Below are 41,764 nucleotides of genomic sequence, written 5' to 3'. Positions count from 1 at the left end.
CGCCCCAGCAGGTCGTAGCGGTAACCCAGCTTTTCATCGGTGATCCCCAGCTGCTTGCCCGCGCTTGTTGGGTGGCGCTGAATGCTCAGTAACCGGTCAGCCTCGTCATACTCGAAATCTTGCCGTGCATCGCGATTGACCTTGGCCATCAAGCGGCCAATGGCGTCACGCTCGAACAGTGTATGGCGCTCCGGACGTTCGCCGCTTTCGCCATAGCCAATTTCGTCCAGGCGCACCAGATGACCACCGGCGTCGTAACTGAAGCGCCGGGTCAGGTTGTCCACCCGCACCTCTTCGCTCAGGCGGTCCGATGCGTCATAGACAAAGCGGTAGGCCGCGCCGTTCTCGTTGACCAGCGCGGTCAGGCGCAGGGCCTTGTCATACTCGTAGCGGATCCACTCGCCCTTGGCATCCTGGCGACTGCTGGGCAGGCCGCGCGAGGTGCGTTGCAGGTAGGTTGTCTGGCCTTTTCCATCGGTGTGCTTCAGCACCTGGCCAAGGGTATTGTAGGTAAAGGTTTCCGCAGTGCCGTCCGGATGATTGATACGAAGCACTTCACCATCGGGCTTGCGTTCCAGCGTAGTGGTCTGGTTCAACGCATCGGTAACGGCAACCAGGTGCTGGCGTTCGTCGTAGCGGTAGTAGGTGCTTTTGCCCGAACAGTCCTCGAAGCGCTCGACCTGCGCGTAGGCATTCCACCACAGATACTTGGACTTGAAGTTGGCATCGATGATCGTGTGCGGCAGGCCGTCATCGCTGTTGAGATACCGGGTCTTGTTACCCAGCGGGTCAATCTCGGCAACCAGGTTGCCTTTTTCGTCGTAACGCGCCTGCCAGACGCTGCCGTCGGGGAAGCGGGTTTCGGTGATCAGTGGCGTGGTGCGGTAGTGCTTGTAGCTGATCTTGCGACCCAGCGGGTCGGTTTCCTCGATCAGCCGGGAGAATTCGTCGTACTTCAGGGCGAGGCGATTGCCATCAGGCAGCTTGATGCCGACCAGATTGCCGGAGGTGTCGAAGTCCATGCCATAGCATTCACCGCCGAAGTCACGGCTGCCGATGACGCGATTGTCCTCGTTGTAACGGATTTCCAGTTCACGACCCAGCACATCGGTCGCCCAGCTGATACGCTGGGCGAAGTCGTATCGGAAGTGATAATGCTCGCCGTCGCTGGTCCAGTGCTCGACGACGCGCGGTTTGCCGTCGTGAGTCTCCCAGCGGTATTCACAGATCAGGCCCAGAGCGTTACTGTGCCGCGTCATGAGTTTTTCAGCATAGCCGAACTGGCGTACCGAATCGCCGTTGCGATTGATCACTTCGGTAAGCTGGCCATTGTCGTCGTAACGGTAACGCACCAGCGTTTCAACGGCGCTATCACCGACCACGCGCTTCACATCGGTCAGGCGGCCCAGTGGGTTGTCGTAGTGCAGGTGGACACGCACCGCCCCTGGTGCGGTGATATCCGTCAGGCGGCCATCGGCACTGTAGGTGAAATGCAGATAATGCCCGAGCGCATTTTCCAGGCGCTGCAAAGGCGCGCGCGAATTATCATTTGGCACCTCGCCAAAATAGAAAAATACGTTATCGAGCGTTTGCAGAAGATAGTGCCCGCCCTGGGAGCGTACGAGATGAATACGCTCATGGGGGTTATAGATGCTCTCGCCTGGCTCCAGGTCAATGAACGGAACACTGCGCCCTTGGTTGTCGGTCAGATAGACGAACCCGCCGCCGCGACGCAGGCTTTGTTCCCAGGGCAAAATCCAGCCCTGCCCCAGGGCACTTTCCACGGTGAGGTCACTGGCATAGAAACGAGACCATTCAATAGGCATCAAGCCTGGCAACACGAAGTCCGTTTCATTGGCCAGAAGCTTGCGGCCGTTGGTCATGTCGACCGGGTTGCCTGTGAAGCCACCGATAGCCCGCTCCACCGCAGGGCCGATGATGAAGCGCCCTGCGAGGTAGCTCGCCGCAATGGTCAAGCCTGTCTGCAGCGCACAGGGGCCGGCTGCCTTGAGGCCCGCTTGCAGGCCCAGGCGGTAAACCGCAACGACGTTTCTGCCCATGGATGCGACGATCATCAAAACGTCCACCGTAACGCGCAACCATTCGGGCACTTCTTCGTCAACAGGCAGGTAGCGTGTAGTGCCACCACCTATGAACACATTGTTAGACCCGCCGGCAATCTTGGCCCCGCAGGTGAGCGCGTCACCCTTGCGCGCAGCAGCTACACCATTGATGAACACATTGGACGAGCCTTCCGCTACCAGCACGGTCGCCGGATGCTTGTCACACTTGGCGATACTCTGCTCGGCATGGGCAGCGTTGCGTTTGTTGATGAATACATTGGGAGAGCAACCGTCGAACTCGATCTGCCCCGCTGGCGATTTGAATGATGACCCTATCTTTTCGCCGATCATCGGTACGGCGCTTGCTCCCAGACCAACGATCATGGCCAGCAGGAACCCACCCAATCCACCGGTGCAGATAAAGAAAGCGCCTGCAGCGGCAATTGCCAACCCAATCACCGCCCCAGCAAGAAAACCAGCCAGGGCACCGGTGTGTTCAATCTCATCACCCCAACGCGCAGCTTCGAACATGAGGTCAGTCCTGAGCGGCGTTATCGGAGGTTTCTGCGGTGCTATGGCGCGGCTCGAAGCTCATTAACAGCTGCAACCAACTTTCTTCCTGCTTGCTGCTAAAGTCGGCCTGGCTGGTGGTGGAAAACACCAGAATACGCCCTGGGGCAACCTCGAAAGCAGCCTGACGCTGATACAACGGCCGGCCATCATTCAAGTAATACGCATCGATCTGAACACCTGCGAGCGGCTTACTGGCAGAGAGTTGCGCCGGCTTTTTGCCCAACAGGGTGTAGCCGCGAAGCTTGGCCGCAATCAACTTAACCTGGCGATCGATGTACGCTTTCATATCCTCTGCTGGAAGCAGATTGTCGCGCGAAAGTGTGATATTCAGAGGTGCGGGAATGCTGTTCCCCAGTACGAACATGTTGACCGTACGATCTTGGAAACCTTCCGGCAACGTGATAGAACCTTCCTGCAGTTGATAGTCCATTGATTGTAAATTCCATGAAATCGTGATGTGAGTTTGAGTATTACTCGGCTGTCATGCCGGCAAGCATCGCGTCGAATGCGATCAGCCAGTCAGCCAGTTGTGATTTACTCGGGTCGATCACAGTAGAGGCACTGAACCACTCGCGCCCGTTACCGTCCGCTGAAACGATGATCGTGCAAACGGAGCGACCGTGACGGCGCTCTTGGCCAACATTGAACTGGTAGTCAAGGCTGATGGCAGGGTGGCCGGCCAATGCCGTTGAGACCTGGCGCACCAAATCAATCTCTGAATGGCTTTTACGCAGCTCGTTGGTAAACAACTCCACCGCCTTATTGAGTTCAAGCCCTTCAGGTGCACGCCGGCGACGGGCGTCAAATTGCACATGACAACCCGCGAACTCCAGTGTGGTATTGATATCGCGAAAAGCGAAACCCTGTGGCATGAGCAAATTCAAACCTGCAATGCGCAAGGCATTGTTCTCTGCATCTATGACCAGCGCGGGTGGCTGCCGCAGGACCTCGACCGCAGCTTCCGCTGCGATGCGCACCTCCTCTGCGTCCTGCCGAGCGAGCGCCTCGGCAGCTTCTCGCCTCTGTGAGAGCCTGTCGTAGATATTTCCCTTGATAATCACACTTCGCCCTACTCGTTGATATCGACACGATCACCTTTGACAAAGGTGTTCTTGCCGAGAATGTCGATGCTGTCTGCTTCGATGGTTATCTTGTCTGGCTTGATCGTGATCTTGCTGGTGCCGACCTCGAGCAGGATGCTTTCCATGGCGCTTACCTGAATGAGGTTGTTGTCCACCTTCAGCGTGTAACTACCGTTCGTGATGTTCACCACCGTGTCTTGCTTGATTACCTCGTGGTGGGTTCCGCCTACCTTGATCACTCGGTTGTTGCCTACCTCATGGCGCTCATCGAGTTCGATCTCGGTATCCATGTTGCGCTCGGCATGCATGATGATCTGCTCGGCGCCGGCCTTGTCCTCGAAGCGGAAGAAGTTGGCGGTACCGCCATCGCCCTTCATCGACCGGGTCAGGAAGCCACTCTGGGTCTTGTTCGCCGGCAGCGACCATGGCGGGGTGTTGCTGCTGTTGTACAGGCTGCCCATGATCAGCGGGCGATCCGGGTTGCCGTCGAGGAATACCACCACCACTTCGTCGCCAACACGCGGGATCTGGATGCTGCCGAAACCGCCGCTGGCACCGGACTGGGCGACGCGCACCCAGCAGGAGCTCTTGTCGTTGAACTCGCCGTTGCGATCCCAATGGAACTGCAACTTCACACGACCCAGATCATCGGTGTAGATCTCTTCGCCCGGGGGACCGACGACGATGGCAGTCTGCGGCCCGCTGATACCGGCCCTCGGCGTATGCGATAGGGGGCGGAAAGGGATTTTTCGCCGAATACAGCTAAAACTGTTGCGATAGCCCGCTTCACCATCATTAGCGTAATTGTTCTGCCCCCAGTGATTGACAGAAAGAATCAAAAACTGCCGATCGTCCACGACATCGTTATCATGATCATAGTGTTGACTGAGCTCAAAATAACAACCGGGCTCCATAGCTCTACAGTTACTTTCGCCACTAAAAGTCTTGCCATTTACCTCCATTGCCTCAAGCCGATGTCTTGCTTTACGAATGCCTTCATCGGCATCTTTATACCCATAAAGACCTTCATATTCAAAGACTTCGTACTGCCCTACCTCCCCCTGCTGATTAAGCGAATTAAGCTGAACCAAATGCGGGTTGCCTGGCTGCTTGTAGTCAAAAGACTTGAGCGTCAACTTTGTGGGTTGGAAGCGCCGCGACGAAGACCAGGCCGTAATCGAATCGGCCGTTTCTGTCACCGAAGCGGTGTGATAGCGAATCACCGATTGGCGCTCGAGCGGAGGTAATACGCTGCTGTCATCGCTGATGACCAGGCAATGGCCTTCCTGGCTGTGCTGGAAGGTAAAGAATAACCCCTCTTGCTCTAGCAGGCGCAGCACGAAGTCGAGGTCCGTTTCTTGATACTGGGTGCAGTAGCTGATCGGCTTAAGCGGTTTGTTGAGGCGAAACTCATGGTCAGCCAAAGTCAGGTAATATGCAAAGACCTCCTTGATTATTTGCTCGGTGGTCTTGTCCTGAAAAATGCGCGAATCGCGTCGACGGCTAAGAATCCAAATCCAGGGAACAAGCTCGGCACTGTAATTCGCGATCCCGCCATCCGCACCCGTGTGGACGAAGTCAGACACGTGAGCACTGATATATCTGGTGTCACCATCTGCCAGTGCAATTCCCATAGTAACTTTCTTACCTATGAGTTTCTTCAGCTCGATGCGTGCATCCTGAGAAATCAGGTCTACCTGGAAACTGAACAACTCTGACAACGCCTCACGCCCACTGAAGCTGAGTAATTGCAGTTCTTGCTCGGGGGGCAATGGGGAGTCAAAGGTAATCAGGCGCTGATGCTGGGTGAGCATCGACTTGAGGGTGTCCGTGAACATATCTATGCATCCTGCATCAAGCTGGAAATCTTCCAATGAAAACGCGCTGGGGCCACGTTGTCAAATGATGTCATTAGGCCTCTACTAAACGGCCTATGCCTCCTGCTACGCGACCCATCAAGGCCCTCCCGGCGCTCGGACACCCAACTGCCCCAACTGATTTGCGCGTGTCCATCTGCACGTGTAGGCTCCCGAAATGCCAATGAGGCACTCTCGCAGAGTTCACCAAGGAGGAACCGCCCATGTTCGTTAGTAAAATCATGCTCGATCAGCTAGAGCACGACATGGAGAAAAATAACCGCGAGATGGTGATCATGCCATTAGAAAACTTGAGGATAGACGCCAGGCAGGCCTCTCGCACTCAAGCAGCCACCCAACCTCAGCAAGCGTGTACGTTGAATCAGCGCTACTGGCTAGACTGCGCCTGGAGCGGCATGAAATCGACGTACAATGGCATTCCGCATACGATCGTAAACACGAACTACGGCGTGCCAGCCGGCATGGCCCTCATTGATATAAAAAATATCAGCATCCTGCTTCGAGACATCGGCGGCTTCGGCACCGAGGCAAGAATATCGGTACGTAATGGCAAACAATACCTAATAATTACAGGATACCCCGGTTTACGCCGAAAATTGAAAGGGACCCGCTACGGAGTACGAAATGCGCAGCTCCTAGAGCTTGGGATCGGCAAGTACGGCATTCGCGGATCATCAATAAGCGGCTTCAAGCTTTCATGCTGGGTGGCTGTAGGCATTGAAGTTGCTGAGTGGGTATTTAGTGACGAGCGGGTTATGACCGATCTATTCGGAGGCATAGGCGTCGAACTCATAAAGGCAGGCATCGCGACCGCTGTCGGGTATGCAGCAGCAGTCGCCGTAGGAACATTTGCCGCCGCCGCTGCAGCACCCGTTGTCGCCGCAGCAATCTTTGTCTTTATCGCTGGCTTTGGGCTTAATGCCATTGACAACCACTATGGCATCAAGACAGCTGTCAAGGAGAGTTTGCGATACGCTGTCGCTCACCTTGAGAGCATAAAAGAGCAAATCACAATAATCGATATCCACGAAATCCGAGAAGAAATTGAGAAAACTGTAGCCAACACTGCAGCACAAACCGCTGAATATCTTTATGACGAAGCGAAAACTTGGGTGCTCAAAAAAATACAGCCCGGAGAGCTCAAGCTTCCTCGCCTCCCGAGCGTTGGAAACCTCCCGAATCTCGACAACTTGAAACTACCAAAGTTTTAATATCATGAAAAAGACACAGCACCTTGATTTCCACGGCAACCCGTCGCCTTTAAGAATACGACTTGTTGCATCTGCATTCATTCCATTTGCAGTAATTGCCTTCTGCTTGAGCGTGTACTGGCTGGGCCATGACATCTTTCCTCTATATGGCCGCATATATCGAGACGCGCCCATCGTAGAAACGCCTTACCTCGGTTTCTTCCTGTTGATGGGGATACCCGGCCTTATCTATTTGATCGTCGCTGCGACGATTGCCATTTGGCAGGGAAAAAAATTTAATCCCCCACGCGATAGCAAGCTAAGCAAGTTCCAATCTTTCATGCTGCGCGCCTCAATTAAAACGGCCGTAATTTTGGCTCCAGCACTCATCATTATCACAACCTTAATACTGATGAGCCGAAATTACACGCCTTGCCCTAAACTTCTACTCTCTGGCTCCGCCTGGCAGTTATTCTGGGTCAATGACGAAAGCGCTTGCTTCAAACCAGACCACTACATCAATGACCATTGGCCGTGCAAAGTAATTGATGGCAAAGATATTTGCGTTAAAGCCGATGGAAGGTGACGTTTCAGGCAACTTTCGCACCCTTGACCACCGCACTCTGTCGGCACCTGCACAAATACGCGCAAGCATATTCGCAGGCCTGGAACATGCATTCGCGAATTCGGGTCGAGTTCACAAGCGGCTAATCTGCCACCCTGCGCAGGTTCAAGGCAAGCATGGGTAATAAAGCCTTGAAGGGCAGCGTGAATTGAGCATGGCCGAACCAGAGTGGAACGTGTCCCTCAAGAGCGAACGAAGGATGCCTAAGCCCTATTGCTTTGATTCCATCAAATTCAGACTACTCGCCGCATTGACACTAGTGATCTGCGCGTGCGTTGGCGTATTTTCCGTATATTGGCTAATCGCACACGTATTTCCAATCTACGGACAGCTTTGGCGGCAAGCCTCTGCCATAGAAGTTCCGTATATGGCTTTTGGCCTGCTCATGGCGCCACCTGTCATGCTCGCTTGTATCATTGCGAGTGCTTTTGCGAAATGTGCAGGCGAACGATTCGCACCACCCGCCAAGTCTGTGTTCGGAAAGTTCCAGACTGCGATGCTGAAAGCCTCTGTCTACTCGTTAATTGTGGTAGCCCCCTCACAGCCATTCTCACCACGGTAGCGCTCAACAAACTAGACTATACGAGCTGTCCTCAACTCAGAAAGTCTGGCTCGGCCTGGCAGACCTATTGGGTTAGCCACCCTGGTTTTTGAAAAGAGTCTCTGTCACTGCGCAGCATATCTGCGCCCCCGCTGGATGACTGGTTCGTGAAAGTTCAGCCTTTCCAGGCGCTGGGCAGGGCAAGGCAGATGACTTCCACCGAGAAATCACTTTTCAAGTTGGTAAGCCCAGGTGATTAACATGAAACCGACTACACCACTCGAGTATGTAGACAAAGCGCTCGCACTCGCCATTGACCGCCAAAATCGCATCCCTGGCTTTCCTGTCTACGCCACTGTCATCGATCAGTTAAAGTACATTAGGGCCGTGTTCGACGGCACAGAGAAGGATAAATCGAAACTGCACAGACTGACGATTGGTACTATCGCGGCCAAGGAATTTGAACCCACGGACGAAGCCCTCGCCGTGGCATTGCTTCATGTTTATTACATTGCAGAGCAATCAGCCAACGGCCTGAAGATTCGCCTGCCCGGAGAAAAATAATTACCGAGGGAACGCCGACCGCCAAACGGCCGAGGACTCCACTGCGACCGTTGGAGGTGAACCACAACCTGGTGTGGGCGCCAGGCCAGGCGTCCTCTTATTACTGGCCAGAGGCTACACTCCCTGTTCAAAATTGCTGATCTCAGGATCTGCCTGGCATCTGTTCTGGATCAACGATGAACGGGTATGTTTCAAGCCGGATCACTACATTAACGATAACTGGCCATGCAAGGTAATCGATGGCAAGGACATTTGCGTTCAGGTCGATGGTCGCTGAAAACAGCGACGCTGATCACCCCAGACATAAACTGATGCCCCATCAACTGAAAACAGCGTCCATAGCGGGCTGAACATGAATACCGAAACACTCAAACAGAAGTCGCTGAAGCTTCGCGTGGTCATCGACAGCCTGAAGGACCAAGCCCCGGAGGCCATGCAGTTGAGCATAGAACTGGAACCGTTACTGAAAGCGGCAGATCAGAAACTGGTTAGTATGCCGATGGAGTGGCGTGATATTCCGGGCCGCTACCTGTTCACCGAGGGTGGTTTGCAGCAATACGCCGAACTGGAGCATGCTTTTGCGGAATTTCGTATCGAATTGACCGGTGGCGAGTCTCCCACCCTGCGCCGGCTCAAGACCAGCATAGGCGAGAAGCCGAGCAAGGGCTGACGGTAGTTTCTACCCAGAAAGCGCACTTCCAATCTGATGGACCCAAGTGACTGATGAGACCAACCACACCACTCGAGTACGTAAACAAGGCGCTGATACTTGCCACCGATCGGCAAAACCACATCCCTGGCTCTCCGATTTACGCGACTGTAATCGCTCAATTGGAGTACATCAGGGGTCGCTCTCGGGCTCATTATCAGGCGACTTTTCAAAATTCCGGCGGGCAGCGTTGTCGATGGAGGCCCCGTCGGATACCAAGGGGAAAGCTATGTCGAGGGCTTAACATCAATCAAATCTTTGCGCTAGAGCCTTGAGAAATAATTGAGGTAGTGCTACTGGGACAACCCACGCCAGTAAAATGAGGCCACCATGAACAATAACGAAATAATCAGGCGACTGGAAACGCTAAAAAATATTTATCACAAAGAGCACTGTCACAACTTCGACAGCGGAATAGACTCCATAATAAATATTCTTCACAACACTTCAAAACAAGACGGAACCACCTGGGAGCAGGCCGCCTCTATCTATAGAACCTTAGCAGTATCGAAGTCCGGATTCTCAGATGTCTATGTCGACGCCGGAACCTCTGACGAACGAGTAGCGGCCAATATCAAGCTCGATGATATCCGACAATCACTATGGGACGCGTTCAAAAGAGCTTGAGCCATGAAAACGGCTTCAGGGTGTCACCTATAGCATGCACTCAAACTTTCGACCACTCAGCTACGCATCCAGACGGAGTATTACCAAGATAAAGAACGCGCTGCGACCATGTTAATCCAGAAGTTGAACGGACTGATCGAGCGAACGGCAAAGGTGGAATGGAGTTGGTCAAAGCCGGTATCGCTATTGAATCTCTGCATCAGCAGGCCAGCCACATCAGTGTTGACTGATATGCAAAAATACGCAGAAGCAAAAGTCGCCAATGTTGTTAGCGAAATTGCTGACAGCCTCTATAATGAGGCCAAGCGTTGAGTGCTGAAAAAACTGCAGCCTGGCGACCTCAATTTATCTGGTTGGCCAACCATGCCCGAGCTGCCGCCCATGCCCTTCCTCCTGACTTTCAACTTGCCAAAATTTTACAAATGACCTCACAACCACCATTTGAATTTCACGAGCGATCCCCGCTTCTATTTCGCCTTGTAACTTTTGTCACCTGCCTGTGCAGCGCAGTTTTAGGGTTGCTCTCAGCCTACTGGCTCGGGAGCGACGTATTTCCATTGCTCGGCAGAATGCTAAAAAATGCGCCTATTGTGCTGACGCCCTACCTGGGCTTCACGCTTATCGCCATGTGCACCGTAAGCCCAATACTTATCGTCAGTTTGGCATACGCATGCTGGAGAGGACATAAATTTGATCCACCCCGCGACTCCCGCTTGTTTCGATTTCAGTACCATTCTTATAAATTGACACTCTGGTCAATAATTTACCTAGCCCCTGCCCTGGCGATACTGGTGACGCTAGGATTATGGGCAAAAGGATACACCCCCTGCCAGAAATTGCTGATATCTGGATCAGCATGGAAAGTATATTGGGTCAATGATGTGCGGTATTGCTTCAAGCCTGATTTATATACCAGTGACGGCCAGCCCTGCAAACGCATTGGCAATCGAATTTTATGCATGCAGGCTGACGGGCGATAGTAATAATCACCCAGTACGCCCGGACGCGGTAGATGAATACTCGCTCTTCACAGACTTCACCTGTGTTCGGAGGGCTATTTCAGCACTGGCCGGATGGCCTGTGCTGACTTGATCGGAGAATTCCTAGCATGATCGTCTCCATAGGCACTATAGATAACTAGGGTAGCAAATGGACAAGCACCCACTGAAAGTTATCGCCATCTACCGGAAACAAACCTACAAGGCAATCATTAACTTAGCGAGGCTTTTGCCAAATTCTACATGGCATTGATCGATGGACAAGAGTGGAGTTCATTTAAAAAATTTCGAGCAAAAAAACAAAACACACAAGTAGACACCGAGACGTATTAGCCGATGGCAAAAAGACAACCCCACCCTTGCCGATCTTCGAGTCTCCAGCGGCCAATTATATCGGCTACGTTTGACGTCTTCATGGATGACGCTCTAGCCATTACTGCCGTAAAGGAGGTCATCGAGCTCATCGCCCTTCGGCGCCAGCTCAAACAGCCGGCTCGCTAAATCACGAATGTGCTGCGACCAGGCCACCCTGGCCACCCACTCCGGCGGCATGCCCGACACCCCATACAGGGCGCCCGCAATCTGCCCCGCCGTCGCCGCCACGCTGTCGGCATCATCGGCAAGATTGGCAGCCAGCAGAATCGCATCCCTGAAGTTGTCCGTGTTCCAGACAGCCCAGAGCGCAGCTTCCAGCGTGTCGACCACATACCCCGAAGACCTGATCTGTTCGCGGGATTTTTGCTTGTATTCCCCCGCATTGATGACCATGGGCCTGGGCTGCAGCGGCCGCACCTTGGGCGCCAACGCCTCATGCTTGTCTGCGCCATTGAGCGCCAAATGCAACTGGGCAGCGAACAGCTTGCAGCAATCCTGAACCTCGACGGCGCCATGGGTCACGCCACTTTGGGTGACGCTCTCCCACCAGCTTGCCGAGAGCGAATGACGCCTGAAAATGGCCGTAGGCGCGAGGCGTATCAACGAACCATTACCTGCGGTCGAGGCCTCAAGATTTCCCACCCGCCCAAGCCCCTGCGCCTCCCACCCTTCCAGGGCTCGGCGGGTGACATTGCTGATGTCGAAGCAGCGGCCATTGACGCTGTTCTCGCCCTGCCGATACCAGCGCACCATTGCATCGGCGAAGGTCGCGTAATCGAACTTGCCCTTGGCGGCGTAGGTGTCCGCCAGGCAGAGGGCCATGCTGGTATCGTCGGTCCATTCACCCGGCGCGAGACGGAAAGGCCCACCGCCGACCATATCGCTGACATGCCCTTGATCGCGCCGCTGAAACTCCAGCGTGGTACCTACCGCATCACCAATCGCCAGGCCCAGTAGTGCGCCTTGGGCGCGGTCGAGCGCCTGGTCCGGTGATAATGTGCAGGGCCTGTCGCTTAGCCATGCGGGCTTGATACGCGGCAGCCTTGGTGCGTCGGGCTCAACTGTGTATGCCATGCGCTGACGCAATTGTGGCGACCATTCAGGAAGCAAGTCGATGTAACGCTCTACGTACTTGGCCAGGGCGGCATCCGGACTTCTCAGGTCGATCATGGCGACTCCATGCTGTAGGTTACTCTCGTCCATCTGCCCATTCTGAGGAACATGGACTTTTCCTGCAACGATTCAACCAGGCCCTCTCAGCGACGGTTCTCTCCATGAAATTCAATGACACCTACATCAGCCGCGAACACCGCTTTTCGCTGGGAATCGAGGAGACTTCCGGGCGCTGCTACCTGTCTATTCCGGTAAGCAATGCTCTGGTTGATTACGAAGAGTACTACTGGATCGAACAGGCACAGATGGATGTCTGGCTGCAAAGACCGAGCGCTGCGCTTGCAATGGTCAGCAAGTGCCAGAACCGCCAAATGGACCATGCGCTGATATACCCGCCAGGCGCCAATCGAGGTCGAGCAGACTAGCCACACCTGCTGGAGCTCGCCAAACCCTTTGGCTGAATGCCAGTCAGTTAAGCCTACAAGGCACATTGGGGCTGCTGTGCAGCCCATCGCCGGCAAGCCAGCTCCCACAAGTACCGCGCAGAATTCAGGAATTGCGCGCCCCCTGGAGCAACTGTCTTCCTCAAAATCCAAACAGCTTGCGCGGTCCATGGGGGAGCGGCGGTGCGGCGATCCGATTCACCCACGAAGAGCCTTGTGGTGGATGGCACCGGCTTTGCCGGTGTTCGCGGCTAAAGCCGCTCCCACAGGTATAGCGTGCGCCCAAAACCTGCACAGTACCTGTGGGAGCTGGCTTGCCGGCGATGGGCCGCAAAGCGGCCCCAAATTGCTTAACTGACGGCATTAGGATGAACCCGCTCCCACAGCCCAACCGCGCATGTTTTCGAGGTTTTGGGCAAAACCGTTGCGGCTGCAGGTACAAGCCCCCGGGGGCCGGCGCTATCCCTGTGGGAGCGGGCGCGCCCGCGAAGCAGGCAATGCGGTGGATGGCACGGGCTGTGCCCGTGTTCGCGGGCACGCCCGCTCCCACAGTGACCCTCGCACGTTTTCAAGGTTTGGGCAGGACCGTTGCGCTGCGGGTACGGCACATTCCGTCGCATTGCCATCATTCTGACGCGCCCTGCTAGCCCCTTGTGAGAATGCGGGCAGCGCAAAAAATGAGACCGAATTCACTTTTTGCAAAAAACTTTTGCAAAGGATTTTTATCGCTTTCCTACCCCTCGTACACCCACGTTTTGGGGCTTGAATCCCCATTTCCTGCGCTCGAAACTCGACGCCAATATCATAGCGCCATTATTGCGTCACATCACAAAACGGGGAAAAAATCGCCCCTCTTGCGGGAACTTCTTCCCCAGCGAGGTGCCCTACTCGGCATTGCTGGCAACACGATATTCATGTGCCAGCACTCAAATTTGCCGCTGCCGAAAGGCGCGATTTTCAGGTCCACGCCATTGGCGTTTCAGGACGATTTGCAGGCACATGGACGATGCACCGATGACACAGACATTCGATGTCGAAGCACTGATCAAGCTGCGCGGCCAGACGCGGGCGATCTCCGATGCGCTGAAGGCGCAGGCGGCGGATTATCTTGCCACCGTGGCACCGCTGATCCGTCCACAAACCCTGTTTGGCGAATACCTGCAAGGCGCCCAGCGCAGCAGCGGGCGCGAAACCCAAGGCCATTTCCAGTCCCTGATCGAACTCTACGAGCGCATTGGCTCGGCCGCGCCGTTCCAACTGGTCAGCGAGCTGGAAGTGCCACTGAACCTGATCAGCACCACCCCCGAACTGTTCCCGCTGGAGTACGACAAGGTCCTCGAACAGAGCGGCCAGACCATCCGTATCACCAGCCCGACGCGCTGGGTGGTGGGCTTCCACGCCTTCGACCTGGCGCAGTTTCGCAACGTCATCAAAGACCCCAACCGCAGCAGCGCCGAGCTGTACCGCTTCGTGGTGCACTACCTGGTGCTGTTCTACTGCCTGAGCAAGTCACCGGGCCTGGGCCGGCTGTTCGAAGGCCTCCGCTACGGGCTGAGCTTCGAACGCCTCAAGGGCTTCGGCGACCTGCCGTTCTGCGTCATCAGCTCGCCGGTGCGTTCGGAACTTCCCGACGATACGGTCATCCGTAGCAGCACGCAGATTGCCGGCAACACCAGCTTCGAAGAGCTGGTCGGCCGCGACAACATTCTGGAAATGAACGACGAAATCCGTCAGCGCCTGCTGCTGACGATCGAAGGACTGTAACGCGCAGGGCCCGGCAACGGGCCGCGCAATGATTCGCAGCGAACTGCTCGCACTGGAGAACACGATGGCGAAGAAGGAAAGCACCCAGCACAAACTCGACCGCGTTCGCGCGCCTCGGGTCCATATCACCTACGACGTGGACATCGGCGATGCCATCGAGAAAAAGGAGCTGCCCTTCGTCGTCGGCGTACTGGGCGACTTCTCCGGCAACCCGCTGGAGCCGCTGCCCAAGCTCAAGGACCGCAAGTTCGTGTTCATCGACCGCGACAACTTCAACGGCGTGCTCAAGGGCATCAAGCCCCGCCTGACCTACCGCGTCGACAACACCCTGGCCAAGAACGGCACCCAGCTGGGCGTCGAGCTGAACTTCAACAGCCTCGAAGACTTCGAGCCACAGAACGTGGTCAAGCAGGTCGAACCGCTGCGCAAGCTGCTGGAAGTACGCAACAAGCTGGCCGACCTGCGCAACAAGATGGGCGGCAACGACAAGCTCGAAGAGCTGCTGATGGACGTGCTGCAGAACACCGAGAAGCTCAAGACCCTGGGCAAGGAATTCGGCCGTGAAGCCGAAGTGAAAGACCCGTCCAGCGACGATCGCGCCTGAGCAGGAGCCCGAACATGACCGACAAGCAAACCGCACCACAACAGGCCGGCGACCTGGTCGAGGTGGAAAACTTCGCCCCGCAACCTTCGCTGCTCGACAGCATCATTTCGCAAAGCCGCGTGGCCCGCTCCGACACCGAGCGCAACCGCACTCGCGACCTGATCGGCGAACTGGTGAACCAGGTACTCGAGGGCGAGATGACCCCGAGCAAGGACCTGATCGCCGTGCTCGACTCGCGTATCGCCGAGATCGATTCGATGCTCTCCGAGCAAATGAACGAGATCATGCACGCTCGCGAGTTCCAGCAGTTGGAAGCCTCCTGGCGCGGCCTGAAATACCAGGTAGACCAGACCGAGACCAGCACCACGCTGAAAATCCACCTGCTCAATGCCTCGAAGAAGGACCTGGTACGCGACCTGAAGGCCGCCAGCGAATTCGACCAAAGCGCATTGTTCAAGAAGGTCTACGAAGAAGAATACGGCACCTTCGGTGGCGCACCTTTCGGCATGCTGATCGGTGACTACGAGTTCAACCGCAACCCCGAAGACATGTACCTGCTGGAGGAAATCTCGCACGTCGCCGCGGCAGCCCATGCGCCGTTCATTTCGGCCGCCTCGCCCGAACTGTTCGGCTGGGACTCGTTCACTGAGATGTCCGGCCCGCGTGACCTGGCGAAAATCTTCGACACCGTCGAATACGCCAAGTGGAAGTCGTTCCGTGCCTCGGAGGATTCACGCTACGTCGGCCTCACCCTGCCCCATGTGCTGGGCCGCCTGCCCTATGGCCCGGATACCACCCCGGTAGAAGAATTCAACTTCGTCGAAAGCGTCGACGGCCGCGACCACAACAAGTACCTGTGGATGAACGCCGCCTACGCCCTCGGCACCCGCGTTACCGATGCCTTCGCCCGCTACGGCTGGTGCGTGGCCATCCGCGGCGTGGAAGGTGGCGGCCTGGTCGAAGGCCTGCCCACCCATACCTTCAATACCGACGACGGCGAAATCGCCCTCAAGTGCCCGACCGAAATCGCCATCACCGACCGCCGCGAAAAAGAGCTGTCGGACCTCGGCTTCATCCCGCTAGTGCACTGCAAGGGCACCGACTACGCAGCGTTCTTCGGCACCCAGTCGGCGCAAAAGCAGAAGCAGTACAACACCGACATCGCCAACGCCAACGCACGCCTGTCGGCGCAACTGCAGTACATCTTCGCCACCTCGCGCATCGCCCACTACATGAAGGCGATCATGCGCGACAAGATCGGCAGCTTCGCCTCGCGCATGGACGTGGAGCGTTTCCTCAACCAGTGGCTGGCCAGCTATGTGCTGCTCGACGATACCGCCAGCCAGGAGGCCAAGGCCAAGTTCCCGCTGCGCGAGGCCCGCGCCGAGGTGTTCGAAGTGCCCGGCAAGCCAGGCGTGTACAAGGCCGTGACCTACCTGCGCCCGCACTACCAGCTGGACGAACTGACCGCCTCGCTGCGGCTGGTCGCAGAGCTGCCACAGGGCGCGCGCGGCTGACCGGCCGCTGTGTACAGGGATGACACATGAGTAACCAGGCCCGCCTGCTACCCTCGCTGCTCGACCGGCTGCTGGACGACCGCCCCTATCAGTCGGCCGAACCGGCCGCGCAGCGCACCTGCTCGCTGGCCGAGTACAAGGCGAGCATCGTCCGCGATCTGGAGGTGCTGGTGAACACCCGCCAGTCCCTGGTCGCCGAGGAGCTTGAAGGCTTCGGCCAGCTCGGTGGTTCCATCCTTGAATACGGCATGCCCGACTTCATCAGCCGCAGCGTGCTCGACCCACATGATCGCCGGCTTATCCAGCAACAGCTGGAGCGGGCGATCAGCACCGGGGACCGGCGCTTTCGCCGGGTCCGTGTACAGCTGTTGGCCCAGCAGAACGGCCACCGCATGTTGACCTTCCGGGTAGACGCCGTATTGCGTCTGCAGGACATCAGCCGCCAGGTGTCATTCGACGCCGTGCTGCAGGTCAACACCCAGGAATACAAAGTGCAGAACCTCAACTGATGCTCGACGAACTGCTGCCCTACTACGAAAAGGAACTGTCGCACCTGCGCTTCCTCGGCCAGGAGTTTGCCGCGCAGTACCCGAAGATCGCTTCGCGGCTGCTGATCGAGGGCGACAACTGCGAAGACCCGCATACCGAGCGCCTGATCGAGGCGTTCTCGTTCCTGTCTGCGCGGGTGCACAAGAAACTCGATGACGAGTTTCCGGAGATCGTCGAATCCTTCCTCGAGGTGCTGTACCCACACTACCTGCGCCCTACCCCGTCGATGTCGATCGCCGAGCTGAGCCTAGGCAAGCACGAGAAGGTCACCGAAGCCTATCGCCTGGCGCGCCATACCGAAATGCATGCCAATGCCGTGGAAGGCGTGGTGTGCAAGTTCCGCACCTGCTACCCGGTTGAGCTGTGGCCGATTGCCGTGCAACAGGCCTCGTTCGCCGAAATGGAACGCTCGGCATTCAACGGCCACAGCGCCGACCTGGTCGCCCACCTGCGCATCCGCCTGGCAGCCACCGGCGATGCCCTGTTCGGGCAGATGGAAATGGACCGCCTGCGGTTCTTCCTCGACGGCGAAGCGACGCTGATGCTGCAGCTGTACGAGCTGCTGTTCAACAACCTGGCCAAAGCCACCCTGAGCTTCCAGGACCAGGGCCGTAGCCGCGAAGTGGCCCTGCCGGCCAACGCGCTGAAGTCCGTGGGCTACGCCCGTGACGAAGGCCTGGTGGATTACTCCGAGCGCTCGTTCCTGGGCTACCGCCTGCTGCACGAATACTTCACCTTCCCCGACAAGTTCATGTTCTTCGACCTCTGCGGCTTCGCCCGCATCCTGCAGGGCAAGGCCATCGAGCAGGTGGAGCTCAACTTCTATTTTTCCGATTACGACCTCAGCGAGCGCCTGGCGCGGTTGACCCAGAACATCGGGCGCAACAACTTCAAGCTCAACTGCACGCCGATCATCAACCTGTTCCGCCAGCAGGCCGAGCCAATCAAGCTGACCCACACCCAGCACGAGTACCCAGTCACCCCCGATACCCGGCTGCACAATGCCGCCGAAGTGATATCGATCGACCGCGTGCGGCGCGTGCGCAAGCTCGGCGGCATCGACCAGGTCGACACCTGTCAGGCGTTCTTCGAGCCACGTGGCGAGCAGGACCCGCGCACCAGTTTCTGGATCGCACGCCGGCGCAACCTGGGCGATGCCACCGCCATGAGCATCCGCGTGGTCGACCGTAACCTGGAACTGATCGACGCCAGCAACGACACCCTGAGCATCGGGCTTACCTGCAGCAACCGTGATGTCCCGCTGATGCTGCCGTTCGGTGGCGAGCGCGGCGACTTCAACATCCCCGCCAACTCGGTAATCAAGGATATCCGCTGCCTGCGCAAGCCCACCGCCACCGTGCGTGTGCCGCTGGGCAAGGGCCTGATCTGGCGGCTGATCGCGCACCTGTCGCTGAACCACCTGTCGCTGGTCAGCCAGGGCCGCGAAGTGCTGCTCGAATTGCTGTCGCTGTACAACTACCGCAACGTCTCGGCCATTCGCAAACAGATCAACGGCATCAAGGCCATCAGCAGCGAGCCGGTGGTCGCCCGTATCGGCCACCCGCGGCCGAACTTCGTGCGCGGCGTGGGCATTACCCTCACCTTCGACGAAAGCCAGTTCACCGGCAGTGGCGTGTTCCTGTTCGGCATGGTGCTGGACCACTTCTTCGGCCAGTACTGCTCGATGAACAGCTTCACCCAACTGACCCTGCGCACCCAACAACGAGAAAAGAGAGTCGTCCAATGGCCAGCACGTACTGGCGATCAGCCCCTGGTCTGATCGATCAGGCCCGAGCCGAGCCGCACCGATTCGAATTCTTTCAATTGGTGCGCCTGCTCCGCCTGCACTACAGCCGTACCGGGCGCATGGACCTGGCGACCCGGCCGCACGAAGACCCGCTGCGCTTCCGTACCCAGCTATCGCTGGCGTTCCCGGCCAGCGAGGTCAGCGACCTGCATTTCGAACGCCAAGGCAAGGTATCGACGGCTGGGCTGCCGCTTTCGGAAGTCCAGGTCACCTTCATGGGCCTGGTCGGGCCATCCGGCGTGCTGCCGCGCCCGTACACCGAACTGCTGCTCGAACGCCACGTGCAGTACCGCGACGATGCTGCCCATGCGTTCCTCGACATTTTCTCGCACCGCATGACCACGCTGTTCTACGAGGCCTGGCAGAAGTACAAATTCCATATCGAACACGAGCGCAACGGCACCTCGGGTTTCGATGGCTACCTGCTCAACCTGGTGGGCCTGGGCCCACGGGCGCAGCAGCTCAAGTTCGAGCAGCAACCGACGGCGCTGCGCCGCGAGCTGTTCAGCTACTTTGCCGGCCTGCTCAGCCAGAAGCCGCGCAACGCGCTGAACCTTGAACGCATGCTCGGCTTCTATTTCTCGCTGCCGATCAAGGTCTGCCAGTTCGCCGGGCGCTGGCTGCACCTGCAGCCCGAACAATGCACCCAGCTCGGGCGTAAAAACGCCCAGCTCGGCCACAGCGCCGTGGCCGGCAAACGGGTCTGGGATTACCAGTCGAGCATCCGTATCGAACTGGGCCCGTTGAGCCTGGCCGATTACCAGCGTTTCCAGCCGGGCAGCGAGTGCTACCGCAAGCTGGTCGAGCTGGTGCGCTTCTACATAGGCGCCGAGCTGGATTTCGAAATCGCCCCGCGCCTCAAGCGCGAGGCGGTGCCATGCGCCCGGCTGGGCCGCAGCGGCAATCTTGCCTTGGGCTGGCTGGGCTGGCTCAAACGCCCTGGCCACGACGCGGAGCCTTCGCGTTGCGCCGTATTCCACATTCCTTACGATGGGGTCGCCTTGTGAACCTGAAGTCTCTGTTCGCCAAGCTCAACGAAACCAGCCGCACGGCCACTGAAAGCGCGGCGGCCCTGTGCCTGTCGGAGCACCACTACGACGTAGAAGTGGAGCACCTGCTGCTGCAGTTGCTCGACAGCGGCGACAGCGACCTTGCGCCGATTCTGCGCCACTATGACGTGGTCGCCGAGCGCCTGCAGGCACAACTGGTCACGGCCCTGGGCACGTTCAAGAAAGGCAATACCCGCACCCCGGCGCTGTCGCCACACATCACCCGCATGATTGAGCAGGCCTGGCTGCTGGCGTCGATCGAATACGGCGTCGGCCAGGTACGCAGCGGCCACCTGCTGCAGGCGCTGCTCGACGACGCCGAACTGCGTCGCGTGGTGATCGCCTCGGCGCCGGAGCTGGAGAAGATCAACGCCGACGACCTGCGCCTGAATCTCGCCGCCCTGGTGGAAGGCAGCGCCGAAGCCAGGCAAGCCAGCCCGCTGGCCAGCCCGGCGGCAGCGGCAACCAGCACTGCCAAGGCCGGCGGCAAGACCCCGGCACTGGACCAGTACACCGTCAACCTCACCCAGAGCGCCCGCGAAGGCCGCATCGACCCGGTGCTGGGCCGCGAATTCGAAGTGCGGCAGATGGTCGACATCCTCACCCGCCGCCGCCAGAACAACCCGATCCTCACTGGCGAGGCCGGGGTCGGCAAAACGGCGGTGGTCGAGGGCCTGGCCCTGCGCATCGCCCAAGGCGAGGTGCCAGCGGTGCTCAAGGATGTGGCCCTGCACACCCTGGACCTGGGCCTGCTGCAAGCCGGTGCCGGGGTCAAGGGCGAGTTCGAGAACCGCCTCAAGGCGGTGATCGAAGAGGTCAAACGCAGCCTGCATCCGATCATCCTGTTCATCGACGAAGCCCACACCCTGATCGGCTCCGGCGGCCAGGCCGGGCAGAACGATGCCGCCAACCTGCTCAAGCCAGCCCTGGCCCGTGGCGAACTGCGCACCATCGCCGCCACCACCTGGGCCGAATACAAGAAGTACTTCGAGAAGGACGCCGCCCTCGCCCGCCGCTTCCAGGTGGTCAAGGTCGAGGAACCCGACGAAGACAAGGCCATCCACATGCTGCGCGGCCTGCTCGGCAAGATGCGCGAACACCACAAGGTAGCGGTGATGGACGAAGCGCTGGTACAGGCGGTGCGCCTGTCCAACCGCTACATCACCGGCCGGCAACTGCCCGACAAGGCAGTCAGCGTGCTCGACACCGCCTGCGCGCGCATTGCCCTGGCACAATCGTCACAGCCTGGTGCCCTGGAAGACTGCCGCCGGCAGATCGACAACCTGCAGGCAGAAATCACCGTGCTCGGCCACGAAGCCGGCAAGGGCCATGACCATGCCCGCCGCCTGGGCGAGCTGCAGGCCGCACTGCAGGCCGAGCAGCAGCGGGAGCAACAGCTGAACACGCAGTGGCAGCAGGAGCTGGAACTGGTCGAGCAGCTCAAGGCACTGGACGCTGCCAACGATGCCGATGCCCAGCAACTCAATGCCCTGCGTACCGAACTGGCCCGCGTGCAAGGCGACCAGCCACTGGTCCACGCGCTGGTCGACAGCGGCGCCATCGCCCAGGTCATCAGCGGCTGGACCGGCATCCCGCTGGGCAAGATGCTGCGTGACGAGATCGACACCGTGCAACGCCTGCCTGCCCTGCTCGGCGAGCGCGTGCTGGGCCAGGAGCATGCCCTGCACGAGATCGGCAAGCGCATCAAGATTTCCCGCGCGCGCATGGAAGACCCGAACAAACCGATCGGCGTGTTCCTGCTGCTCGGCCCCAGCGGCGTCGGCAAGACCGAAACCGCCCTGGCCCTGGCCGATACCCTGTACGGCGGCGAGCGCAACCTGATCACCATCAACATGTCCGAGTACCAGGAGGCCCACACCGTGTCGAGCCTCAAGGGCTCGCCACCTGGCTACGTCGGCTACGGTGAAGGCGGCGTGCTGACCGAGGCGGTACGCCGCAAACCGTACAGCGTGGTGCTGCTCGACGAGGTGGAAAAGGCTCACCCCGACGTGCTCGAACTGTTCTTCCAGGTATTCGACAAGGGCGTGCTGGACGACGGCGAAGGCCGCGAGATCAATTTCCGCAACACGGTGATCATCCTCACCTCCAACACCGGCACCGAGCGCATCATGCAAACCTGCCTGAATGCCACCGAGCTGCCAACGCCCGAGGCCATCGTCGAAGGCCTGCGCGATGAGCTCAACCAGGTGTTCAAGCCAGCCTTCCTCGGCCGCCTGAGCATCGTGCCGTTCTACCCCGTGCAGGACCAGGTCCTCGAGCGCATCGTCGCCCTCAAGCTCGAACGCATCGCCAAGCGCTTCGCCCGCAACCACCAGGCCGAACTGAGCTACGACAAGGCGCTGGTCAAGGCCATCGCCGCGCGCTGCACCGAGGTCGACAGCGGTGCGCGCAACATCGACAACATCCTGTCCCAAACCCTGATGCCCGAACTCGCCCAGCGCGTGCTCGAGCGCATGGCCCAGGACGCACCGATCGAGCGCCTTGCGATCGAGCTGGGCAGCGATGGCGATTTCGCCTATCGCCTGGCCTGACCAGTACCCGGAGGTTTTGCCGTCATGCAACACAAGCACACCGCCCTCAAACACCTGACCACCGCGGCCCTGCTGCTGGCGCTGGCTGGCTGTGGGGTCACCGACCGTATCGGCAAGCGCATGGAAGACAGCTGGGCAGCCGACATGCTGGCCGACAGCGAGAAGGTCATCCTGACGTCCGACGGCGGCAACCAGCTCAACCCCGACGCCGAGGGCAAGCCGCTGTCGGTGGTGATGCGCGTGTACCAGCTGACCGACCTCGAACGCTTCGCCGCCAGCGATGCCGAGACCCTCTGGAGTACGCCGGAAAAAGCCTTGGGCAACACGCTGGTGGAGGCCCGCGAAATTACCCTGCTGCCGGGTATCGGCCAGATCGACCAGTGGCCGCTGGCCAAGAACGCCCGCTACGTCGGCGTGGCGGCGTTTTTCCGCGAGGAACAGGACGCACGCTGGAAAATCGCCTTCGACGCCAACTCGCTGCGCAAGGACGGTATCTGGTTCTCCTCCAATGGCCTGCGGGTGCTGGTGGACAAGACCGAGATCAGCGCCATGCGTGGCGTCGACGTACTGAACAAACCGCCGACCGCAGAGCAGTTGGCCGCCGCGCAGAAGGCCGAAGACGCCGCACCGACGCTCACCGACAAGGTGCAGGACGCGGTGCTCGACAAGGCCACCGATGCCGCCGGCCAGTCGGCCCGCAACGCCATGGATTCAACCTTCAACTCTTTAGTGGATAGCGTCAAATGAGCAAGCAGAGCCGGGTGATGTGGTCGGAAGGCATGTTCCTGCTGCCCCAGCACTTCCAGTACCAGGATGAGTTCCACCAGCACCAGCTGGCCGAGGCGACCCTGCGCAGTACCCCGTTCCACTGGGGTGTGCAGGCACTGCAGGTGGACGAGGACGCCCTGACCAACGGTTCGCTGCAGCTCAAGCGCCTGAAGCTGGTATTCCCCGATGGCAGCCTGTACGACGCGCCGCAGCACGACCCGCTACCGGCTGCCCGCGACCTCAAGGACCTGCTCAAGGCCAACGACCTCACGGTGCATGCCGCCTTGAAGCTGCCCGAACCGTTCGGCCTCAACTACGTCGAGGACGGCCAGGAGCACAAGGCCGCACGGCGTTTCCGCAAGCAGTTCGACACCTTGCCCGACCTCAACGAAGGCGAGCTGGAAAACGAAATCACCAGCCTGCGCCTGAACGTGGTGCTGCTGGTGGACGGCGACAGCCTGGATGGCTACAGCCACTGCCCGTTGGCCAGGCTGACGCGCAACAGCATGGGCGGTTTCAACCTCGACCCGCACTTCGTCCACCCGACGTTGCACCTGGGCAGCCATGAAACGCTGGTTGGTATTGGCAAACGCCTGCTCGGCGCCCTGCAGGCCAAGAGCAAGGCATTGTCCGGCCGGCGCCGCGAGCGTGCCGACCAGATCGCCGAGTTCGGCGCCAGCGACGTTACCCTGTTCTGGCTGCTGAACACCGTCAACCGCGCCCACCCGCAGCTGGCCCATCTGCTGGCTCACCCGCGCCTGCACCCGGAACGCCTGTACCTGTTCCTGGCCGACCTGGCGGGTGGCCTGTTGACCTTCACCCTGGACACCCAGCTCAGCGACATCCCCGAGTACGACCACCACGACCCGGCCGCGTCGCTGGTCAGGCTCGACGAGATGATCCGGGTGATGCTCGACAATGTCGTGCCCAACCAGTGCGTCGTCATCAACCTCACCCAGACCAAACCGTCGTACTGGCAGGGCCGGCTGCTCGACCCGCGCCTTGCCGAAGCCGACTTCTATGTCTCGGTACACGCCGACATGCCCGGCGCCAGCCTGCTGGAACTGGTACCGCGGGCGTTCAAGGTCGGCTCGCCGGAAGACATCGAGGTGGTGGTCAACAGCGCCATGCCCGGCGTCACCCTCAACCATGCGGCGCGGCTGCCCAATGCCATCCCGGTGCGCCTGGACAACCAGTACTTCGCCATCGAGCCGCACGGCCATGTATACGAGCGAATGATGAACGCCCAGACCATCTGCTTCTACGCGCCCAGCGCCTTTACCAACCTCAAGCTTGAACTGATGGCGGTGCTCAAATGACCGAAGCCGTATTGCAACAGGGCGCCGTTGCGGCCGCCAATGACAAACCGACGCTCAAGGCCCTGGTCCAGGACTTCGTCAGCATGGCGCTGATCGTGCGGCGTGGCCGCCAGGTCACTTCGGTGCCGGCTTTCGAAAGCAGTGTCGAGCGTTTCTTCGCCAACCTCGAGCGTGAAGCCCGCGCCGCCGACTACAGCGTCGAACAAGTCAAGGATACCCAGTACGCGTTGTGTGCCTTCCTCGACGAAAGCGTGCTGCGCTCGGGCGATAACGAACTGCGCCGGCACTTCGAGTTGCAGCCGCTGCAGTTCCGCTACTTCGGCGTACACCTGGCCGGTGAAGGCTTCTTCGAGAAGGTCGATGCGCTGCGTGCCGACGTCAAGCAGAACATCGACGTGCTGGAGGTCTACCACCTGTGCCTGGCCCTGGGCTTCGAGGGCAAGTTCAGCCTCGGCCAGAAAGACCAACTGCGCTACCTGGCCAATACCCTGGGCCAGGACATTGCCCGCTACCGCAAGGCGCCCAAGGCCCTGTCACCGGACTGGGCACTTCCCGACCAGGTGTCGCAGATGCTGCGCCACGAGGTGCCGCTGTGGGTGTACCTGGCGCTGATCGCGCTGGTCTGCGTTGTCGTGTACCTGACGCTGGACTGGTTGCTGGACAAGGATGTCGCCGCCCTTTCCGAACAAATCCGCCAGCTGTTCAGTGCCTGAGCACACTTCAGGTAGCCGAGTCAGGAAGACATGAAAACATTACTGCGTCTGTTGAAGAGTTTCTGGATTCTCCTACCACTGCTGTGGCTGGCGAGCCTGTTGATCTGCTGGCTGGTCGCACCGCTGGTGCCGTGGCTGCGCCATCACCTGCCCGAGGCCCTGGCGATCATCAGTGCCTGCTACCTGCTGGTGATCGTGCTGCGCCAGTACCAGCGCATCCGCGCCGAGCACAACCTGGAGAACCTGCTGCAGATCGAGGTTGACCGCTCGTGGAATGCCACCGGCGAGTTCCGCGACCAACAAGTGCTGCGCGAGCGCCTCAAGCATGCCATCGCCATGCTGCGCACCGACCGCTCTGCCGGCGGTGGTGGCAAGGCGGCGCTGTCCGACCTGCCCTGGTACCTGGTGGTCGGCATGTCGGCCGCCGGCAAGACTTCGCTGCTGACCCATTCGGGCCTTTCGGCCAGCATCGCCACGGCCAACGACAGTGAGAGCGGCACCCAGCACTGCGACTGGTACTTCAGCCCCGAGGCGGTGATGATCGACACCGCCGGCCGCTACCTGCGCGACGACCAGTCGGCCAGCGAGTTCTCGGCCTTCCTGCGCATGCTGCGCAAGCAGCGCGGCAAGGCGGCTATCAACGGCCTGGTGCTGGTGGTCAGCCTGCCCGAGCTGCTGGCGGCCAACAGCGATGAGCGCAATGCCCTGGCAGCCCAGTTGGTGGCGCGGGTGGAAGAATACGCCGAATGCCTCGACGCCAACCCGCCGGTCTACCTGATGCTGAGCAAGACCGACCAGTTGCCGGGCTTCAACCAGGTATTCGACGGCCTCGACCTGCACGAACGCCAGCAGCCGCTGGGCATGACCTTTGGCCTGTCGGAAATCCGCAACAACGGCCTGCACACCGTGCTGCAGACACGCCTGAACAACCTGCAACAGCATATTCGCCAGTACGTCGACGCGCAGATGATCGCCCTCGGCGCCGAGGCCGACAGCACCCTGCTGAACTTCCCGCAGTACTTCGCCGCCCTCGGCGCTGTACTCGAACAGTTCCTCGAACACTTCACCCGTGGCCATCGCGGCGGTGCCCCGCTGCTGCTGCGCGGCCTGTACTTCACCAGTGCGCTGCAGACCGGGCAGCAGCTGGGGCAGGTCTATGAAGACGTCATCGGCGACGAGTTCGCCCTGCAGGCGGCCTACGATGACGGCGCCAATAACAGCAGCCAGGCCGTGGGCAACCGCAGCTACTTCATTACCGACACATTCCGCCGGGTGATCTTCCCCGACCGCGACCTGACCCTGTACCAGTCGCGTATGGGCCGCCAGGGCGCATTCAGCCCGTTGCTGCTGGGCCTGGCCGCAGCCACCGGCGTGCTGTTCATCGGCTGGCAGGCGCTGTCGTTCGCCAACAACCGCCAATGGCTGGAAGGCCTGCGCGGGCAGCTGGCGCAAATCGAGCAGGCTGAAGATCGCGAGCAGTTGCTGGCCGCCGGCAAGGGCCTGGAAGTGCTGCGCGAACAGATGGCAAGCGTCGAAACCCATCGCCTGCAAGGCGTACCGCTGCAGCTGGGTGCCGGCCTGTACCATGGCGAGGCTATCCACCAGGTCACCCGCACCGCTTACCTGGCGCAATTGCGCAGCCAGGCGCTGGAGCCGATCGCCCGCAACCTGCAAGTGCAGATGCGTGCGTTCAACACCTTCGCCAACGGCATCGACCAGGAACTGGAGTTCACCCCGGCGCCGCAGCCGAAAAAGCGCAATGGCAAGCCATTGGCACCGGCTATTGCCGCCAAGGCTCAGGCCGCGCTGAGCAATAGCCGCGCTGGCGCCTACGCCGCCAAGGTCAACCTGGCCACCGCCAGCGATGCCGCCGAACTGTCCGCCACCACCGGTGGCCTGTCGCTGTCCGAAGAAATGCTCGGGCGCCTTGACGAGCAGCAGGTCGCGTCGATCATCGATGCCTACAACACCCTCAAGCTGTACCTGTTGCTGACCGACCCCCAGGGCCATCCGGACCCGGCCTTCGTCGCCGCCAGCCTGCCCCTGGCCTGGGCCGGTGCCGCTAGTGAAGGTTCCCCGGCCGACGCCAGTGTAATCGCGGAAAACACCCCTCTGTACGTGCAACTGCTGGAGCAGGGCCAGGCGCCGTCGCTGCCACGCAACGAGCAACTGGTCAGCGAAACCCGGCAGAACCTCAAGTCGTTCATGATCTCCAGCTCGCTGGTCGATCGCGAGTACCTGCGCCTGCAGCTCGAATCGAGCCGCCAGTTCCCGGCCCTGAGCCTCAACGACCTGGTTCCGCAACCGGGCCGCGCGCTGCTGTATGGTTCGGCCGGCGTTCCGGCGATCTACACCCGCCAGGGCTGGGATACCTTCGTCAAGCCCGAGCTGATCAAGCTGGTATCGGGCAACCTGCGCAATGAGTCGGACTGGGTACTGGACGGTGAAGGCGGCGACGCCATCGTGCAGAAGGCCAATTTCGTACGCGAGTTCATGACCCGCTACAAGCGCGACTACACCCAGGCCTGGTACAAGATGGTCAGCAGTGTGGGGGTACGCCACTTCGCCGACCTGGCCTCGGCCACCCAGCACCTGGGCCTGCTCAGCGACGTGCAGAACTCGCCGGTGAAGAACCTGCTGGCGGCAGTCAATGACAACACCCAGTGGGACCTGCCGGTCAAGCACGCTGTGCCAACCCCCGGTGCAGCCCGCGAAGACGGGTTCTGGAGCAAGGTTACCGGCCTGTTCGACGCCAAGGACGCCCTCCCCGCCAACGTTGCCCCGGCCCTGCCAGCGGTCGACGACGGCAGCCTGGCCAAACGCTTCGAGCCGGTGGCGCGGGTGTTCGCCAAGAACAACGCCGAAGGCGCCGACAGCACCATCATGGACCGCTACCTGGCCGCCTTGCGCAAGCTCAAGGTGCGCATGAACAACATTCAGCGCTCGCAGGATGTGGGCAAAAGCAGCAAGCAGTTGATCAGCGAGACCCTGGAAGGCCAGCCGAGCGAAGTCACCACCGTACGCAACTACGTGGAAAGCAGCATCGACACCAGCCAGGACCGCCTGTCCCGCTCGCTGCAGGGGCTGTTCAGCCTGCCCATCCAGTATGCCTGGGCAACCCTGCGCGACCCGGCCGGCCAGCAGATCGCCAAGGCCTGGGCACAGCAGATCGCCAAGCCATGGGAGCAGGTAATGGCGCACCGCTACCCGATCGCCGGCAGCAGCCGCAACGAGGCCTCGATCAAGGACCTGCAGCGCTTCGTCGACCCCGACAGCGGTCTGCTGCCGGCCTTCAAACGCAACGAAATCGGCAACCTGGCCGGTGGTGAAGGCTTGGGCGTGGGCGATGGCAAGGGCCCGGCGCTGGTCAACCCGGGCATGCTCAACAGCATCGACAAGGCCAGCGCCGTGGGCCAGGTGATCGCCAGCCTGTCGGACCGCGACAACGGCTTCGAGATCATGCTGGAGCCTTCCGCCAACTTCACCGACATCGTGTTCACCCTCGATGGCCAGGAGCAGCACTACCGCAACGGCCGCAGCAGCTGGAACCGCTTCGCCTGGCCGGGCAGCAGCAACGCCCCGGGCGCACGTCTGGATGTGGTCACCCTGAGCGGCACCCGGGTCACCGTGTTCGACTTCCCGGGGCGCTGGGGCCTGCTGCGCATGAACGAAAGCGCCCGCGTCGACGACCTGGATGGCATTCAGCAGCGCTTCAGCTGGAACACCGCCAATGGTCGGGTGAGCCTTGTGGTACGCAACTTTGGTGGGGTCAAGCTGACCGACCTGGGTGACGTCAAGGCCCTGAGCGCCCTCAACGACAGGGGCGCACGATGATCGGTTGCTTCGGCAAGCTGCCGTCGAGTGCAGACTTCGTCAGCCTGCATGGCGCCGCGGAGGAAGTCTGCGAGTTCGACGCCTGGCTGCAGTCCTCGCTGGCGGCCATGCGCCACTGCGACGACTGGCAGGCATTGTTCGACGCCTTGCCGATGTGCTTCTTCACTTACCGCGCGCGCAATGGCAACTGGTTGCTGGGCGGCCTGCTCAGCTCACGCGATGCCAGCCAGCGGCGCTACCCGTTCTTCATTTTCCAGCTGCTCAAGGGCGAGGACGGTACGGCGCTGGTCAACCCGTTCACGCTCGCAGAGCTGTTCAGCACGCAGATCAAGCCATTGCTGCATCAAGTGGTGCAAGGTGCCGACTGCGCCGCACTGTTCGAACGGATAAAGGCCCTGCGCCCACTGCATGCCCAGGACCTGGATCTGTTCCGCCGGGTACACGCCAAGTTCCTGCATGACTTCAGCTTCAGCGATGTCGCGCGTGCCCTGCATGGTTCCTGGCCAAGCTTCGACAGTGCCAACGCGCTGGCACGGCTGCAGGCAAGCTGGGCCTCGCTGCACGGCGACGTCGAGGGCGGCATCGAGTTGCCGTTGCCGGCCGAGCGCGGCCTGAAAAACCCTACGGCCGACCTCTGGCTGACCTGGCTGACCCGCATGAGCGGGCACCCTGGCGTGCCGGCGGTGAGCCTGCTTGCCGACGACTTCATGCACCCGCGGCTGTACTGCTTCCTGTCGCGCCACACCCATTGTGCCTATCGCCTGCTCAGCGGTTGCGCCGAGGCGAGCCAGCACCTGGAGTTACTCAGCCCGCTGGCAGTGGCACCACGGCTACACGATTACGACCGACCTCTTGAACACGTCATCGACCAGTTCGTCGATGCGCTGGATGCGACGCCTGTATGAACAAGATCAAGTACTACTGCCTGCGCTACCAACCCTACCTGCTGGGAGTGGTGTTTTTCCTGGCGATCTTTCTGGTCTGGGCCATTGGCGGCGCCCTGGGCTTTGCCTCGTTGCACAGCCTGCTGGCCGGTATCGGCGTGTTTCTGCTGCTGTCGGCGGGCTATGTACTGCTGCTGTACCGCGGCGCGGGCCAGCACCACAACCTGGAAGGCCTGCTGCGCGACGACGCCGACCAGGCGGTACTCAATGCCACCCCGGCCGACCGTGAAGAAGTCAGCCTGCTACGCGAGCGCCTACTCCAGAGCATCGAACGCCTGCACAGCAACAAGCCACGTGGAGCCTCGGCCAAGGACGCGCTGTATGCCCTGCCCTGGTACCTGGTGATCGGCCAGCCGGCTGCCGGCAAGAGCACGATGATCCTGCAATCGGGCCTGAACTTCCCCTATGCCGAGCGCGAAGGCGCACGGGTCGCGGGCCTGGGCGGCACGCGCAACTGCGACTGGTTCTTCAGCTCCGAAGCGGTGCTGCTGGATACCGCCGGGCGCTACATGAACAGCCCCGAGGAAGCCGGCAAGTGGCGCGGTTTCCTGCAACTGCTGCGCCAGCACCGTCAACGCCGCCCACTCAACGGCCTCATCGTCAGCGTCAGCATCACCGATATCCTGCATGGCTCGGCCGAGGACCAGGAACGCGTGGCCAAGCGCCTGCGCGAACGTATACAGGAAAGCTGCGCGCTGCTGGAAGTGCGCCTGCCGATCTATCTGGTTTTCACCAAATGTGACCTGATCCCCGGCTTCACCCCGTTCTATCGCCAACTGGACGAAACCGCACGCGGTGAGGTGATGGGCAAGACCTTCTCCCACAAGGGCTACGCACAGGCCGACTGGGGCCAGCGCTTCGGCAAGGCGATGGACGAGCTGACCGGTTACTGGCAGCAGGTGGCGAGCCAGCAGCTGGTGCAGCAGGACATCCAGGTGACCCGGCAGAACGATGCTGCCTACCGCTTTCCGCTGGAGCTGGCCGCGCTCAAGCCGCGCCTGCAGCAATTCGTCGACAGCCTGCTGCGTGCCAACCCCTATCAGAACGCCGAAATGCTCCGTGGCTTCTATTTCACCGCTGCGCTGGAGGCTGACCAGGCCCAGTGGGGCAGCCATGGCCAGCATGTGGCCGAACGCTTCGCGCTTGAACACGCCCAAGGTACGGCCGCTGCTGACAGCCAGCCGGCACCGCTGTTCATCAACAGCCTGTTCCGCAAGGTGATCATTCCCGACCAGCACCTGGTGGCGCTTTACACCAGCAACCAGCGAGAGCGCCGGCGCAAGGCTGCCTGGGTTGGCGCCGCCGGCCTCACGGCCGTGGTGCTGTGCAGCTTGTGGGGCTGGTCGTACCTGAACAACCGCGCCACCCTGGCCAGCATTGCCGGCGAACTGGCCCAGGCCAAGGCCGACGACCAGGCTGCCAGCGGCCAGTACGCCGCCTGGCGCAGCCTCGACCGCCTGCGTTTCTGGGCTGCGCACTACTACCAGCAACACCATGAGCAAGGCGTGCCGCTTGGCATGCGCCTGGGCCTGTACCAGGGCCATGAGGTCGAGCCGGTGCTGCGCAGCCGCTACTTCACCACGCTGCAGAGCGTGATGCTCAAGCCCACGGCCGACAACCTGACCCGCACCCTGTACCTGTTGACCACGCTCAAGGTCTACCAGCGCAACACCCGCGAGCTGCAGCCGGTAAGCGGTGTCGACAGCGTCGAGGCCGAGGCACTGCCGCATGACAACCGCGCGCAATCGATCGCCGACTTCGGCAAGGCGACCCTGGATACCTACGTGATGCTTTCGCCCGCCCAGCGCGAAAAGGCCGACCCGGCGTTTCTCAAGGCGCGCCTGCCGGACTACTGGTACCCAGCCATCGCCCGCCACACCGGCAAGAGCATGGCCGCGGCCGCCAGCGAGGCCGGCGGCAACCAGGACTACCTGTACGCCAGCCGCCAGATCACCTTCTACAGCGACCAGATCCGTGAGCCGGATGTGCCGCGCATCCTCGACAACGCCTTCCTGATGTCCAGTTCGCGCAATTACATCGACAGCCTGCGCGCCCAGTCGCTGCGCTCGATCGAGACCATCACGCTGGAGTCCGACACCCTGTTCGCCTTCGGCCGCGCAGACTTCCAGAGCCTGAAGAACGAAGGCCAGAGCCAGTTGAGCGCGATCGCCAGCAAACTGTTGAACACCCCCAACATCGGCAAGATCGTCATCTCCGGGCACGCCGACCAGCTCGGCGACAGCCAAGGCAATCTGCAAGTGTCGAAACAACGGGCACAAACCATTCGTACCTACCTGGTCGGCAAGGGTGTACCCGCCGAGCTGGTGGTCGCCCAGGGCGAAGGCAGCCGCAAGCCGCTGGTCAACTGCGACATGCAGCAACCACGGGCGCAACTGATCAAGTGCCTGGAGCCCAATCGCCGGGTGGAAATCGAAGTGCGCGGGCTCAACTGAGGCTGCGCTGCAAGAACCGGCTGCCCGGGCCTCACAGGAGGAAGCCCGGGTGGCGGCAAGCCACCTCCGCCGACGTGATCGGCGAGGTCAAAACCAAGGGGCGCATGAGCAACCCTTTACATGTTGTTAATGGAGAGTTTCACAATGGCATTTGACGCGTATATCCAAATCGACGGCATCCCAGGCGAAGTACTGGATGAAAAACACAAGGACTGGATCGAAGTGCTGGGCTACGAGTACGGCGCCACCCAGGCCACCTCGGCTACCGCAAGCTCCTCGGGCGGTGCGTCCTCCGAGCGTGTCGCCCTGAGCGACTTCAAGATCCGCAAGGCTGTCGACAAGGCTTCGGCCAAGCTGTTCGAGCACTGCTGCACCGGCAAGCACATCGCCAAGCTGAAGCTGAACGTGAACCGCGCCGGTGGCGACAAGGTCACCTACCTGACCATCGACATGGAAGAAGTCGTGGTGTCGTCGGTCAAGTTCCTCGCCGGTGGCAACCAGGGCGGTGAAGACAAGGCGGTGAGCGACCTGCCGATCGAAGAAATCAGCTTCAACTTCGCGCGTATCAAGACTACCTACACCCAGCAGAACCGCACCGACGGCCAGGCTGGCGGCAACATCGTCGGTGGCTGGGACCGCACCGCGAACAAAGTGTTTGCCTAAACACGGGCTTGCCCGGGGCCGCTCCGGCGGCCCATGCTCCGCAGCGTGCCAGGTGCGCCTGGCACTGCTGCTCATCAGCAATGACCAGAGAGTTTTATGCCTGAAATCCTGAATGACCTCTCGCTGGCCGCGCTGGTCGCCCCCATCGAAGGCGGCAGTGGCGAAGACTTGAGCTTCTCTGCCCTGTTCGACCAGATCAAGGAGGCGCGCCGGGCGGACCCTGACTACCTGACCCAGGGCGACTGGCAAACCGACTTGAAGACCGCGGACTGGGAACAGGTGGTCAGCCTGTCAGCCCAAGGGCTGGCACAGCAGAGCAAAGACTTGATGCTGGTGGCCTGGCTCAGCGAAGGGCTGGCCCAGCGTGAGCATTTCGACGGTGTCACCTTTGGCCTGGCGCTGACCGCACAGGTCCTGGAGGCGTTCTGGGACACCCTGTATCCAACCCTCGAAGACGGCCTGGACGAGCGCGCTGCCCGGCTGTCCTGGCTGAAGACCACGCTCACCGACATTGCCGGTGGCTTGCCCATTACCCAAGGGCAGAATTTTGGCGTGTTGCGCTATGACGAATCACGCCACGTAGAAAACCTTGCCTTGCAAAACCCCAAGGCAATGCAGACCGCGCTGAACGAAGGCAAGATCAACGCTGAGATCTTCCAGCGTTCAGTGGCGCTAAGCGACACCGAACACTTGCGCACCAAGGCCCTGCAGATTGCCGCCAGCCTGAACGCATGCAACCACCTGCAAGCTACCAGCGACCGCTTGTTCGGCCATGATTCACCCAGTTTCGCCAGCCTTGCGGACATGTTGTCGCGGGCCAGCCAACTGACAGAAAAACTGCTGAAGGACCGCGGCGTCGAACTGCATCCCGCAACCGTGGCGGTAGCAGACCCCGAAATCACCATTGCCCCCACCAGCGAAGCAGGTGAACCGATGAACACGCCCGTCCAGGCCACCGCGCCTGCGCCCATGCGCACTACGCCACTGACCCGCGACGAGGCCTTCACCATGCTCGCGGGCATCGCCCAGTTCTTCAAGCAGAGCGAACCGCAAAGCCCGGTGCCCTACCTGATCGAACGCGCGATCAAGTGGGGCAACATGCCGCTGGAAGGTTGGCTCAGCGATGTGATCAAGGACAGCAACGTGGTGGACAACATTCGCGATGTGCTGGGTACCCGCGAGCAGAGATCCTGACCTATGTAGGCCGCACCGGCCTTTTCGCGGGCGCGCCCGCTCCCACAGGTACAGCGCTGCCTTCAGGTCCGGTGATATCCCTGTGGGAGCGGGCGTGCCCGCGAAGAGGTCGGCACTGCCCATACAAATGCTGCTACCGTGAGCGTTCCCTACCGCCAAGGACAGCGCCATGCCGCCACGCTCCACTCCCCCCACCGGTTTCATTCGTGTCCGTGGCGCCCGCGAGCACAACCTGAAGAATATCGATGTCGATATCCCTCGCGATGCGCTGGTGGTATTCACCGGCGTGTCCGGCTCAGGCAAATCCTCGCTGGCCTTCTCCACCTTGTACGCCGAAGCCCAGCGCCGCTATTTCGAGTCGGTGGCACCCTATGCCCGGCGCCTGATCGACCAGGTGGGCGTGCCGGACGTGGATGCCATCGACGGCTTGCCCCCGGCAGTGGCCCTGCAGCAGCAACGCGGCACACCCAGTGCACGCTCCTCGGTGGGCAGCGTGACCACCTTGTCCAGCTCGATTCGCATGCTCTACTCGCGCGCCGGCCACTACCCCGCCGGGCAAGCGATGCTGTACGCCGAGGACTTTTCGCCGAACACACCACAAGGCGCCTGCCCGGAGTGCCATGGCATGGGCCGGGTCTACGAGGTGAACGAAGCAACCATGGTGCCCGACCCGTCGCTGACCATTCGCGAACGCGCGGTGGCGGCGTGGCCAATGGCCTGGCAGGGGCAGAACCTGCGCGACATCCTGGTGACGCTGGGCCATGACGTCGATATTCCCTGGCGCGACCTGCCCCAGGCGCAGCGCGACTGGATCCTGTTCACCGAGGAAACACCGACCGCGCCAGTCTATGCCGGCCTGACCCCAGCTCAGACCCGCGCCGCGCTCAAGCGCAAGCAGGAGCCCAGCTACCAGGGCACGTTCATGGGTGCCCGGCGCTACGTACTGCACACCTTCATGCACTCGCAGAGCGCGCAAATGCGCAAGCGCGTGGCCCAGTTCATGCGCCCCAGCCCCTGCCCGCTGTGCCAGGGCAAACGCCTGAAGCGCGAGGCGCTGGGTGTGACCTTCGCCGGCCTGGACATCGCCGAGCTGTCGCACCTGCCACTGCAGGCGCTGGCCGAGGTTTTCCGCAAGGTGGCGGCGGCGGACTACCTGGTGCAACAGCAGGACGACCTGACCTTGGAAAAGCGCCTGGCCGCCCAGCGCATCGCCAACGAACTGCTCGAACGCATCGACACCCTGCTCGACCTCGGCCTCGGTTACCTGGCCCTGGAACGCAGCACTCCAACCTTGTCCTCTGGCGAGCTGCAACGCCTGCGCCTTGCCACCCAGCTGAATTCGCAGCTGTTCGGGGTGATCTACGTGCTGGACGAACCCTCGGCCGGCTTGCACCCGGCCGACAGCGAGGCTCTGTTCGAAGCCCTGCAACGGCTGAAACACGCCGGTAACTCGGTGTATGTGGTGGAGCACGACCTGGACACCATGCGCCGCGCCGACTGGCTGGTGGATGTGGGGCCGGCGGCCGGCGAGCACGGCGGCACCATCCTCTATAGCGGGCCGCCCGCAGGCCTGGCACAGGTGGAGCGATCGTGCACCCGCGCCTACCTGTTCGATACAGCGGCCCCGGCCACGCGGGTGCCACGCCAGGCCCACGACTGGCTGAAGCTCGAAGGCATCACCCGCAACAACCTGAACAACCTCAGTGCCGAATTTCCGCTGGGCTGCTTCACCGCCGTCACCGGTATTTCCGGCTCGGGCAAGTCGAGCCTGGTCAGCCAGGCCCTGCTGGAGCTGGTAGGTGCACACCTGGGCCATGCCGAGCAAGGCAGCGAGCCCGAGGCGCAGAGCCTGGAGGACGAACCTGAACAGCCCAGCAGCGGCCAGGTCAGCGCTGGCCTTGGCGGCATCAGGCGCCTGGTCCAGGTCGACCAGAAGCCGATCGGCCGCACGCCGCGCTCCAACCTGGCCACTTACACCGGCTTGTTCGACCACGTGCGCAAACTGTTTGCCGCCACCGCACAAGCCAAGGCGCAGGGCTTCGACGCCGGGCGCTTTTCCTTCAACGTAGCCAAGGGCCGCTGCGCCAACTGCGAGGGTGAAGGTTTCGTCAGCGTCGAGTTGCTGTTCATGCCCAGCGTCTACGCGCCCTGCCCGACCTGCCATGGTGCCCGCTACAACCCGCAAACCCTGGCGGTGAGCTGGCAAGGCATGAACATCGCGCAGGTGCTGCAACTGACCGTCGACCAGGCCCTGGAGGCATTCGCCGAACAGCCAGCGGTGCGGCGTTGCCTGCAAGTGCTGCAGGATATCGGCCTGGGCTACCTGCGCCTGGGCCAGCCGGCCACCGAGCTGTCCGGCGGCGAGGCGCAGCGCATCAAACTGGCGACCGAACTGCAACGCATGGCCCGCGGGGCAACGCTGTATGTGCTGGATGAACCTACCAACGGCCTGCACCCGCAGGATATCGACCGGCTGCTGGTGCAACTGAATCGCCTGGTCGATAGCGGGCACAGCGTGGTGGTGGTCGAGCATGACATGCGGGTGGTGGCGCAGAGCGACTGGGTGATCGATATCGGGCCGGGCGCCGGGGATGCCGGGGGCAAGGTGGTAGTCTGCGGCACCCCGCAGGTGGTGGCTGGATGCAGGGAAAGCCGCACCGCGGAGTTTCTAGCCAAGGCATTGTAGTGCCTGTACTGGCCTCATCGCCGGCAAGCCAGCTCCCACAGGTACGGCATAGGCCTTGAGGTCAATGAGGTCGAGGTGGGAGCAACTGTCTTGTATTGCCTGCACTGGCCTCATCGCCGGCAAGCCAGCACACACAGGTACTGCACAGGGCTTGAGGCCTATGCGGTCGAGGTGGGAGCTGGCTTGCCGGCGATGAGGCCAGTGCATAAAACACAAGGCCTGTGCATTGCCAGGTCTACAGGCTGGCGCATAGAATGCGATCAATTCTTAATTGCACCCCTCGCCTGGAATCCCGCGCCCGTCATGCCGCCCGCCGACCCTACCCTCAACCTGCAGGTCAAGACGCTATACACCGAGCATCATGGCTGGCTGCAAGGCTGGCTGGGGCGCAAGCTGGGCAATGCCTGCGATGCCGCGGACCTTGCCCATGACACCTTCGTGCGCCTGCTCAGCCGCCAGGGCGACAGCTATTTCGGCAGCGAACCCAGGGCCTTGCTCACCCATATCGCCAAGGGCTTGGTGGTCGACCGCTGGCGCCGCCAGGACGTGGAACGGGCCTACCTTGAGGCCATCGCCCACTTGCCGGAACCCGAGGTGCCCTCGCCGGAAACCCGCTGGCTGATCCTTGAAACCCTGTACCGCATCGACGCCATGCTGCGCGACATGCCGGCCCGGGTACGCCAGGTGTTCCTGCTGTCGCAACTGGACGGGCTGACCTATGCGCAAATCGCCGAACAGCTGCAGGTTTCGCTGATCACCATCAAGCGCGACATGCGCACGGCCTTCCTCGCCTGCCTGAGCATCGATTGATGGCCCATCGCATCGACCCGCTGATTCTCGGTGAGGCAGCCGACTGGCTGGTACAACTGCAGTCGGGCACAGCCACCGAGGATGACCACCGCGCAGTGCAGGCCTGGTGCCAGCGCAGTGCCCAGCATGCCCAGGCCTGGCAGCGCGCCGAGGCCGTGCTCGGCGACTTCCGCCGCCTGCCCACGCCGGTTACCGGGGAAACCCTGCGCCGCCTCAGCCGCAACGGTGCGGTCAGCCGCCGTCAGGCCTTGCAGCGCCTGGGGATGTGGCTACTGGCTGCCCCAGCGGCCTGGCTGGCCTGGCGGGAAACGCCCTGGCAGCAATGGACTGCCGATGCGCGCACGGCGGTCGGCGAACAGCGCCCACTGACGCTTGCCGACGGCAGCCGGGTGCTGTTGAACACCGGCACGGCCATCGATATCACCTTCGACGCCCAGCAACGCCGCATCGACCTGCTGGCGGGCGAAATCCTGGTCAGCAGCGCCAAGGACCCGGCCACGCCGACGCGGCCGCTGCTGGTGCGTACCCTGCATGGCCAGGCGATTGCGCTGGGTACCCGCTTCAGCGTGCGTATCGACGGTGCACTGACCCGAGTGGCCGTGCTTGAAGGCGCAGTCGACACCCGCCCCCTGCATGCCGCCAACGGCCTGCTGCTCAAGGCTGGCGAGCGCAGTGCTTTCGATGCCGACCGGGTACTGCCCGCCGCCCCGCTGGAAACCGGCGACCTGGCCTGGGAGCACGGCATGCTGCTGGCCCGCGACATGCGCCTGGCCGACCTGTTGCAGGAGCTGGGCCGCTATCGCCCTGGGGTGCTGCGCTGCCACCCGGCAGTGCGCGAGCTGAAGGTATCTGGCGCCTTCCCGCTGGCCGACACCGATGCCAGCCTGCGGCTGCTGAGCGACACCCTGCCAGTAGCGATCCAGGGCCTGACCCGCTACTGGGTGACCGTTGAACCACAAGTGTGAAAGCCGAACGCAGAACTTGTGGGAGCAACCGTCTTGTATTGCCTGGACTGGCCTCATCGCCGGCAAGCCGGCTCCCACAGGGTCCGCACAGGGCCTGAGGCGAATGCGGTCGAGGTGGGAGCTGGCTTGCCGGCGATTACCGGCGTAGCCGGTGCCAAACACCGCGTCGCCTGCTCCCACAGGTACTGTGCTGGTTTCGAGTTGACGCTGTACCTGTGTGATACCTTTTCCTGCGTCGTCCGGTGATGAGTGCAGAACCTCCATTTTCTGCTCCACAGGACCCTCGCATGACGCCTCGCCAGCCGCACCGTTTCCGTTTCAAAGCCTTGGGCCTTGCCATCGCCATCGCCGCCCTGTCGCCCCTGGCAATCGCCGCCGACGCCAGCCCACGGGCGTATCACCTGGCGGCCGGCCCGCTTTCCGATGTGCTGGCGCGCTTCGCCGCTAGCGCCGGGGTACCGCTGTCATTCGACCCGGCCTTGCTCAAGGGCATACAAAGCCAGGGCCTGGACGGCACATACAGCGTGCCGGATGGCTTCGCCCGCCTGCTGGCCGGCAGCGGCTACAGCCTGATCAGCACCGACAGCGGCGGCTACACCCTGGCGCCGACGCTCGACCTGGGCAATGCCCTGGAACTGGGTGCAACCACCATCAACAGCAACCTGACCGCCATCAGTGACACCTGGCAAGGCGGCCAGGTAGCCCGCAGCGCGCGCCTGGGCGTGCTCGGCGACCAGGCGATCAGCGACGTGCCGTTCAGTGTCACCAGCTACACCGCCAAGACCATCGCCGACCAGCAGGCCCGCACCCTGGGCGACGTGCTGCTCAACGATGCGTCGGTGCGCCAGTCGGCGGGCTTTGGCAACTTCTCGCAGGTGTTCACCATTCGCGGCCTGCCGCTGAACACCGACGACATCAGCTACAACGGCCTGTACGGGGTACTGCCGCGGCAGATCGTGACCACCGAAGCACTGGAACGGGTCGAGGTGTTCAAGGGCTCAAGCGCCTTCCTCAATGGCGTCGCGCCGCAGGGCAGCGGCATTGGTGGCGCGATCAACCTGGTACCCAAGCGCGCCGAAGATACCTCCACACGGCACGTTACCCTCGACTACGCCAGCGGTGACAACATCGGCGGCCACCTGGACCTGGGCAAGCGTTTTGGTGAAGACAACCGCTTCGGCGCACGCATCAACCTGGCCCAGCATGACGGCGGCACCGGCGTCGACGACGAAGCCCAGCATTCCACCCTGGTTGCCGTGGCCCTGGACTACCGTGGCGAGCGCCTGCGCCTGTCCACCGACCTGGGTTACCAGAAAGAGCGCATCAACCAGGGCCGCGCGGTGATCTACCCCACCGGCAGCAAAGTGCCGCACGCGCCATCGGCACGTGACAACTATTCGCAGGACTGGAGCTGGTCGCAGCTCGAAGACACCTACGGCATGGTCAACGCCGAGTACGACCTCGACGACAACTGGATGCTGTACGCCGGAGCTGGGGCCAAGCACACCCGCGAAAATGGCGAATATTCCTCGCTTTACGTCAGTGATGAGAACGGCACGGCACGCGGTGGCTTCCTTTACTCACCTCACGATGAAGACAACAAGAGTGCGGTCGCCGGGCTCAATGGGCGCTTTGCCACCGGCCCGGTCAGCCACCGGTTCAACTTCGGCCTGTCGGGCATGTGGGGCGAGCAGCGTTCGGCCTACGAGGCACTGCTCGCCAGCAAGCGTTTTGACAGCAACCTGTACCACCCGGTGAAGGCGCCGCGCCCGACCGATACCTATTTCGGCAGCGATCTGCACGACCCGCGCATCGTCGGCAAGAACCGCAACAAGAGCGTCGCGTTGTCCGACACCCTGGGCTTTTTCGACGACCGCGTGCTGCTGACCGTGGGCGTGCGCCGGCAGTCGATCAGCGTCGACAGCTGGGCGACCGCCACCGGCGCGCGCAACACGCCCTACGACAAGGCCATCACTACCCCGGTGTATGGATTGGTGATCAAGCCCTGGGAGCATGTGTCGTTCTACGCCAACCGCATCGAAGGCCTGGCCCAGGGCCCGACCGCACCGGCCAGCGTCAGCAATGCCAACGAAGTGTTCCCGCCCAAGCGCAGCAAGCAGATCGAGGCCGGGGTGAAGCTGGACTGGAACAGCTTTGGCGCCACCCTGGGCGTGTACCGCATCGAGCAGCCCAACAGCGTCACCTACCGCGCGCCCGGGGCAACGCAGGACACCTTCAGCATGGACGGCGAACAGGTCAACAAGGGGGTGGAGCTGAACCTGTTCGGTGAACCGCTGGACGGCCTGCGCCTGCTGACCGGTGCGGTGTTCATGCACACCGAGCAGAAGAACACCGCCTATGGCAGCAACGACGGCAACCGCGCCGCCGGCGTGCCACGCTTCCAGTACAACCTGGGTGCCGACTGGGACGTGCCCGGCATTGCGGGGGCGGCGCTCAGTGCCCGCTTGCTGCGCACCGGTGGCCAGTATGTGAATGCCGCCAACAGCCTGAACATCCCGGCCTGGACCCGGGTGGACCTGGGCGCGCGCTATCGCTTCAAGGCCGATGACAAGCAGGTGACGTTGCGGGCCAATGTGGAGAACGTGGCGAACAAGGCGTACTGGGCGTCAGCGTCGACCTCGAACAACTATTTGACCCAGGGTACGCCACGGGTTCTGCGGTTGTCGGCCAGCGTAGATTTTTAAGCTCTGTGAAACCTGTGCTGGCCTCTTCGCGGGTGAACCCGCTCCTATCAAACAAAACATAAGTCATTGTTTTATAAGGTTTTATTTA

34 protein-coding genes are annotated in these 41,764 nt (G+C 61.3%); 29 read left to right on the top strand and 5 right to left on the bottom strand.

Annotation, left to right across the window (positions count from 1 at the left end):
• From TZ03_RS23605 to TZ03_RS23590, 4 genes are all read right to left on the bottom strand, one after another.
• Nucleotides 1-2,594: DUF6531 domain-containing protein (locus TZ03_RS23605; RefSeq protein ID WP_051100769.1), on the bottom strand; the 2,594-nt coding region annotated here is incomplete at its 3' end.
• 4 nt (nt 2,595-2,598) lie between these two features.
• On the bottom strand, nt 2,599-3,066 hold the full coding sequence (locus TZ03_RS23600; RefSeq protein WP_051100768.1) for a DcrB-related protein: 468 nt from the start codon (nt 3,064-3,066) through the stop codon (nt 2,599-2,601).
• 40 nt (nt 3,067-3,106) lie between these two features.
• On the bottom strand, nt 3,107-3,697 hold the full coding sequence (locus TZ03_RS23595) for a hypothetical protein (RefSeq protein WP_082056710.1): 591 nt from the start codon (nt 3,695-3,697) through the stop codon (nt 3,107-3,109).
• An 8-nt stretch (nt 3,698-3,705) separates the two neighbouring features.
• Entirely contained in the window at nt 3,706-5,556 is a 1,851-nt protein-coding gene (locus tag TZ03_RS23590; protein WP_051100767.1) for a type VI secretion system tip protein VgrG, read from the bottom strand.
• Nucleotides 5,557-5,798: 242 nt separating this feature from the next.
• Between TZ03_RS23590 and TZ03_RS23585 the strand changes: the two genes are divergently transcribed.
• The 9 genes from TZ03_RS23585 to TZ03_RS29230 all read left to right on the top strand — a co-directional run bounded on the left by TZ03_RS23585 (nt 5,799) and on the right by TZ03_RS29230 (nt 10,831).
• The gene (locus TZ03_RS23585; RefSeq protein WP_051100766.1) at nt 5,799-6,806 is read left to right on the top strand and encodes a hypothetical protein; all 1,008 of its coding nucleotides are present in this window, start codon (nt 5,799-5,801) and stop codon (nt 6,804-6,806) included.
• Nucleotides 6,807-6,810: 4 nt separating this feature from the next.
• Entirely contained in the window at nt 6,811-7,371 is a 561-nt protein-coding gene (locus TZ03_RS23580) for a hypothetical protein (RefSeq protein WP_236692889.1), read from the top strand.
• Nucleotides 7,372-8,073: 702 nt separating this feature from the next.
• Nucleotides 8,074-8,211 carry a polymorphic toxin type 46 domain-containing protein gene (locus TZ03_RS29245; protein ID WP_082056709.1) on the top strand — a complete coding sequence of 46 codons (138 nt, stop codon included), beginning with the start codon at nt 8,074-8,076 and terminating at the stop codon, nt 8,209-8,211.
• A 1-nt stretch (nt 8,212) separates the two neighbouring features.
• On the top strand, nt 8,213-8,515 hold the full coding sequence (locus TZ03_RS23575) for an immunity protein Tsi6 family protein (RefSeq protein WP_051100765.1): 303 nt from the start codon (nt 8,213-8,215) through the stop codon (nt 8,513-8,515).
• A gap of 352 nt (nt 8,516-8,867) precedes the next feature.
• On the top strand, nt 8,868-9,185 hold the full coding sequence (locus tag TZ03_RS23570) for a hypothetical protein (protein ID WP_051100764.1): 318 nt from the start codon (nt 8,868-8,870) through the stop codon (nt 9,183-9,185).
• 53 nt (nt 9,186-9,238) lie between these two features.
• Complete coding sequence (locus TZ03_RS31765) at nt 9,239-9,499, top strand: immunity protein Tsi6 family protein (RefSeq protein WP_082056707.1); 261 nt, start codon at nt 9,239-9,241, stop codon at nt 9,497-9,499.
• Between the two features lie 55 nt (nt 9,500-9,554).
• Nucleotides 9,555-9,851, top strand: a complete 297-nt coding sequence (locus TZ03_RS23565; protein ID WP_051100763.1) for a hypothetical protein — start codon at nt 9,555-9,557, stop codon at nt 9,849-9,851.
• A 108-nt stretch (nt 9,852-9,959) separates the two neighbouring features.
• Nucleotides 9,960-10,163, top strand: a complete 204-nt coding sequence (locus TZ03_RS23560; RefSeq protein ID WP_051100762.1) for a hypothetical protein — start codon at nt 9,960-9,962, stop codon at nt 10,161-10,163.
• On the top strand, nt 10,160-10,831 hold the full coding sequence (locus TZ03_RS29230) for a hypothetical protein (protein WP_236692887.1): 672 nt from the start codon (nt 10,160-10,162) through the stop codon (nt 10,829-10,831). Before TZ03_RS23560 ends, TZ03_RS29230 begins: the two co-directional genes overlap by 4 nt.
• Nucleotides 10,832-11,275: 444 nt before the next feature.
• On the opposite strand, the gene tri1 is transcribed toward TZ03_RS29230, so the two are convergent.
• A complete protein-coding gene (tri1, locus tag TZ03_RS23555; RefSeq protein WP_051100771.1) occupies nt 11,276-12,394 on the bottom strand; it encodes an ADP-ribosylarginine hydrolase Tri1 in 1,119 nt (372 codons plus the stop codon).
• Nucleotides 12,395-12,498: 104 nt separating this feature from the next.
• On the opposite strand from tri1, the gene TZ03_RS23550 reads away from it, so the two are divergent.
• The 20 genes from TZ03_RS23550 to TZ03_RS23455 all read left to right on the top strand — a co-directional run bounded on the left by TZ03_RS23550 (nt 12,499) and on the right by TZ03_RS23455 (nt 41,676).
• Nucleotides 12,499-12,762, top strand: a complete 264-nt coding sequence (locus tag TZ03_RS23550; RefSeq protein ID WP_051100761.1) for a hypothetical protein — start codon at nt 12,499-12,501, stop codon at nt 12,760-12,762.
• A gap of 1,032 nt (nt 12,763-13,794) precedes the next feature.
• Nucleotides 13,795-14,544 carry a hypothetical protein gene (locus TZ03_RS23545; protein WP_051100770.1) on the top strand — a complete coding sequence of 250 codons (750 nt, stop codon included), beginning with the start codon at nt 13,795-13,797 and terminating at the stop codon, nt 14,542-14,544.
• A gap of 64 nt (nt 14,545-14,608) precedes the next feature.
• Complete coding sequence (gene tssB / locus TZ03_RS23540) at nt 14,609-15,148, top strand: type VI secretion system contractile sheath small subunit (RefSeq protein ID WP_028697264.1); 540 nt, start codon at nt 14,609-14,611, stop codon at nt 15,146-15,148.
• 14 nt (nt 15,149-15,162) lie between these two features.
• Complete coding sequence (gene tssC / locus TZ03_RS23535; protein WP_051100760.1) at nt 15,163-16,665, top strand: type VI secretion system contractile sheath large subunit; 1,503 nt, start codon at nt 15,163-15,165, stop codon at nt 16,663-16,665.
• Between the two features lie 26 nt (nt 16,666-16,691).
• Nucleotides 16,692-17,174, top strand: coding sequence for a type VI secretion system baseplate subunit TssE (gene tssE / locus TZ03_RS23530; RefSeq protein ID WP_051100759.1), 483 nt, complete (start codon nt 16,692-16,694; stop codon nt 17,172-17,174).
• Nucleotides 17,174-18,994, top strand: coding sequence for a type VI secretion system baseplate subunit TssF (gene tssF, locus TZ03_RS23525; RefSeq protein WP_051100758.1), 1,821 nt, complete (start codon nt 17,174-17,176; stop codon nt 18,992-18,994). The genes tssE and tssF overlap by 1 nt, the downstream gene beginning before the upstream one ends.
• Nucleotides 18,958-20,028, top strand: coding sequence for a type VI secretion system baseplate subunit TssG (tssG, locus tag TZ03_RS23520; protein ID WP_051100757.1), 1,071 nt, complete (start codon nt 18,958-18,960; stop codon nt 20,026-20,028). The genes tssF and tssG overlap by 37 nt, the downstream gene beginning before the upstream one ends.
• Nucleotides 20,025-22,622 carry a type VI secretion system ATPase TssH gene (tssH, locus tag TZ03_RS23515; RefSeq protein ID WP_051100756.1) on the top strand — a complete coding sequence of 866 codons (2,598 nt, stop codon included), beginning with the start codon at nt 20,025-20,027 and terminating at the stop codon, nt 22,620-22,622. The genes tssG and tssH overlap by 4 nt, the downstream gene beginning before the upstream one ends.
• 24 nt (nt 22,623-22,646) lie before the next feature.
• A complete protein-coding gene (gene tssJ, locus TZ03_RS23510) occupies nt 22,647-23,369 on the top strand; it encodes a type VI secretion system lipoprotein TssJ (RefSeq protein ID WP_051100755.1) in 723 nt (240 codons plus the stop codon).
• Nucleotides 23,366-24,709, top strand: a complete 1,344-nt coding sequence (gene tssK, locus TZ03_RS23505; RefSeq protein ID WP_051100754.1) for a type VI secretion system baseplate subunit TssK — start codon at nt 23,366-23,368, stop codon at nt 24,707-24,709. The genes tssJ and tssK overlap by 4 nt, the downstream gene beginning before the upstream one ends.
• Nucleotides 24,706-25,422: a type IVB secretion system protein IcmH/DotU gene (gene icmH / locus TZ03_RS23500; RefSeq protein WP_051100753.1), complete on the top strand. Its 717-nt coding sequence runs from the start codon at nt 24,706-24,708 to the stop codon at nt 25,420-25,422. The genes tssK and icmH overlap by 4 nt, the downstream gene beginning before the upstream one ends.
• 30 nt (nt 25,423-25,452) lie before the next feature.
• The gene (locus tag TZ03_RS23495; protein ID WP_051100752.1) at nt 25,453-29,256 is read left to right on the top strand and encodes a type VI secretion protein IcmF/TssM N-terminal domain-containing protein; all 3,804 of its coding nucleotides are present in this window, start codon (nt 25,453-25,455) and stop codon (nt 29,254-29,256) included.
• On the top strand, nt 29,253-30,161 hold the full coding sequence (tagF, locus tag TZ03_RS23490) for a type VI secretion system-associated protein TagF (RefSeq protein ID WP_051100751.1): 909 nt from the start codon (nt 29,253-29,255) through the stop codon (nt 30,159-30,161). Before TZ03_RS23495 ends, tagF begins: the two co-directional genes overlap by 4 nt.
• On the top strand, nt 30,158-32,653 hold the full coding sequence (gene tssM / locus TZ03_RS23485; protein ID WP_051100750.1) for a type VI secretion system membrane subunit TssM: 2,496 nt from the start codon (nt 30,158-30,160) through the stop codon (nt 32,651-32,653). Before tagF ends, tssM begins: the two co-directional genes overlap by 4 nt.
• Before the next feature lie 144 nt (nt 32,654-32,797).
• Nucleotides 32,798-33,316 carry an Hcp family type VI secretion system effector gene (locus TZ03_RS23480; RefSeq protein WP_051100749.1) on the top strand — a complete coding sequence of 173 codons (519 nt, stop codon included), beginning with the start codon at nt 32,798-32,800 and terminating at the stop codon, nt 33,314-33,316.
• 96 nt (nt 33,317-33,412) lie between these two features.
• Complete coding sequence (gene tssA, locus TZ03_RS23475; protein WP_051100748.1) at nt 33,413-34,510, top strand: type VI secretion system protein TssA; 1,098 nt, start codon at nt 33,413-33,415, stop codon at nt 34,508-34,510.
• A gap of 169 nt (nt 34,511-34,679) precedes the next feature.
• The gene (locus TZ03_RS23470; RefSeq protein WP_051100747.1) at nt 34,680-37,196 is read left to right on the top strand and encodes an excinuclease ABC subunit UvrA; all 2,517 of its coding nucleotides are present in this window, start codon (nt 34,680-34,682) and stop codon (nt 37,194-37,196) included.
• Between the two features lie 303 nt (nt 37,197-37,499).
• Nucleotides 37,500-38,006, top strand: a complete 507-nt coding sequence (locus TZ03_RS23465; RefSeq protein ID WP_051100746.1) for a sigma-70 family RNA polymerase sigma factor — start codon at nt 37,500-37,502, stop codon at nt 38,004-38,006.
• Complete coding sequence (locus TZ03_RS23460; RefSeq protein ID WP_051100745.1) at nt 38,006-38,971, top strand: FecR domain-containing protein; 966 nt, start codon at nt 38,006-38,008, stop codon at nt 38,969-38,971. The genes TZ03_RS23465 and TZ03_RS23460 overlap by 1 nt, the downstream gene beginning before the upstream one ends.
• A gap of 287 nt (nt 38,972-39,258) precedes the next feature.
• Nucleotides 39,259-41,676, top strand: coding sequence for a TonB-dependent receptor (locus tag TZ03_RS23455; protein ID WP_051100744.1), 2,418 nt, complete (start codon nt 39,259-39,261; stop codon nt 41,674-41,676).
• Nucleotides 41,677-41,764: the final 88 nt, after the last annotated feature.

The organism is Pseudomonas sp. 10-1B, from assembly GCF_000935045.1.
In the GTDB taxonomy this organism is placed as follows: domain Bacteria; phylum Pseudomonadota; class Gammaproteobacteria; order Pseudomonadales; family Pseudomonadaceae; genus Aquipseudomonas.
Note: the sequence above shows the minus strand (reverse complement) of the source record. Positions and strands in the feature narration are given on the sequence as shown.

What these genes read in the sequence shown, in the direction of transcription:
- TZ03_RS23600 (WP_051100768.1), bottom strand. Translation starts at nt 3,066, where the DNA reads ATGGACTATCAACTGCAGGAAGGTTCTATCACGTTGCCGGAAGGTTTC.
- TZ03_RS23590 (WP_051100767.1), bottom strand. Translation starts at nt 5,556, where the DNA reads ATGTTCACGGACACCCTCAAGTCGATGCTCACCCAGCATCAGCGCCTG.
- TZ03_RS23585 (WP_051100766.1), top strand. Translation starts at nt 5,799, where the DNA reads ATGTTCGTTAGTAAAATCATGCTCGATCAGCTAGAGCACGACATGGAG.
- TZ03_RS23580 (WP_236692889.1), top strand. Translation starts at nt 6,811, where the DNA reads ATGAAAAAGACACAGCACCTTGATTTCCACGGCAACCCGTCGCCTTTA.
- TZ03_RS23575 (WP_051100765.1), top strand. Translation starts at nt 8,213, where the DNA reads ATGAAACCGACTACACCACTCGAGTATGTAGACAAAGCGCTCGCACTC.
- TZ03_RS23570 (WP_051100764.1), top strand. Translation starts at nt 8,868, where the DNA reads ATGAATACCGAAACACTCAAACAGAAGTCGCTGAAGCTTCGCGTGGTC.
- TZ03_RS31765 (WP_082056707.1), top strand. Translation starts at nt 9,239, where the DNA reads ATGAGACCAACCACACCACTCGAGTACGTAAACAAGGCGCTGATACTT.
- TZ03_RS23565 (WP_051100763.1), top strand. Translation starts at nt 9,555, where the DNA reads ATGAACAATAACGAAATAATCAGGCGACTGGAAACGCTAAAAAATATT.
- TZ03_RS23560 (WP_051100762.1), top strand. Translation starts at nt 9,960, where the DNA reads ATGTTAATCCAGAAGTTGAACGGACTGATCGAGCGAACGGCAAAGGTG.
- tri1 (WP_051100771.1), bottom strand. Translation starts at nt 12,394, where the DNA reads ATGATCGACCTGAGAAGTCCGGATGCCGCCCTGGCCAAGTACGTAGAG.
- TZ03_RS23550 (WP_051100761.1), top strand. Translation starts at nt 12,499, where the DNA reads ATGAAATTCAATGACACCTACATCAGCCGCGAACACCGCTTTTCGCTG.
- TZ03_RS23545 (WP_051100770.1), top strand. Translation starts at nt 13,795, where the DNA reads ATGACACAGACATTCGATGTCGAAGCACTGATCAAGCTGCGCGGCCAG.
- tssB (WP_028697264.1), top strand. Translation starts at nt 14,609, where the DNA reads ATGGCGAAGAAGGAAAGCACCCAGCACAAACTCGACCGCGTTCGCGCG.
- tssC (WP_051100760.1), top strand. Translation starts at nt 15,163, where the DNA reads ATGACCGACAAGCAAACCGCACCACAACAGGCCGGCGACCTGGTCGAG.
- tssE (WP_051100759.1), top strand. Translation starts at nt 16,692, where the DNA reads ATGAGTAACCAGGCCCGCCTGCTACCCTCGCTGCTCGACCGGCTGCTG.
- tssF (WP_051100758.1), top strand. Translation starts at nt 17,174, where the DNA reads ATGCTCGACGAACTGCTGCCCTACTACGAAAAGGAACTGTCGCACCTG.
- tssG (WP_051100757.1), top strand. Translation starts at nt 18,958, where the DNA reads ATGGCCAGCACGTACTGGCGATCAGCCCCTGGTCTGATCGATCAGGCC.
- tssJ (WP_051100755.1), top strand. Translation starts at nt 22,647, where the DNA reads ATGCAACACAAGCACACCGCCCTCAAACACCTGACCACCGCGGCCCTG.
- tssK (WP_051100754.1), top strand. Translation starts at nt 23,366, where the DNA reads ATGAGCAAGCAGAGCCGGGTGATGTGGTCGGAAGGCATGTTCCTGCTG.
- icmH (WP_051100753.1), top strand. Translation starts at nt 24,706, where the DNA reads ATGACCGAAGCCGTATTGCAACAGGGCGCCGTTGCGGCCGCCAATGAC.
- TZ03_RS23495 (WP_051100752.1), top strand. Translation starts at nt 25,453, where the DNA reads ATGAAAACATTACTGCGTCTGTTGAAGAGTTTCTGGATTCTCCTACCA.
- tagF (WP_051100751.1), top strand. Translation starts at nt 29,253, where the DNA reads ATGATCGGTTGCTTCGGCAAGCTGCCGTCGAGTGCAGACTTCGTCAGC.
- tssM (WP_051100750.1), top strand. Translation starts at nt 30,158, where the DNA reads ATGAACAAGATCAAGTACTACTGCCTGCGCTACCAACCCTACCTGCTG.
- TZ03_RS23480 (WP_051100749.1), top strand. Translation starts at nt 32,798, where the DNA reads ATGGCATTTGACGCGTATATCCAAATCGACGGCATCCCAGGCGAAGTA.
- tssA (WP_051100748.1), top strand. Translation starts at nt 33,413, where the DNA reads ATGCCTGAAATCCTGAATGACCTCTCGCTGGCCGCGCTGGTCGCCCCC.
- TZ03_RS23470 (WP_051100747.1), top strand. Translation starts at nt 34,680, where the DNA reads ATGCCGCCACGCTCCACTCCCCCCACCGGTTTCATTCGTGTCCGTGGC.
- TZ03_RS23465 (WP_051100746.1), top strand. Translation starts at nt 37,500, where the DNA reads ATGCCGCCCGCCGACCCTACCCTCAACCTGCAGGTCAAGACGCTATAC.
- TZ03_RS23460 (WP_051100745.1), top strand. Translation starts at nt 38,006, where the DNA reads ATGGCCCATCGCATCGACCCGCTGATTCTCGGTGAGGCAGCCGACTGG.
- TZ03_RS23455 (WP_051100744.1), top strand. Translation starts at nt 39,259, where the DNA reads ATGACGCCTCGCCAGCCGCACCGTTTCCGTTTCAAAGCCTTGGGCCTT.